The sequence below is a fragment of the Phocaeicola sp. GP0067 genome (assembly GCF_031119655.1).
In the GTDB taxonomy this organism is placed as follows: Bacteria; Bacteroidota; Bacteroidia; order Bacteroidales; family Bacteroidaceae; genus Phocaeicola; species Phocaeicola vulgatus.
The window spans coordinates 1-40,501 of record NZ_JAVHZY010000037.1; the positions used below are offsets into that span (position 1 = coordinate 1).

36 protein-coding genes and 2 tRNA genes are annotated in these 40,501 nt (G+C 42.4%); 8 read left to right on the forward strand and 30 right to left on the reverse strand.

The window, feature by feature from the left end:
* The 11 genes from RE317_RS19050 to RE317_RS19100 form a co-directional block, all read right to left on the reverse strand.
* Positions 1 to 617, reverse strand: a 617-nt coding sequence (locus RE317_RS19050; RefSeq protein ID WP_195258520.1) for a DEAD/DEAH box helicase, incomplete at its 3' end; no start/stop codon positions are given.
* 10 nt (positions 618 to 627) lie between these two features.
* Positions 628 to 1,437, reverse strand: coding sequence for a YjbH domain-containing protein (locus tag RE317_RS19055; protein ID WP_005852672.1), 810 nt, complete (start codon positions 1,435 to 1,437; stop codon positions 628 to 630).
* 11 nt (positions 1,438 to 1,448) lie between these two features.
* Positions 1,449 to 2,537, reverse strand: coding sequence for a glycosyltransferase family 4 protein (locus RE317_RS19060; protein WP_008668736.1), 1,089 nt, complete (start codon positions 2,535 to 2,537; stop codon positions 1,449 to 1,451).
* Positions 2,538 to 2,722: 185 nt separating this feature from the next.
* Entirely contained in the window at positions 2,723 to 3,358 is a 636-nt protein-coding gene (locus tag RE317_RS19065) for an RloB family protein (protein WP_005852674.1), read from the reverse strand.
* A gap of 3 nt (positions 3,359 to 3,361) precedes the next feature.
* Complete coding sequence (locus RE317_RS19070) at positions 3,362 to 4,582, reverse strand: ATP/GTP-binding protein (RefSeq protein ID WP_005852675.1); 1,221 nt, start codon at positions 4,580 to 4,582, stop codon at positions 3,362 to 3,364.
* Positions 4,583 to 4,761: 179 nt separating this feature from the next.
* Positions 4,762 to 5,835: a radical SAM protein gene (locus tag RE317_RS19075; protein ID WP_005852677.1), complete on the reverse strand. Its 1,074-nt coding sequence runs from the start codon at positions 5,833 to 5,835 to the stop codon at positions 4,762 to 4,764.
* Between the two features lie 16 nt (positions 5,836 to 5,851).
* Positions 5,852 to 7,030, reverse strand: a complete 1,179-nt coding sequence (locus tag RE317_RS19080) for a glycosyltransferase (protein WP_005852678.1) — start codon at positions 7,028 to 7,030, stop codon at positions 5,852 to 5,854.
* A gap of 101 nt (positions 7,031 to 7,131) precedes the next feature.
* Positions 7,132 to 8,226, reverse strand: a complete 1,095-nt coding sequence (locus tag RE317_RS19085) for a polysaccharide pyruvyl transferase family protein (protein ID WP_234214417.1) — start codon at positions 8,224 to 8,226, stop codon at positions 7,132 to 7,134.
* 31 nt (positions 8,227 to 8,257) lie between these two features.
* Entirely contained in the window at positions 8,258 to 9,448 is a 1,191-nt protein-coding gene (locus RE317_RS19090; protein WP_117710119.1) for a 4Fe-4S dicluster domain-containing protein, read from the reverse strand.
* A 21-nt stretch (positions 9,449 to 9,469) separates the two neighbouring features.
* Positions 9,470 to 9,685, reverse strand: a complete 216-nt coding sequence (locus RE317_RS19095; protein WP_005852684.1) for a hypothetical protein — start codon at positions 9,683 to 9,685, stop codon at positions 9,470 to 9,472.
* A 39-nt stretch (positions 9,686 to 9,724) separates the two neighbouring features.
* On the reverse strand, positions 9,725 to 10,171 hold the full coding sequence (locus tag RE317_RS19100) for a hypothetical protein (protein WP_005852686.1): 447 nt from the start codon (positions 10,169 to 10,171) through the stop codon (positions 9,725 to 9,727).
* 128 nt (positions 10,172 to 10,299) lie between these two features.
* Between RE317_RS19100 and RE317_RS19105 the strand changes: the two genes are divergently transcribed.
* The 5 genes from RE317_RS19105 to RE317_RS19125 all read left to right on the forward strand — a co-directional run bounded on the left by RE317_RS19105 (position 10,300) and on the right by RE317_RS19125 (position 14,446).
* Positions 10,300 to 12,564 carry a VapE domain-containing protein gene (locus RE317_RS19105; RefSeq protein WP_005852688.1) on the forward strand — a complete coding sequence of 755 codons (2,265 nt, stop codon included), beginning with the start codon at positions 10,300 to 10,302 and terminating at the stop codon, positions 12,562 to 12,564.
* A gap of 179 nt (positions 12,565 to 12,743) precedes the next feature.
* Positions 12,744 to 12,950, forward strand: coding sequence for a DUF4248 domain-containing protein (locus RE317_RS19110; RefSeq protein WP_008781578.1), 207 nt, complete (start codon positions 12,744 to 12,746; stop codon positions 12,948 to 12,950).
* Positions 12,951 to 13,236: 286 nt separating this feature from the next.
* Positions 13,237 to 13,743, forward strand: coding sequence for a DNA-binding domain-containing protein (locus RE317_RS19115; protein ID WP_005852691.1), 507 nt, complete (start codon positions 13,237 to 13,239; stop codon positions 13,741 to 13,743).
* A gap of 74 nt (positions 13,744 to 13,817) precedes the next feature.
* Complete coding sequence (locus RE317_RS19120; protein ID WP_151850991.1) at positions 13,818 to 13,937, forward strand: smalltalk protein; 120 nt, start codon at positions 13,818 to 13,820, stop codon at positions 13,935 to 13,937.
* Positions 13,934 to 14,446 carry an N-acetylmuramoyl-L-alanine amidase gene (locus tag RE317_RS19125; protein ID WP_008781579.1) on the forward strand — a complete coding sequence of 171 codons (513 nt, stop codon included), beginning with the start codon at positions 13,934 to 13,936 and terminating at the stop codon, positions 14,444 to 14,446. Before RE317_RS19120 ends, RE317_RS19125 begins: the two co-directional genes overlap by 4 nt.
* A 340-nt stretch (positions 14,447 to 14,786) precedes the next feature.
* Here the strand turns inward: RE317_RS19125 and RE317_RS19130 are convergent, their stop codons facing one another.
* The 16 genes from RE317_RS19130 to RE317_RS19205 all read right to left on the reverse strand — a co-directional run bounded on the left by RE317_RS19130 (position 14,787) and on the right by RE317_RS19205 (position 33,856).
* A complete protein-coding gene (locus RE317_RS19130; RefSeq protein WP_005852694.1) occupies positions 14,787 to 15,932 on the reverse strand; it encodes a glycosyltransferase family 1 protein in 1,146 nt (381 codons plus the stop codon).
* A 35-nt stretch (positions 15,933 to 15,967) separates the two neighbouring features.
* Positions 15,968 to 17,314: an O-antigen ligase gene (locus tag RE317_RS19135; protein WP_005852697.1), complete on the reverse strand. Its 1,347-nt coding sequence runs from the start codon at positions 17,312 to 17,314 to the stop codon at positions 15,968 to 15,970.
* A 16-nt stretch (positions 17,315 to 17,330) separates the two neighbouring features.
* On the reverse strand, positions 17,331 to 18,458 hold the full coding sequence (locus RE317_RS19140; RefSeq protein WP_005852699.1) for a glycosyltransferase family 1 protein: 1,128 nt from the start codon (positions 18,456 to 18,458) through the stop codon (positions 17,331 to 17,333).
* A 33-nt stretch (positions 18,459 to 18,491) separates the two neighbouring features.
* Positions 18,492 to 19,475: a hypothetical protein gene (locus tag RE317_RS19145; protein WP_005852701.1), complete on the reverse strand. Its 984-nt coding sequence runs from the start codon at positions 19,473 to 19,475 to the stop codon at positions 18,492 to 18,494.
* 372 nt (positions 19,476 to 19,847) lie between these two features.
* Positions 19,848 to 20,570, reverse strand: coding sequence for an SDR family oxidoreductase (locus RE317_RS19150; protein WP_005852703.1), 723 nt, complete (start codon positions 20,568 to 20,570; stop codon positions 19,848 to 19,850).
* The gene (locus RE317_RS19155) at positions 20,567 to 21,781 is read right to left on the reverse strand and encodes a fatty acid--CoA ligase family protein (RefSeq protein WP_008781581.1); all 1,215 of its coding nucleotides are present in this window, start codon (positions 21,779 to 21,781) and stop codon (positions 20,567 to 20,569) included. Before RE317_RS19155 ends, RE317_RS19150 begins: the two co-directional genes overlap by 4 nt.
* A gap of 7 nt (positions 21,782 to 21,788) precedes the next feature.
* Entirely contained in the window at positions 21,789 to 22,013 is a 225-nt protein-coding gene (locus tag RE317_RS19160) for a phosphopantetheine-binding protein (protein ID WP_005852707.1), read from the reverse strand.
* A 13-nt stretch (positions 22,014 to 22,026) separates the two neighbouring features.
* On the reverse strand, positions 22,027 to 22,500 hold the full coding sequence (locus RE317_RS19165) for a GNAT family N-acetyltransferase (protein ID WP_005852709.1): 474 nt from the start codon (positions 22,498 to 22,500) through the stop codon (positions 22,027 to 22,029).
* 20 nt (positions 22,501 to 22,520) lie between these two features.
* Entirely contained in the window at positions 22,521 to 23,726 is a 1,206-nt protein-coding gene (locus RE317_RS19170; RefSeq protein WP_005852711.1) for an acetyl-CoA carboxylase biotin carboxylase subunit family protein, read from the reverse strand.
* A 3-nt stretch (positions 23,727 to 23,729) separates the two neighbouring features.
* Positions 23,730 to 24,839 (reverse strand): DegT/DnrJ/EryC1/StrS aminotransferase family protein, encoded by a 1,110-nt coding sequence (locus RE317_RS19175; protein ID WP_005852713.1) that lies wholly within the window; start codon positions 24,837 to 24,839, stop codon positions 23,730 to 23,732.
* A gap of 17 nt (positions 24,840 to 24,856) precedes the next feature.
* Positions 24,857 to 26,290, reverse strand: a complete 1,434-nt coding sequence (locus tag RE317_RS19180) for a lipopolysaccharide biosynthesis protein (RefSeq protein WP_005852721.1) — start codon at positions 26,288 to 26,290, stop codon at positions 24,857 to 24,859.
* A 40-nt stretch (positions 26,291 to 26,330) separates the two neighbouring features.
* Positions 26,331 to 27,164, reverse strand: coding sequence for a transcriptional regulator (locus tag RE317_RS19185; RefSeq protein ID WP_008781583.1), 834 nt, complete (start codon positions 27,162 to 27,164; stop codon positions 26,331 to 26,333).
* Positions 27,165 to 28,148: 984 nt separating this feature from the next.
* Positions 28,149 to 30,572, reverse strand: a complete 2,424-nt coding sequence (locus tag RE317_RS19190; RefSeq protein WP_005842429.1) for an ABC transporter permease — start codon at positions 30,570 to 30,572, stop codon at positions 28,149 to 28,151.
* Positions 30,569 to 31,279 carry an ABC transporter ATP-binding protein gene (locus RE317_RS19195; protein WP_005852725.1) on the reverse strand — a complete coding sequence of 237 codons (711 nt, stop codon included), beginning with the start codon at positions 31,277 to 31,279 and terminating at the stop codon, positions 30,569 to 30,571. The genes RE317_RS19190 and RE317_RS19195 overlap by 4 nt, the downstream gene beginning before the upstream one ends.
* 13 nt (positions 31,280 to 31,292) lie before the next feature.
* Complete coding sequence (locus RE317_RS19200) at positions 31,293 to 32,543, reverse strand: efflux RND transporter periplasmic adaptor subunit (RefSeq protein ID WP_005842425.1); 1,251 nt, start codon at positions 32,541 to 32,543, stop codon at positions 31,293 to 31,295.
* 5 nt (positions 32,544 to 32,548) lie between these two features.
* Positions 32,549 to 33,856, reverse strand: a complete 1,308-nt coding sequence (locus RE317_RS19205) for a TolC family protein (protein WP_008668275.1) — start codon at positions 33,854 to 33,856, stop codon at positions 32,549 to 32,551.
* Positions 33,857 to 34,187: 331 nt separating this feature from the next.
* On the opposite strand from RE317_RS19205, the gene RE317_RS19210 reads away from it, so the two are divergent.
* Positions 34,188 to 35,519, forward strand: coding sequence for a sigma-54 dependent transcriptional regulator (locus RE317_RS19210; protein ID WP_008668274.1), 1,332 nt, complete (start codon positions 34,188 to 34,190; stop codon positions 35,517 to 35,519).
* Positions 35,520 to 35,524: 5 nt separating this feature from the next.
* Complete coding sequence (locus RE317_RS19215; RefSeq protein ID WP_005852734.1) at positions 35,525 to 36,847, forward strand: PAS domain-containing sensor histidine kinase; 1,323 nt, start codon at positions 35,525 to 35,527, stop codon at positions 36,845 to 36,847.
* 126 nt (positions 36,848 to 36,973) lie between these two features.
* On the opposite strand, the gene RE317_RS19220 is transcribed toward RE317_RS19215, so the two are convergent.
* On the reverse strand, positions 36,974 to 38,506 hold the full coding sequence (locus RE317_RS19220; RefSeq protein WP_005842418.1) for a carbon-nitrogen hydrolase family protein: 1,533 nt from the start codon (positions 38,504 to 38,506) through the stop codon (positions 36,974 to 36,976).
* Positions 38,507 to 38,711: 205 nt separating this feature from the next.
* Here RE317_RS19220 and RE317_RS19225 point away from each other — a divergent pair, with 205 nt between their 5' ends.
* Entirely contained in the window at positions 38,712 to 40,214 is a 1,503-nt protein-coding gene (locus RE317_RS19225; protein WP_008668273.1) for a glutamine synthetase family protein, read from the forward strand.
* A 123-nt stretch (positions 40,215 to 40,337) separates the two neighbouring features.
* Here the strand turns inward: RE317_RS19225 and RE317_RS19230 are convergent.
* Positions 40,338 to 40,410: transfer RNA gene (locus tag RE317_RS19230), tRNA-Gly, on the reverse strand.
* A 12-nt stretch (positions 40,411 to 40,422) separates the two neighbouring features.
* Positions 40,423 to 40,500: transfer RNA gene (locus RE317_RS19235), tRNA-Leu, on the reverse strand.
* Between the last annotated feature and the right edge of the window lies 1 nt (position 40,501).

Sequence of the window (40,501 nt, forward strand, 5' to 3'; positions counted from 1 at the left end):
CGCTGTTCCCTGCTGTTCGCACGGATGGACACATAGTCAAAGGACGACAACCAGCCCCTCCCGATAAATTCCGCAATGCTCCATGAGGTAATCAGGGTATCAAACAAATCCGTGAATCCCTTGCGGTTCAGCCGGCAGGGAGTAGCAGTCATGCCCAGTTTCCTCGCCTCCGGATATCTCTTCCAAAGCTCCCGGTAGGTTTCCGCCAGGGCATGATGCGCCTCGTCAATGACGATCAAATCCGGCTGTCCGTCCATAATCTTCCGGTTTCGTGACAACCACTGGATGGAAAATACCCTCACCCTCCCGGATTCTTCCGGCATACTGTCTTTCCCCGTCCTTCCGTTCTTTGCCGACTTGTCCGGTTCTTTTCCCATTCCATACCGGGCTACGGTTTCCTCTATCTGCTCCACCAGCTCCCTGCGGTGTGCCACTATCCACACCCGCATACCGACACCGCCACCACAGAGAAACTCTTTCACCACCGCAGCCAGCAGATGTGTCTTTCCCGTGCCTGTAGGCATTTGTACCATCACACTCCGGTGAAGCTCCCACTCTTCAAAGAGGCGGAGCTTCATCTCCTGCTGGTAGTCACGGAGACCGTCGTTTCTTGCCATACATCATCCCTTATTTCAGATGTATCCTGAATACCATCCCTGCACTGGGATACTTACATTGGGTCAGTTCCACCACACCACTAATATAATCCTTCCAAAAGTTATACCCGATACCACAATTCACCGAATAACTATCGTATTCCGCTATCACATTCAGCCCATTCACAGCCTTCATCCAAAAAGAGGTAGCCGGCAGGGCAAACTGAAAATTCACCCCCGCCACAGGTCCGTTCCGGTGATAATCCAGCCGCTTGTTATAGACATAACCGAAGTGCATCCCCAACTCCCCCACATTCTTCACCCCGAAATGCTTGGTGGCAACTATGTAATAGCGGTTCCAGTGTCCGTTACCCACCGAAGACGTACCCGTAAAACCATAATCGTCCTTATTGGGGTCGCCCAGCACATCGTTGGTGGAAGGATCGTTCGCCCCCACCACAATCTGCGGTGTCCACTCCTTCCACCATCCTTCCTTCCATACACGCAGCCGGGCGGAAAACTGGCGGTCCTGATTGCGGAACTTATATGAATAACCATACTGGGGCAATCCTATTTTGTGCAGCGTACAGGTATAGCCCACTTCCAGCCACGGAAAAAGGGTGATGTTTATGTAGTAATTCCACGTGTCATAATTCCAATGCTTCGGGGTAGCCGCCACTTGCAGATAGGAAAACCCGCACAGAAAAGTCTTGTCGCGCTGCATATCCGCGCTGGGGGCGTGAAGAAGCCCCGTGGTGCCATATACATATTGTGCCCGCGTATGCTGCAAACCTGCTACCATCAATAATGCCGCCGCACAAATCAACTTCTTTATCATCATCAGTTTTATTCTTATTTCAACAAACCCTCATAAACTCCCATCACCTGCTTTGCAATCTTGTCCCAATCATACGGAGCCATGTCATACTGCACACTATGATAATCCTCGTCTATCACCTTCTGCAATCGAGCGGCAAGAGCATCCACATCTCCACAATGAAAATAGCAGTCAGAAGAAAGACCTACCTCCAGATTGGCAGGAATATTACTCACCACCACCGGCAAGTGATAACTCATGGCCTCCAATAATGCAATAGGCAACCCTTCGTGCGATGAAGGCAGGCAATAACAGCGAGCATTTGTCAGCAACGAGTGCAACTTATGTCCCTTCACGAATCCTGTCAGCACCACGCCTGCCTCTTGCGCCATCTTTTTCAATCCCAGTGAATATTCATCTTCAAAATCCGTATCGCCCGCCAGCACTAACTTACAATCTCCAGCTTCCAACTTCTTGAAAGCTTCTATCAGGTGATGCAGGTTTTTCTCCGGCACAAAACGACACATGCCAAGGATGTACTTTCCTTCCTCAATACCCAGTTCTTCAAAGTATTCGGGATAGTCGCAAATTTCAGGCTTCGGCACACCATTGTAAATCAGATGTACCCTCTCACGCCGATGGTACTTCCGGGCAATCAGATCCTGAATTACTTCAGATATGACGATTACATCATCTGCAAACCTGCACCCCAACCGCTCCCCCAGTTTCAGCACACTTTTGGCGGTAAAGCCCCACTTGTCACGGTCATAGTCGGGCCCGTGATGCGTGAACACCACCTTCATGCCGAGCATCTTGGCGTATGGCACTAACAGCGCAGGCCCGATGGCATGGATATGCACCACATCCGCCTTCCACTTTTTCGCCAGGTTGATGGCACGGAATGTATGGACAATCGCTTCGTAAGATTTCTTTTTAGGCGCATCAATGTCCACCAGTTGCACCCCCTTCCATTCCGTGAGTGAATCTCTCACGTAACTCCTGCGGCGGATTACGGTCGTATCCACATCCCTATCCGCAATGCGGGGAAACAGTTCCTCGCAATGCGTCTCTACGCCACCCATGATATCGGGGATACCACGGGTGCCGGTAACTACTAGTTTCATCAAAATTTTAGATTATTATTAATGAAGGCTACAATCCGAATAGGACAGCCACAATGCATTCAGCCTCATTTCCTGATACAGGAAATGAGGAGATAAGTTTTATCGGTAAATATTAGTTATTAAGAATCCACGCCAAATCCCTCAACAACCAGACAAAGGCAACTTCGCCCCAATTATTTGGCTTTCTATAAAAAATTATTCAATTCTTCTACAAGCCTATAAACAGTAGTAGAAGACTCTTGTTGTGCCGGATTATTCCCATCAAATTGTTTCATGATAGTTTTAGCGTGATTAATGGCTTGTTCTTGTTTAAGAAATAAAGCATTAAACATTTTAGAGCTTACGCCCGACTTCTTTGTATAAGCAAATCCGAGCAAAGTACTCAACATTTTTTCATATCTGGAACGATGCAAAGCCCCCTGATACAGATTGAAGTGAAGCAAGAACCAAAATTCAAAAGCCTGGTTGCTATAAGCCACTTCAAAACCATTCTGGCGAGCTGACAGGATTGCGGAGTTAAAGTCATTTTCTGGAAAATCATCTTTGTCAAAGACCACCCAATTCTGATTGTATGTCCTTCCTCTTTGCCTTTCCTGCTCTTTTATATTGATAGCTTTCTGTACTAATGCTAATGTCCCCATGCCTTGGCCGATAGCTTTCACAGTGGCAGAAGTCAAGCGGAAGGCATTAAAGTAGTCTGGTTCAGTATTAACCCCCTCGCAAATAATCAGAAATGTTTGTTTCACTTCACGCACACCACTGATACGGGTTATCTTTCTTTCGATACGCGGATTCATATTTTTCCTTTTTGTAGCCGCCATAGTTTATTTTTCTCGCGTATTAAACAAACGGGTTAAATCTCCGACAATTGGAATAGCTCCATACTTTCCGGACAGGTAATCTTTTTCAAACGAAGCATCATTACGAACTTTATACTCTGCCAATGAATAAAGTTCGGTTACTCCATAACGGTCTTTTTGTGTAAACCAAATCTGATCTCGTCGGAATATATTAGCACTCAACAAGTTTGTATCGTGGGTAGTGAAAATCAATTGGGCATTTTTCGGATTTGTTTCTTTTGAATTAAACAAGGTAATAATTCTACACGTAAGAAGTGGATGCATTTTGGAATCAAATTCATCTATAATCAGACGCTTCCCATTATCCAAAGCATCAATAATGGGATATGCTAAAGAAAAATACTTTATCGTACCTTCCGATTCATTTTTCCTGAATGGGAAGGTAACAGCTTTGACTTCATTACCTTCATCATCGTATTGTGTATGCGTACTGACAATAGTATTATCTATTTTTTCAATATTTTCAATACCTAAATCAGCATAACGGGAAAACTCCACAATTCGCTGTTTCATTCTGATGTCATCCAGTTGGATGGTGGCGGTATTCCATATCTTCTCATCATTAGAACCTGAAATAATAGTGGTATCGTTCAACCATTTCATGATCTCCACTGCCGTCGGATCATTGAATTGTGCCGCAACAGAAAGTAATAGTGCATTTGCTCTCACCATTCGTTTACCTGCAAGCTCTTTACCAACGGCAAACTTGGTATGAATATCAAAACTGTCTTTTTCCCGGTAGAATAATTCCACCTCCTTAGCCCTTTTCTTATTAGCTTTTTGATAGAGCCATTCCGAATGTACCGATGAATTGTCAGCTTCAAAACCATAACGATATTGATTATCCTCATCACAGAATATGGCTTCAAAATAACTTGGTTCACCTGCTGTAAGCGAATTTAACCGGAAACTTTCTATATTGACACGTTCCCCTGCCTGAATATCCTTCGATGAATTTATCACATACCACTTGAAGAACTCAAATGCTTTAATGAAATTGGATTTACCGGATGCATTGGCACCGTAAACAACCGCACTCTTCATTAACAATAATCCGGCAGTCCCTACACTAAAGATTATATCTTCAGCCGGAACCTGTATTTCTTTCAAAGCCGATGCCGCTAATGACAATGTAGACTGTTCTTTGAAAGATAGAAAATTTCCTATTGTAAATTGAATAATCATACTTTAATTGCTTCATTCGAGATTTTATCACAAATATAGCTTTTATTTTTCATATAAGGATAACTATCAAGTGAATTATATTATTTTATGTCTAATAACATGCAACAGTTCCTCGCAATGCGTCTCTACGCCAGCCATGATATCTGGGATACCACGGGTGCCGGTAACTACTAGTTTCATCAGAATTTCTCCCTTAAATCACCTTGACAAGAGTCTTGCCCTACATCGCACCATTTCGGTTCCAGACAAATATCTTTCCCTTGCAGTGATTTCAGTTTATTGATTAACGCCCATTTCAGCGGATACTTAATATATTTGTGCATTACCGGCGAAGCCGTACCCACCATCCAGCAGTTTTTGGGACAACGGCGCACCATGGCGCGAACCTCCTGTGCCTGCTCACTCTCCCATATGGTCATAAAGTCGGGAGTTTCGTGAATATTCCCCATCGACTTTTTCCAGTATTTCTCTTCCAGCCCGTTGCAGGGAAACACATCGCCAAACGGATCAATGAAGAAGTTAGCCGAACCGGCCTCACAAGGCAACATACGGCGACCGCCTTCAATATAATTTATCAACCCCATATTGAACCAGGCACGGAACCAGCTCTTCGGATGACGCTCCTTCAGCTGCCATTCAATGAGTTGCTTGAAGTCACCACACACCTCATTTTTATTAGTGATTACATTGTCTTCTTTGTGGAAGTAGTACGAATTATGAAAAGCCGCTGTGGCGAACTCCATCCCCAAGCTCTTGCTCAGTTGATAGAGCGAAAGCATGTCTTTAGAGTTATTGTTAGACACCGTGCAGCCGAAACCGATATCCTTCAGCCCCATTTCCTTCAATGTCAGCAGTGTGCGAAGTCCCTTGTCGAAGCCACCCGCATGACCGCGCAGTTCATCGTTCTTACAACTCAATCCCTCGATAGAGATGCGGATGCCGATATTTGGAAACTTCTTTGCCAGCGCCACCACACGATCCTCAAACCATCCACTCGTCGAAATGACAATACGGTCGGTATGCCGGTAGCATTCCTCCACAATCTCTGCCAAATCCTCGCGGACGAAAGGTTCGCCACCCGTCAGGTTGATAAACTTCAACTTAGGCAGTGTTCTCAAATCACTCGCTTTTATCTCTTCGCTTTTGTTGGTGGGATTAAACCAGATGTTGCACATCTTGCACTTCATGGGACAACGATAAGTCAGGATAATACTTGCATCCGTAGGAGTAGGAACAGTTTTTTGATAAGCCATAAATATTATAATATTTTTACATTTTATACACTGTGATTATTTCATTATAATACCTTTCCGCATTATAACGCTTATGTGAAGCGACAGCAATCTTAGTATTGTTGAAAGTCCGACCGTACATCGCTTCAATTTTTTTCTTTAAGTCGGCCGTATTGCGACTTTCGAAAGTCATGCCCGTTTCCTCTGATATCAATTCAGGGATACCTCCAATCCGGGCACCCAGCACCGGAGTACCCAAGCACTGAGCTTCTATCACCGAAAGCGGATTGTTCTCGTACCATTCCGATGGGATGACCGAGAAACGGGCTTTGCCCACCAAGCGCTTGATTTCGCTCCACTGTTTAAAGCCTGCCAGCTCAATGTGCTTGCCTGCCATAGACTTCAACTCGTCTTCCAAAGGACCTCCCCCAATAATCACCAGTTTATGTTGCGGCAACGCATTGGCCGCTTCAATCAGAGTCTTGGCACCTTTCTCGTGCGAAAGGCGGCCGATAAAGCAATAATAATCATCACGTTGACTGTAATCATCGGCCACACATGGGGCTACATCGATAAAATTGCACAATGTGTGCAACTTTGCAGCAGCAAATCCACCCTGCTTCATCTTGTCGCGCATAAATTGTGAAGGACAGACGAAAGCGTCCGTGCAGTTCTCCAAGCGCTCCCGGTGCCATTTCATTGCCTCGCCATAAGAGAGGAAACTTGCTACTTTCGAGTTTTTCATGCATTTATATTCCAACACCTTGTGCTTGTCTGCAAAGCAGGATTCACATACCGTTTCCCCATTCCGCAAACAATCGTATCGAGGGCACAGCAATTTATAGTCGTGTAGGGTCCACACCACCTTTATACCCCTTTCGTGCGCCATCTCTGCAATGACCGGCGAAAGTTGCGAATGGATGTTGTTGAGATGTACCACATCCGGATGGAAATCATTGAGCAGCGCATTGAACTTCCGCTGTACCTCCCGCGTGCCAAACGGTCTCATCAATGCCTCAATCATGCCCGTTCCGAGTTTGAATTTCACCTCAGAAGGAAAATACTTGCTCCATTGAGTTTTCAGATTTTCAGGGTAGTCCATAGCAAACACTGCCACTTCGTGACCGTGCGCTTTGAGCAGTTGCTCCAAGTTGAGTGTATGGACACAGTCACCACCCCGGCGGTAATAGAATTTATTAGCCAGTAAGATTTTCATATATAAACATTAATTATATGACCTGCAAGATTTTCAAGGCTGCAAAGCCTGATTAAGTTATTTTGTTATACACTTCAAGAGTAAAGAATATCAACTAATTCTCACATCTGACATTCGCACAACTCCGCCAGTTTTTCCATCGATCTCTCCCGCTCTCTATGCATTATCTCATTCACTTTAGCATAGTCAATCTGCCGGTCTGCTAAAGAGAAATCATTAAAATCTGTGACAATTCGGTCTTCCAGTCCTGTCAGTTGAAGTATACTTTGATTTCGTGCTCCGGTCTTGTTGTTAGGCAGCACTTCCAGAAATGGAGTATGGAAGTTAATGGCAAAAGCTGTTCCATGGAAACTATCGGTAAGCATGTAACGTGCATTCTTGATATACGAAAGGAATGTACCTATTTCCGGACAAAACACAAATCTGCCCCCTCGGGCTAACTGGTGAAACGTAGGAGACACACGTACTAACGGCAGACCGACATGAGCGGCAAAACGCTTGGCATAATCGTCCAACCGGGGATTGTTATGTATTTCATAAATCAATACATACTCTTTTTTCACATCTTCTTCAATATACTCACTCCACTGACTGGAGTCAAGCAATAAAGTAGGATCCAGTACTTGTCCTCCACAGTCAATCCCCCACTCCTCTAAAAGCTTCACGGCACTGCTTTCACGTACGGTAAGCGCATCATATTTTGACAGTAACCGCTTATAAGATGCAATAATAATGTCCGAAAACTCAGTGCGGCCAAAGCTGCCTGCATACGATACCTTACGTATACCTTCCTTTACAAAAGAAAGAAAATAGGCTTCATCATATCCTCCATCCAGCAACGGTCCCCATACCTGGTCACTACCCGTCATAAACACATCCGCTTGAAGCGACTCCAACTCCTCCATTGAATAGCAACGGGGAGTCAGCTTTAGATACCGCCTACGCATTTTATCGAAACGTAACGCCGCTATTTTCTCACCCGGATACCGCAAAGCCACGTATGCCATACGTTTAAACAAACTGTTTTTCCATAATGATTTTCCTTGCAGCGATGTGAGAATTCCTTGCAGTCCCACCTCATCGCGTTTCCAATAATCAATAATCTCACACTGATGTCCCAAAGATTCAATCACCCGGAGGGTTGCAATGGACTGCAACAACGAACCGTAATTATTGGGCGTATGTCTGGTAATCACTTTAATTTGCATCGTTAAAAAGAATGAAGGGTTATTTTAGTATTCTGTTTCTTAAATCGGGCAGTTTAGCAAGAGTCCGATAGCAGATAATGGGTAAGCGAGGCAGCATTTCCACCACCATGCGCAACAATCTTTGCTGCCTCCGTTCCGCACGGACTGCACGGACATAACGTTTCTTACAAGGTCTTCCCCTGTAGGCCGGCTCGGTCACTTGTTTGCGCCACACATCCTTGAGCGAAAGTGCAGGCTCCACTTCGGAAAATGACCGGGGTTCCAGATTCAGGGAAACACATTGTTGAAGCAATTCATCCCCCTTCTGAGTATGAACCGTTACCAAAGTCTCTCCCAACTCATTGTGCGAGCAGATAGTCCAAGGATCCATCAGCGTGATGTCCGCTCCTGCTTCCATACCAAAAGAATCCCCACAGATGCCGCATCCAGGCACCGTCCACAATCGTTTACCGAACGGGATTTGAGCTGCCCTATTCCAGGGCAGCTCAAATCCGTCCACTCTCACGATTCCCGGCCAACCATCTCCGCGATAGCGGGGTCGGAATTTTAAATTTGGAGGAACGGACGTACCCATCATCTTAGCCAGGAAACGTGTGGAGTCCAGTGTTTTCTGTTGCTTACAAAAGATACACACCCGGACAACCTCATCGCATTTATCCTTTATGATGGAGTTCAAGGCTCTCAACTGGCAGGCCGTCCCCACTAACATCAATCGCTTGCAAGGTTGAATCCGGTCAATTTCCGTGCAAGCCATCACGGAGTGATACACGGAATTTGGCATATCTCCGAATGAAGGAATATGCTCACGGGTATAAAACTCACCTTGGGCAAAAGGGAAAGAATCTGTACACTTCAACGAATAAGCCCCGTCTACCATGCCATTCTTTAAGGAATCGATGATCAATGTTTTACATACACCACCCGAAGAAGATTCCCTACGGATACGGTTGTCCGCATGATATCCCAAGTAGTATTTCTTTTGTGCAAAGCCATCAAAATAGCCTTCGTAACCATACTCTTTGTTAGCCGGACAACTTCTCACACATTTGCCGCAAGCGATACAAAGCGCAGCATTTATCTTTATATCGTGCAACCCGTCATGCCGCAAAGATAATGAAATGGCATTTTCAGGACACACCGCATAACACATGCCGCACTGCTGGCACCGGTCAAATGTGTAAGACAGTTTTTTTTGATTTAGTTTTAACATGGCAAAGAAGAATATATAGACCTATTTTCTTGAAAGCAAATAGCCGGCAGGCATAAACGCCAGCACAAGGCATTTGCCGATAAACGAATACACGTCAGTGATGAGTGTACGATAGAAACACTCCATGGTAGCTTCACGTTGATAAGCGGGAGTGAAAATCGTCATCCAATGCACATCGGCAGAAAATGATTTTTCACTCATGCACGTCCATACAGATTGTTTGTTTTGACTCTTCATTGTAACTTTTATTTTATCAATTTTAAATTATCTTTCTGGTCATTCTCTCCTCACATTATTTATCTGCGTACGAATATTACCCGTGGACGTCCCCGACTTGAACGTCAGGAACTGCTGGAGCGCCTCTATGAAATCCTTGCTTACCATACGTTCGGCAGTAAGGATGGTATGCTTATGCATATCATTCACCACAAGGTTCGCCAAGTCCGATGCACTGCGGCAATCAGCTATGCGGCGGATGATATCATTCAGTTCCCAGTCATCAGAGTAGTAAATGCACAACGTGCCACGGGCAATACGCACTGCCTCATCCTCCTCTTTCTCTTCCATACCATTGTTCTGTGTTCTCACATGGGCGAACTCAGCACCATAAAAATTTTGCACTACCTCTGTAGCGTTGGGCAGTATTTGATTGTTACCGCCATGAATGTTGATAACAACACTTGCCCTCGCAGTATTTTGAGATTCTTTAGTCTCGTTTTTCATTATCGTTTTATCTTGATTTCTAATTATTCCCGATTATTTTAAATCATAGAGTGATTATTTTAAATCGCTATTGTCCTCCTGAAAATTTACTCTGTACTTTGCAGACACAAAATTCTACGCTACACATTATGAATAAAGATTTTTTTAAATCAAGCAACCCATCGCGCTTCCACTCCCTGCGCGACACCCGGCCTGAACCCACCACCTGGCAGGTTCTTTTCAAGGAGATAACCAACAGCACCCACACCGCCGCCACCCGTCATTACCGCGCCCATCTGGCCACGCTGTCTGACATCGAGGCGACAGGCGACGCGCAGCAGCTGGAGCAGTGGAAGCTCACCAAAAGCAACCTGAAGAACGCACAGCCGGCATTCATCCCCTCCGTCCTGCTGGAGGGAGGGAGAACCTACGCCCATGTCAAGGGATTCACGGGATTTATCATGGTGGACATAGACGGCATCCCCCCCGAGCGATTCGCCGCCATCCTGACTTTGGTAAAGGAGGATATTCATTCCTTTTTGGTGTACATCACCATCTCGGGATGCGGCATCCGGGTCATCAGCCACGTGGAGGGCGGAGTGACCAAGGCCAACTACCGCATGGTATGGGAGTGGGTGAACGACCATTACGCTCGCCTGTGCGAAGTGGAGATTGACGGACAATGCAAGAACGCCACGCGCATGTCGGTCCTCTGCCACGACCCCGAAGCCCTGCTCCGCCCCGAAGCCTCCTCCTTCCACACCAGCGGAATGAAGCCCCGCGAGAAGCCGAAGCGCGGCACTGCCGTGACCGTGACGGCAGAACGTGCCTACAAGATTATCCGTGCACAGTTGGAAGAGGAAGGAATAGCATACGCACCGGGCAGCTACAACGACTACGTAAGCCGTTGTTTCTATCATACCAACCGCTACGGTGTTCCGCAGGCGGACGCCGAGGCATGGGCCCTCCGGACTTTTCCCGATTATCCGCGCGAGCAGCTGCTGCCCATCGTAAAAAGTTGTTACTCGCTCACGATGGAGTTCAACACCGTTCCCCTGCCCCGTTCCGTCCGAAAAAAGGAGAAAGAGAATGATTCCTCTCATAAGAAGGCCACCGTGGAGGAGATGGAGGAGTTTATCAACGGCTATATGAAGTTCCGGATGAACATGCTTACCCACCAGATTGAGACACAACTGATTGCTGATGCGTACACCGACCGTCCCGAAGCTTCCGCCTGCCACTGGCAACGGCTCACCGACCACATCGAGAACTCCCTGTGGTGCGCTATGCAACACCATGGCATGGCGGTCAACCTGAACGAGCTGCATACGCTGCTCGGCAGTGATTTCGTCAAGGAATATCATCCGTTGAAAGAGTATCTGGACGGTCTGCCGCCCTGGGACGGAGAGACCGACTACATCGACCGGCTGGCCGCCATGGTGCATGTCAAGGAAAGTCCGCACAGTCCGTTGCAGCAGGACAAAAGCCGGGAACGGAACGACCTCTCCGAAACTCCCGTCCGCTTTGCCGACATCCTGAAACGGTGGATGGTGTCCATGATTGCCGCCGCCCTGGACGAGACCGTGGTGAACCAGGTGATCCTCACCCTGATAGGGCGGCAGGGCAGTTACAAGACCTCGTTCATGCAGCATATCCTGCCGCCCGTATTATCCGAATATTACACCACAAAGAGCAACTCTAGCCGCATGACCAAGGACGACCTGTTCACCATGACCGAGAACCTGGTGATCAATCTGGAGGAGATCGACACCATGCCCCCCTCGGAGCTGAACCAGCTGAAGGCGATGGTGACGCAACGCTACGTGGACGAGCGCCGAGCCTACGGACGCAACAAGGTGCACCTGCCCCATGTAGCCTCGTTCGTAGCCACCGGGAACAACCTCCAGTTCCTCACCGACGACACGGGGAACCGGCGATGGCTGCCCTTCGAGGTGGAGGACATAGACAGCCCGTGGGAGGCGGACATCCCCTACGAGGGCATCTACAGCCAGACGTACGCGCTCTACCAGGATGTAAATTTCCGTTACTGGTTTACCGATAAAGAGATCCAGCAGCTGCGCGGCCATGTGCAGCAGTTTGAGGTGCCCCGTCCGGAGTACGAACTGATCCTGACCTACTACCGCAAGCCCGTGGGGCTGGAACGGGGAGTCTATACCACCAGCAGCCAGATCATCGGTCGTTTCGGCAACACCTCGCTGCGGCTGAGTCTCCAGAAGGTGGGCCGTGCCATGCGCGAGCTGGGCTTCCGGCAGGTAAAGGCCTCCAACGCAAACTATTGGGTGGTGGTGGAGCGCACTACCGAGGAGGTACAGCACTTGCTGCCGGCTGAAGCGGAACAGGCGGATCCCCCCGGCGAAAAGCCTTCCGAGGAGAATACCGAACTCCCCTTCTGACACCCTTAGTGGAGAATATGGAGGATATTTTTCAAACTTTCCATTATATGAAAGTAAGAAGTATCTTCCTTTAAAGGAAAAAATAATAAGTATATCATTTATATAAATTATATAATATCCCTCCATATCCTCCACTAAAATTGATATTCAAGCATTTACAAAAAAACAATTCAAGAGCCATGAACAAACAAGAACTCGCCCTGCAATATTTTCCCGATGCCACTTCCGCCACCGCCGTGCGCCACCTCACACGCTGGATAGCCCGTTGCCACCCCTTGGTCGAAGCCCTCACCGGAACCGGCTACCAAAGCCGGAACCGCACCTTCACCTGGAAGCAGGTGACCCTGATCCGCCAGTACCTGGGCGAGCCATCCGCCACACCCTGACCCCATTCCGAAAGAAATTTTTCCGTAGACGGACATAAACAGACATAGATGGACACTGCGATTTTGAGGGGTGATACCTTTGCACACGTCAAAGAGATGCGACGGACAGACTAAGTCTGTTCAGCGGACAAGCTAAGTCTGTTCAACGAACAGGTTAGGTCTGTTCAACGGACAAGCCAAGTCTGTTCAGCACATTCTCCAAGACCTGCCGGCCCGGTGGATATTCCGGACAGTCCGCTACAGCCGCGCAGTGACTGAGTGTTTAACCATTAAAAACAAACCGATTATGTCGATCAATTACAGTATTGCCATGCTTGGCAACCCCATCGATGAGGATGCGCCCAAAAAGGCCTATGCCAAGTCACAGTACACCAACATCCTGACACTGGACAAGTTTGCCGGGCACATCGCCAGCCACGGATCCAAGTACAACCGCGCCGACATCTATGCCGTGCTGATGCAAACCGTGGACTGCATGCGTGAGATGCTGCTGGAGGGAAAGCGCATCGAGATGGGCGATCTGGGCGTGTTCAGCATCAGCATCCAAAGCCGGGGGGCGGAAAACCTGGAAACCTTCAACCCCGCCATACACATCGAACAACTCAACGTGAACTGGACTCCCGGCGACCGGTTCCGAAACTTACTGGAGGACGCCGTGTTCAACCTCGTGCCCTCGCGCCGTGCCGCCAGAATCCTGCTGAAGAGCATCAAGGCGGGCGAGACCACCGTGGACCTGACGGGAGGAGAAGGAGGAGGCAACGAAGCCAACCAGCCCACCGAAGGACAGGTGTGACCCGGCCGGGACGGACTGCATGTCCGTCCCGGTAATTTCCCGAACTCTTATGGAGAACTAAAATTTAAAGAATAATGAGCGAAAATAATAAAATCACATGGCAGAAGGTTCTTCAGGCCATCATCCAGGCGGCAATCGCCGCCCTCACCGCACTGGGCATCACCAGCTGCACAACCTTTCCTTTCAGCCTATGATAGAGGAATCCTTCCCCCTGTTCACCGCCGATGAGGAAGTGGCGAGCGAACGAGAACTGCTGAAAAGCGTCGAGGACGGACCGTACATGCAGGAGGTGAAATATATCATCATCCACTGCTCCGCCACCCGCGAGAACCGGGACTTCACCGTAGAGGACCTGTTGCGCTGCCACCGCCAGCGCAAGTTCCGCACCATCGGGTATCATTTCTACATCCGCCGCTCGGGCATCATCACCCAGCACCGCAAGCTGAAGGAAGTGGGCGCGCACTGCCGCCCCTGGAACCGTTGCTCCATCGGCATTTGCTATGAGGGTGGTCTGGATGCGGAAGGCCACCCGGCTGACACGCGCACGCAGGAACAATGTGAGCAGCTGCTGTTGTTGCTGATGAAGCTCAGGAAACTCTTTCCGGACGCGAAGATCCGAGGACACCGGAACATGCCGGGAAGCATTCCGAAGGCGTGCCCTTGTTTTGATGTGGAAAGTGAATATGGATTTCTGGAAAAGTAAATTTATTTTTATTGAAAGGCTAAGGCGGACAAGTGGCGTTCTGTCTTAGCCTTTTGTTCTAATTTCCTACTTGCTTATGTAAGCACTCAATTTAGGGCATCCCCCCCTTAATTAAAGCACCAAATAGTGTCCCCAACCAAGTTTTATTAAAAAACAATTTTTATTTTAACATTAGCCATTGACTAACAAAATTTTATTAAGGATTAAACTCAGATAATCCTTGTAATCATTAAAGTTTTTTTTGAAAGCCAAGATGATACATTGGAGAAATATTAAAAAGATGTATATCAAAGCTATTTCAATGACATAAAAGGCGCAAAATCTATTCTAGTTATTGTTTCTATTCATAATCGTTAAAGTTAGTAATATAATCAATCAGTTCATCCAAATCCTTTTGTTGCTTTTCTAACACTCGTTTATATTGTTCTTGACCTTTACACGAATATTCTTGATATATTTCAGGTTGCATCATCATTAACATTCTATTCATGATTTCCTCCACAGAAAAAGGGTCAAAATAAAGGGCACCCGCTCCACAAATTTCCGCCATGGAGGACAATGGAGAAGCAATAACAGGCACACCATATCTCATCGCTTCGATAGGAGGATAACCAAATCCTTCATTCAAAGATGGATAGACAAAAAGATAAGCATCCGTATAAAGCTGCTCCAAGACATCATCATCCACGTAACCAAGAAACACAAAACGGTCTGGATTTTTCACTCTATATTTAAAAATATTATCTCTTATACCCGTGACTATCATTTTTACATCCTGTGGCAAACGCCCATCAGTTACCAAACGATCAAACGCCATAACAGCTCGTAAATTATTCTTTTCCCAACGATTACCACTCACTGCCAAGAAATAACGAAAAATAGCAGGATTTCGTTCTTTTTTTTCTCCACATGATGTATTAGGGCTATAAAATACACGTATCTTTTCATCTTTCATCTCCGGAAAAAAAGAAAGGATACTATAGCGTGAATGTTCACTAACAGTAATAAGCCGGAACGATGATTGAATATAACGCCGTAAATATTCCCCATGTTTGCGATGACGAAACCATGAATTCAAAAGTTTTTTTATCGTAAATTTCCCCCACTCTTTCAGAGAATGATGATAATGGTAAAAAATAGTATCGTATGGCGTTTCAAATTCACGTAACCCATGTACAGTACCATATACTTCACAACAAGTAAGCTCTGCCAATTCTTGCGGCAAGCAAGAATAAAGCCTAGTATAACCATATTCACTGACAATCTGTTTCACGGACGATCCACATACATCGTGTAAAGGAATTTTCCCTTTTTGACAAGCTGTTTTCACCTTCGGATTGAGCCATTTGGAACTATCATAGAAACAAGCAAATTTTAATTTACGTTCTATCATGCGAAACAAAATAATCTCGCCATAACGCCCACCACCATGCCGTTTACCAGAACTGTTAGGTTGTGTAGCGGAAACATCAAAAAGTAATTTCATTTATTATAAAAAATAGAAAATAAAGATCAGTAAATTTATGAATGACAAATACAATTCCTTTCAATATAAAATCTTTGTTTTCTACCATTTATTATATTATATAAAGTAAGAAAATAAAGAATCACATACAAAGTAAAAAACGAATAAGACACTCCTGTCAAACAGATACTTAAAAGAAAAGGAAGACATAAACTATGAACGCGCCCTTTCTCTCTTTTACTAATACATTTCATTAACAGCCCTTTATACAAAAAAATATAGAAAGTAAAAAAGATCACAACACCAAGAATTCCACTATCTACAAGTTCTTCCAAAACGATACTTTCATACCCCAATAGCCCAGGATGAGTGCTTCCATAATTGCGAACATGTCCCTCACCATAGCCCATCAGCAGTCTATTGTCAATTGCTTGAAACGCATAGGCTAGTTGTTCTGTACGTCCATCTACCGAACTGCCATGTATATCAGCCTTAACAGCCGCCTTGTCATCCCAAAACAACACAATACCTTCCACTGTCGTTCTAACCTCTTTAGGAAGCATTGGATAACAAAAAAACAGTAAAGCCACACCTCCTAAAATAGCTGACACAATATAAGATTTTTTTTTATAATGAACTATATATATAGCCAATACCAAAAGTACCGGAACCAATGCTGACCGAGCCCCACAACACACACACATCCATATCAAGCCAATAATCATCAACCAATATATAAATAGCAGACAACGAGATTTAAACTGATAAATAGCATAAGACAAGAGCAATAATGAAACCTGTCCCAATTGTAATGGATGAATAAAGGTGCTGGATATTCTTCCTGAAATCAAGCCACGGCTTTCTTCTTGAAAGACATTTGACATATCAACATTATCCGTCAATAAGCTAATGTAAGCAATATACGGGTTGAAAGACGTGAAATAATTGAATAATCCATAAATTATAATGATAAAAGCACAAACAATTAATGTTATATCTATTACTTTTATGGTTTTATCATTCAACCTTATATAACATAAAGCATAAGCAATCATTGTATATTCTATAGAAAACAACAGCATATTCTTCAAATACTCTCCAATAGAAATATCACCAGATGATGCTACCAACGCACTAATAAGGATATAAATCCAATATCCCTTTACCACCTTTCGAATTCCTCTAAACTGTACTCTTTGATGTCTGCGAGTAAGAAATAAAAGACCACAGAAAATGAATATAGCCAAGTTAAACACATTTAAATTCACACCGACATCAAACTTCAGAATACCCGGTATAAGAAGCATTATAACTATCACAGCAGATAATGAATATCCTTTATTAATGAAAAAAGATATTACCTCTACTAAAAATATCAAAATGATAATATTAAAAATATCCATATATGTTAGGACTCAACTATAAAAGTAAAGACTTTGTATAGAAATCCACATATTTAGAGGCTGTTTCGTCCCAAGAAAAAGACGGCAGTAAATTGTTAGACATTTTTTTAAAAAGTTCCATATTAAACAAATTCTTTTCAAAATATTTCATGACATCTACCATCTCATCAACATTGTCTTCGCCCACATAAAGTGCAACATCTCTACCAATTTCTTGCAAACAACTATTACGGCAAGTCATAACAGGGGTCCCGCAAGCAAAAGATTCTAAAATAGGGAAACCAAATCCTTCAGAACGAGAAGGATACATTGTTAAAGTTGCACCATTATATAAAGAACGTAGATATTCATCTGATACATATTTAAGGAAAACAATTTTAAGATCAGATATTTCCTTCGCATACGTCTGCAATATGTCTTGAGGGGGATTACTCCACACTAAAACCAATTTATGCTTAGGATTTGTTTGTAAAAATAGTTGAAAAGCCTTCAATAATATTCGAATATTTTTTCTTGGGTGCGCACATGATATAGAAACAAAATAAGGCCCATCTATTCCTAATAAATGAAGATTCCTCTTTGTTATATTTTTATCTTCAATATAAAATTTATCTGTTGATGCTCCCCAATAAACAACCGAAACCACCTCAGGACATATATTTAACTTGCTAACTATTTCTGACTTTGAATATTGTGAGCAAGTCATTATGGCTTTTGCTCTAGAAGCCATTTTCTGCCATTTTTTAGCTGTCTTTATATCGTTATTAGCTATTGCTCTGTCATAAGCTATAACATCATGTAGTGTTACTATATAACTTTCCTTAGAATGCACTTCATCTAAATTATGTGGAATATGAAGCAAATCATAATTCACAAATTTAGACCTAATAAATGGTTCTATTCTTGTCAATTCGCACCCTATTTTCTCAGGAATAGGAAAGGAGAAATGCTTAAATGGCAAATTATGAAAATCAAAGCCTACACTACTTAACCCACTTGCATATATTTCTATATCAAAAGGTAAATTTGATATTTTAGCTAAAGATTTTAGCAACATCAATGTTGATCTACCAACTCCTGCATTATATCCTCTCCATGAGGGAGCAGTTATACCAGATGCTTTTATTAATATTTTTTTTTTCATCACAATTTATAATTCTAGTTTTATAACACAATACTACTTTTTTAGAATAAGTTTTACAAAAGCTTTGTTTGTGCGAATAAAAAAATCAAAACTTGATGATTTTTCAATGCCCTCAAGTATATACATATGTTTATTTTCATTATAATATTCAAGCCCAGTACCAACATATTGAAAATCAAAACTTTCGTCTATTACTTGCAAAGTATGCTTTTGAGCAATATCTCCCCATTTTGATATTTTACAACTCAACCCACTATTATCCCATCCCTCATTTCTAACTGTAGAAATACGAGGCATTATGACATCAAGATTTTCTAGTGTCAAATATAATCCTATCATCCAATCTGGAAAACAAATTGGTTTATGACTACTTCCATTAGAAATGAATACAGATCTTTTAAACCAACCACATTCCCACACTTTTTTCCATTTCTGGAAACTATACAGACATTTTCTCAAATACTCTCTTGTCATATTATGAGTCATCTGCTCATATCTATCCTTCCATATTCCATATCCCCAAGCAGAAAAGTCGATATTTTGCCTAAAGAATGTATTCTCTTTGAATTTTACATTGTAAAAATGGCGATATCCATTAATGGCAAATACAGATTTATCATTCTTAAATTTTTCTAGTCCTTTATTTATGTATACCAAAAAATTGGGGCTGAATACATTATCATCTTCTGAGAAAATCCAACGATCATAATACGTACTCACATACTTTATCAATGCTGATATATTATTATTTTCACCCTTAACTCCATAGTTATACTCTCTCTCAAAGACTACAATTTTTTTAAAACAAAATCTTTCTTCACACAAAAATCTCTTTATTTTCATCCAACCATCCCTATGTTCTTCTTTTGCGGGATAATCAAGTCCAATATACACATCTGTTTTATCCGCCCATGTGCATTTATTAAGAGATTCCATTAATCTTTTAAAATGATCATATCTACATAATGTAGGTATAATTACAGGAGCAAGATTGTTCACTATTATATTCTCTTTCATTAATTATTAATATTGTAAACACTGTAAGCACTCAATTTAGGGAATCCCCCTTCGAAAGGGCACTTTTCAGTGCCCTAAACCGAGTTTTGTTAATTAATTAGTCTTGAATTTAACATTGGCTGGCAGCCCAAGTGATTTTGTCAGGAACCATGTTAACATAATCCCTGCACCCGTTAAAGATATTTTTGAAAAAAGTTCCGATGAAGTTCCAGATTAGAGTTTCGTTCCTTGTGAAACGATGTTGATTCTGCAACCGATGAAGATTCGGAACAGGTAGACGTGAAAGTTGGCAACAATACATTCATTATCAAATAATTACATACTATATATATTATTTTCTAACATAAAATATTAACTAAACCAAGTAACAAACTAAATTGTTCCATTATCCACCCTGACCTCAACTCCTGTAATACTACAAGCACCATCAGACAGTAGAAATGCTACAGTTTCTGCCACTGAACGGACCGAAGTCGCAGCCTTCATCGAAGTGCGTTTATAAATACGATTCTTCTGCTCTTCGGTAAGTGTTGCACTCATAGCCGTTTCCATAAAACCGGGAACCACCACATTACTGCGTATTCCCAACTCCCCCCACTCTCTCGCCGTATCCTTGGAGAAAGCTTCAAGTGCACCTTTACTGGATGCATACATGGCCAGCCCTTTATAGCCGGTATGTGCTGAGATAGAGGAAATATGAACAATACTTCCTTTGGTATGATGAAGCAGCATATTACGTAAAACGTATTTGGTTATCATCATCGGAGTAAAAACATTGACCGAATACATGGATTGCAATCTGTCCAGTTTCAAGTTCGTAACAATATCATCATAAGCCATTGCGGCATTGTTGACATAACCATGAAGCTGAATCCTATTATTTACAAAGTCCTTGAACACATTTCTGTGCACATTCTCACTATCACCCAAGTCTATACTTTTAAAGAAAAGTTTATTGTCAAACTCTGACTCCAGCTTTTTAAACTCATCCGTATAAGAACGGGCTACACCATATACGGTATGTCCTTGCTCCAATAGTACCCTACATATTTCAAGGCCTACTCCACGCGAACATCCTGTCACTAAATAGTTCATAATCTTTTTAATTTTCCGGTTCTTGTTAAAGCAAAAGACTCTACAAACTTTATCCTACGGGGAATCTTGAAATCCTGCAATTTATTCTTGAGTTGACAACGGATATCCAACTCTTTCAACAGAACACCTTCCTCCAACTGGATATCAGCACAAAGCACATTACCCAAAACAGAGTTGGACTTCCCATAGACCAATGACTGACGGATACCGTCAATGGCATTAATGACAACCTCCACTTCTCCGGGATTGACTTTATACCCCCCTACATTTATCAGTTCATTCTTGCGGCTTTTAAACCTAAAGATACCCTCCTGCTGGTCCACCCATTCTATCAAATCATTTGAATGGTAATAATCTCCATCAAAACTAAAACTTTCCGACCGTCCCAGCAATGAACGGTGAATAAGCAATTCATCATCCACAACCATAAATTTATCCCGTATAGAAACAGGTATCTGGAAACAATCACCCTTTGCCGCAAACAAAGACCCCGCCTCTGTAGAAGCGTATATATTATTTATCTTAGCTAGAGGAAATATGTCATGTATAACATCAAAAAGATGCCGGTCACTTTTCTCCCCCCCAAAAGTAATCCGCTGTACAGAAGAATATTCTTTTTCAAAGGGTAATAACAGTCTGTAGAAAGTAGGAGTAGCTGAAATGTGAGTCACAGAATACTTCTCTATCAGGCTATAGACCTCATTTCGGGCAAGACCAAACACATTTACCAAAGTATTCTGGTTTTCAAAGGCTTGAAAGAACACTTGCAGTCCTGCCATGTGTGTAGGATTATAGGCATAGGCCCAAACCTGCCATTGATACCTTTCGGCACAACGTACCGAACGGGTAAGTCCCTGCACACTATGAATGACCTTTTTGGGCTGTCCGGTTGTTCCCGAAGTAAATATCGTAATTTCAGAAGCGGATTGCTGTAAAGCCTTAACCACCTCATCCATTGATGAGAATTTTTGTGTCCGGAGTTTCTCTATGACATTAATCTTTTCTTCATTTATCCCACCCAGTTCGGACAGACTCAGGTCGGAATCAAGCAATACCAAAGGCTTATTATTGACCAATGCTTTTATCAAGTTGGAAAAATACTTGAAAAGATCATGCGTCTTTAATAAAGGAACATAGTCGTCCATACATACAGCCTTTAAAAGGTCCGCATAGCTATATGACTGCTCTCCATTGTATAAAAACATAGTCATACCGTTTTTATTTTTCCAACTTTGCAAGAACTTCTCCAATAGTGTTCACAAGACCATCCTCAAAAATGTCAATATCAAACTCATCCTCAATGCGGACTGTCAGTTCTGCAAGATCAAATGAGGTCAAGTCCAAATCATTACGCAGATCATCCGATGCTTTTAATGTAAGAACTGTCGTCAAGTCTTTACTTGCACGAATTTGATTAATTATTTCTAATACCTTTTCTTTCATAATTTTGTTTGCTTTAAAATGATATTCTTAAACCATATTCATATTCCTCTGAGTTTGGATATTTTCCTTCCGAAACCTTTATAAATCCAAGACGAAGGTAAAAATCATACATTACTTTATTAGAAGCTCTCATTTTTAGTGAATATCCGGAACTACCCAACTCTTTGCTGTATCTGACAGCTTTTATTATCAACTTAGCTCCTATCCCATAATTAGCATATTTTTCCTTTACAACTAAAAATGTTGCAAAAGAATCTAACGGAGCTACATTTACATAAACAGCATTACAGGCTATTAATTTACCTGCATCATCCATATCCCGCACAATAAACAAAGTTGCGTACTGATACATTTTCTCTGCATACTCTATCAATGAAACGCGTGTACTTAATCGGGGAACGAACAATAGTTCTGTATCTTTTACAAAACTAACAAACTCGTCCTTGTTTATTTCTTTCGATAATAAAATACTATATACTAATTTCATACATATTCTTCATTTTATAATTAATCTACAGAAATATGCAACCATTCCCCCTGTTTCTCCAATGCTTCTTTTAATTGCTCCTGTGAATTAAATTTCATAATCAATGTTCCTATTGCATTATTAGCACCTTCAAAAAAATGAACTGCATCTCCTTTCATTACCCATAAATCCTCTTCTATCACATAAGAGCGCATAGATTTACTGATATACAAGCTTTCAAACAAACCGTCCTTATCTGAATGAAGAATAATCTCCGCCCAATGCCCCATGTATGGCTTCTGCTCTATACCATCGACAGAATCTCCAACAGCAGCGCGCACACCAGCCGTAATCATATCCACTCCGGTAGAATAACGAACCATCTCAGACAGGCGATTACCTCCTCCACGAGGGGACACTTCCATAATATAAGTCTTGCCATTGACACCTACACGGGTCTCAATATTATAAACGGCAGTCTTCATGTGAAGAAGGGTAAGAAGACGCTGGAGTTCAGAACGGAGTTCGGACTCTTGCTGCATATTCATGGTCGAAGGCCATGAATATGCAGCAGGGACGAAAGTCCCTGCTGCATTTTCATCGAAACGCTGGGCAGAGAATGAAACAAACTGAAGCACCCCGTTCACAGAAAAGCTGTCACTGTCTGACGAACAGCCTTGTTTTTCGATAAACTCCTCCACTATAATATTTCCTTTGATAGAGTGCTTGAAAGCATATTCCAAAGCCTCCTTTAAATCCTCCTCCTTGTCCACCCGGGTCACTCCTTTGCTACCGGCAGAATCTGTAGGTTTTACAATCAAAGGGTAAGAAAACTTGTCTGTATCAGCCAAAGCATCTTCCAGCGAAGAAAAACCAAAAGCCCAAGGCACATTAAAACCGTTCTCTGACAAAAAAGTCCTAAATTTATCCTTATTCTGTAATATTTCAACCGATTCGAAAGGTCCAAATGAAGGAATACCCATCTGGGTTTGAACATACGATGCCGATACAACACCAGGATCCACTCCAAAAGAAAGAATACCGTCTATTTCCTTCTCACGGGCCACCTTCAATACTGCTTCTTTGTCTATAATGCTGACATTGACATACTCATCACTATATCTATGAGCAATATTGTCAGGCAGATAATCAGCCGTAATCACATAATAACCTTGCTCGTGAGCCGCCTCTATCACAGGAAGGAGATAACGGATACCTCCAAGGAGCATTAATTTTTTCTGCCTCATATCCTATTTTACAATTAAATCCAATGTACGTTGAATCTCCTCTTCTCCCAGCGCATGATGCATCGGCAGGCAAATCACACAGTCAGCCATCTTATGTGCGTTAGGAAGATTTTCCGGTCCGGCACTCTGTAATCCTTTATAGGTAGAGAAAGTACTTATCAACGGATAGAAATACCTGCGTCCCAACACATTCTGTTTTTTCATCCTGCAATAAAGTTCATCACGAGTCATACCATATTTCTCTGCATCTATAAAAATGGGGAAGTATGAATAGTTGTGCTTCACGTCCGGCATATCGTCAAAGAATGTGACACCATCCACCCCACGCAACACTTCACGGTACTTTATGGCAACCTGATGACGTGCAGCAATGGCAGCATCCACCTGTTTCAAATTCAGCAATCCGTATGCGGCACGCACTTCATCCATTTTGCTGTTTATACCCGGAGCAACCACGGTCACCTCATCGGCAAAGCCAAAATTCTTCAAATAGTCTATACGTTTCTTGGTCTGTTCATCGTGCATGACCAAAGCACCACCCTCTATCGTATTATAAACCTTGGTGGCATGGAAACTGAGCGTGGACATATCCCCCGCATTCAGAATGCTTTCACCGTTTACTTCCACACCAAACGCATGGGCCGCGTCATAAATGACTTTCAAGCCATACTTATCGGCTATCTCCTGAATACGCACGGTATCACAGGGCTTTCCATATACATGAACCGGCATAATGGCCGTCGTTCTGGGTGTAATGGCAGCCTCTATCTTATCCGGATCCATATTACCTGTAGACGGGTCGATATCCACGAAGACCGGAGTAATACCATTCCACCAAAGGGCATGGGTGGTAGCCACAAAACTATAAGGGGTGGTTATCACCTCTCCCGTTATTCTCAAAGCCTGCAAAGCTGTTATCAATGGCAGTGTTCCATTGGTGAAAAGACTGATAAAAGGTACTTTCAGATAAGCAGCCAGTTCCTTTTCCAGTTGCTTATGAAAAGAACCGTTGTTTGTTATCCACTTGCTCGCCCAAATTTCCTTGAGCATTGCGTGAAAATCGTCAAGGTCCGGCAGTAACGGAGACGTTACTGTTATCAAACTTTTATCCATATCAATTTTTTTTTAATTTATCTTTTTGAGAACAATGAGGACAGTTCCTGTAGTTCCTGAAAACGAAGAATCCTTGTTACAGCCAGATAAAACCCACTGCCCAAAATGATACCACCCAGCAACTGGGCATACAGATTCTCAGTCATCCACTGAAGGGAAAGCACAAGGACAAACATCAGCAAGGAAACCACTAGAGTGGGAAACAAATCGCGCATCTGCATGATAAAACCGACTTGTATCAGCTTTCCTGTATAAAAGGTATTGATTACCAGGCAAAGAAGGGAGCTTACCACTCCCCCAAAGCACATGGTTTTCAGACCTAGAGGAATGGTCAGGCAAAGGATGCTGACTCCTATCGCCTTCTTGATAATTTCCAACCGGAGGAAAAGATCGGAACGCCCCTGTACCTGTAACAGGTTCAGATTGATGGCATGAATGGGATACCACATCATCGAGAAACAGATGATTTGAAGCAGAACCGCACAGAATATCCATTTCTCACCCAACACAATTCGGATAAACGGAAAGGAAACCGCTGCAAGTCCTGTCATAAGAGGAAAGACCACATAAGCGGACAACTTGAGAAATTTACGATACACTCCCCGTAATCTGTCAATATCATTTTGTATGCTGCAAAGCACGGGATAAGTCACACGTTGCAGTATCCCTGTAATATTGGAAGAGGGGAAAACAGAGAATTGTTGGGCCCGTGTATAATGTCCCAAATCACCGGCGGAAAAGACCTTGCCTATGACAATGGGATAAATATTGTTGTAAGTGGTATCCAGCAGACCGGACGCCAACAGTTTGGAGCCAAAGGAGAACAATTCCCTGAAAGATTTCCAGGAATAGGTTCTCATGGGCTTCCATTTTGAAAAGATCCATAATAACAAGGTGTTTATCCCCAGATTGACCAGTTGCTGGCATACCAATGCCCATACGCCAAATCCTGTATAAGCCAATATGATACCTGCCATACCGGAGATAACAGCAGCAATCAATGATGCCTTTGCCTGGGTCTTGAAATCTATCCTGACTGTCAGTAGTGCACGCTGGACTACAGCCAGTGAGTTAAAGATTATACCCAGGCATACCACTCTCATCACTAAAGAAAGTTCGGGAAGTCCATAAAAATCCGCCACCCAAGGCGCGGAAATATAGAATAACAGATAAAGCGCAAGACCGACAGCTATATTGAAATAAAACACAGTAGAATTATCTACTTCTGTCCGGTTTTGTTTACGTATCAAGGCCTGGGAAAATCCACTGTCTATCAATGATTGGGAAACAGCCAAGAATATGGTCAGCATTCCGACAAGGCCGTAATCCTCCGGAGTTAGCAGTCTGGCCATGATAATCATGATCACAAACTGAATACCTTGCACAGAAAAGCGTTCTATCGAACTCCAGAGAATCCCCTTGGTCGCTACTTGTTTTAAGGAATTGGACATATTATTGTCATTCAGTTAAATAGGGAATATAATATGTATCCTAGTCCACTTTCTCAAACGGAAAAGCGTGAAGATAACTCACAGCCACCGTCATATTCCCAAAAGCAAATACCAACCGGGTATTGCGGTGCAAACGCATAATGCACCCCTCCTTCCCTCGGAAAACACCACCGGTAATCCGGATGCGTTGTTTCTTCTGAAGATAATCCTCCAAAGGACGGTTCATCAACTCGATATTGTAAGGCATGGATTCGTACAAATAGATAAATTCCTCCATCTGACGTTGAGGGATGACCGCCGCACGGTGCGTGTTATAGTCCGTCACCAAATACTGGCGAGGAAACATAGCAGACAAAATAAGTTCCAACTGATCCAAAGGAGCGCAGACAAACAGCCAGCCGTTGCCTTCGATTTCTTTCTCGTCCGTCAAAGCATTCAATTTCCGGGCGGAACCGGTGGCAAAGGCTTCTTTCACTACCCGGGCGGAATCACGACGGGCAGTATATTCCTCCTTAGTATAGGCGCATTGCTCGAAGCGTTTCCTGTGGTCCGTCGAAGTATAGGAAAATACCTTGAAACAAAAGTATCTTTCTTCTGCTTCACCTGACGGCTTACGAAGTTTTACGGACTTCCTGCCACTAAAAACGCCGATATAGCGCTTCAATTCTTTGTTAGGCAGATACAGATAATACCAATTGAGTTCAGGATGTTCCTTCCCTATTCCCGCCAATGGCGTGACTCCCTTATTTGACCCCTGGTCTGAGACGGAAGCGATTGAACTGCAGAGCAGTAACTTAGGCGCTTCGCTCGCTATGTTTTGATTATTATAAGAGAGTGCTTCGGTTGCAAGCTCCATAGGACTTTTTATTTCCATCAAAACATCATAATTAAATTATTCTTCTAAAAAATGAGGCTCGAATAAGCCATCAATTTTCGTTTTTTTGTTGGGGTTCTCTTAGTAAGAGAACCCCAAGTTTACTTAAATGCCTGATAGAGTGTCCTATAGTTATAACCTTTCATATTATTTTTGCAAACAATTGTCATTTATAAGCATACTTTGGAATACTTTTTTAATGCGGAATTTTCTGTATTAAGGAATTATAGCTATCTTTGCAGCAAAATGGGGTTCTCTTACTAAGAGAACTCCATTTTTTATTAAAGGCTTAAAAAGGGAAAAATCTTATTTTCAACACATTATATTATTTATACAATCAGAATCAATTTTCCTCTCACAATAATTATGGGAACTAAAAATGCTCAAAAAGAAAGAGGCTTCCGTTTCCGGTCGCCTCTCTTTTCTTTTCGGATAAACGCTTTTATCCGTAAGTGTACTGACTTTCACAAGCAAATACTAACTATTAATCTTAAATCTATTACTATGAAAAACACATTATATTAACATTTGAATCGCGTAGATTGTTCAACAAAATGAGATTAAAAGAGTGTTAAATATATAGCAAAGGGAGGTCCAATTGTTTTTTAATGCAAGAAAAACGATTAAGTCTGATAAAAGTAAAAGAAACGGAAATACAAAAGATGTATCGTGATTTCACATAATCGTGACATAAGTAAAATACAATATAAATTATACAAAAACACACTACAAAAGAGAAAGGATGCCACCAAGGCACCCTTTCTCATCGCTCATTTGTAACTATAGAGAGTTAGACTCTCCTTAAAAACGCTGTAAAATTAATAAAATAATTTTAGACGCAAAATTAGTTTTGTAGAAAAATTCAAAAGGTTTTCAAAGTTTATCAGTATTGATCTGCCATAATGAACTGGTACGATAATTTATATTGGTTTTAAATGATATTCCTTGTAAATGAATTACTAACCACGGATATCTTATATTCCATTATTCATATTTCAATGACCGAGCGGGTTTACTATAAACAACCTTTATGGTTTGTCCTGCTACAGTCAGAAAAGAAATCAACAACATCAAGACCACAGGAAGCAGAAAGAACCACACTTTCAATTCTGTTCGGAACGGATAATGAGCCAACCATGCATTCATGCTGCCCCATGCCACAGGCAACGCAATCAGAATAGCGATAATAATAGGAATAAAGAAACCTTTACCCAACTGATAAAACAGATTCCAACGAGATGCCCCCAATACTTTCCGGATACCCATCTCCTTGGTACGGACGGCACAAGAGAACATAACCAACACCCATAAACCTAAGCAGGAGATAAAAATAGCCAATCCGGTAAAACCTCCCATCAATACGCCGAAAGCCTCATCCTGACGGTACTGCCGGTCATAGAACTGGTCGAGGAAGAAATAATCAAAACTGGAATCCGCAAAATAATTATTCCATATTTCTCCTATCTGTGATACTAATTCCGAAGGATCACCCGGTTTCATCACAACCGAAATATAACGCTGAGGAATCCAGTCAATCTTATCTTTATGGAAAAGCATTACCCCTGTATAACCTTTATTCAACGCTTGCTGATGATAATCCTTCACTACCCCGATTACCTGCATGGGCTCTCCTAGCGTTTCAACAGCTATTTCCTCACCAATGGCATCATCATTATCCACATATCCTAACATACGGGCAGCCGTTTCGTTGATAACCAATTTATTCACATCGTCCCCATATTCCTCGGAAAAACCCCGTCCGGCTACCACCTCCAGTCCGTATGCATCTATATAATCAGGGTCACAACTCAGCATCTCGTACAACCGGTTTTGCTTCAACGCATCATGTGCCCGATGATTGGACAGGAACATGGCCACCTCTTCACCCGGTACCGCCCCGGAACAAGTTACTTTCGACGCCAATGGCAATTTCTTGATAGCTCTCCGCATAGACTCCATCTTTGTTTTCATACCCTCAGTAGGCCCGGGAAACTTGATTACCAAAATCTGGTCAGTCTTTACTCCCAAAGACTGCCGACGCATATAGCTGAGTTGTGCAAACACAATTAATGTACTACAAAGCAATATCATGGATGCCGTATATTGTACTATGACCAATATTTTACGTGTATTTTCTCCGGAACGGCTATTTTGGAATTTACCTTTCAGTAAAACAATCGGCTTCTTACGCAACAATGCGCGGGCAGGATAGTAACCGGAAATATAAATACCGACTATAAAAAGCAATAGAACCCCGCCCCCCCAATATTCCGTAAACCATACAGAGAAAGTAATAGTACGTCCTACCAACTGATTGAAGGAAGGAAGTAATAGTTCGATCAATCCTAACGCAATGATAAAAGCGATCAAATTCATTACAAATGCTTCAAATAGAAACTGACCAACAAGCTGTTTCGGGAAAGCTCCCACTACCCTGCGCACTCCTACCTCTTTGGCACGCTCCATAGAACGGGCAACTGTCAGATTTATATAATTGATCCAAGCAATAATCAAAATAGCAATAGCTCCGAAAATCAACGCGATGATGGCCGAATGGTTTCCTTTCAACTCGGCCTCATAACCTAATTGAGGATTGAGATGAATCTTCTCCAATGGCTCCAACCGCACCCCCCAAGTCTTGTTTTTCAATGCCTCTTCAGTTTTATACTTCTCGGCCAATTGAGGAAAAGCACGTTCTATCTCTTCTTTGCGCTCGGGCGAATCCAGCAATACATATGTATAGGCTTCATGTTTGTACCAATACTCCTGTACCCATTTAGGTAAGGTGGCATATGATAAAAGAAAATTATAATGTATATGCGAATTAGAAGGCATTTCTTTCATGACTCCAGTTACCTCACAAGACACCTTCCCCATATTGCTGTTAAAAATAAGTATCTTCCCGACAGGGTCTTCATCTCTGAAATATTTGCGGGCAATCCGTTCCGTAATCACTACCTGACATGGCATGGAAAGACAAGAAGCGCGGTCACCTTTCAACAATTCAAAATCAAACAAACGGAAAAAGCCAGGATCAGCGTATGCTATCCCATTCTCGCGCAGACATAATTCGCCATATTTTACCAATTGCTCCGGTTGGATAATACATCCTACACGAGTATAATCCTCAATTCCCGCCAGATTTTCCTGCATGGCCGAACCATATCCGAATGAACTGGTCGCCCAATCATCCGTCAGAACTTCCCCCTCATGAAAAGTACTTTGCACACGATAAATCCGTTCACTCTTACTATGCATTTTGTCAAAACTAAATTCAAAAGCAACGTAAGTAAATATCAATAAAGCTGATGCCATGCCTACAGCCAAGCCAAAGATATTGATGAAGCTGAAACCTTTCCTCTTCATCAGATTACGCCAAACGCTATTCCAATAATTTTGTATAATCATAAAATTTCAATTTTGCTGTCAGATTCCATAGGGCGGTTACGATTCTCGGCAATAATTTTACCATCCAGCAAACGGATTATACGATGTGCATAAGCAGCATCACGCTGTGAATGGGTAACAATGATGATGGTGGTCCCCTGTTTGTTCAGTGTACTAAGCAGTTCCATAACCTCCACCCCATTGGTAGAGTCCAAATTACCTGTCGGCTCATCCGCCAGCAAAAGCCTGGCATTGGTAACTACGGCACGGGCTATGGCCACACGTTGCTGCTGTCCACCTGATAACTGTTGTGGCAGATGATTGGCGCGATGCAGCATATTCACTTTTTCAAGCACTTCTTTTACCCGCCTGTTACGTTCTGTCGGCTTTATATTAAGATACACCAATGGGAGTTCAACATTCTCATATACAGTCAGTTCATCAATCAAATTAAAGCTTTGGAAGATGAAACCGATATTTCCTTTTCGGAGAGCGGTCAGCTGGTTTTCATTCATTTTATCCACTCGCTTTCCTTCAAAGAGATAGGAGCCCGAAGTAGGGGTATCTAATGTTCCAAGTATATTCAACAAGGTAGATTTTCCACAACCGGACGGCCCCATGATAGCGACAAATTCTCCCTTTTCAATTTCGAAAGTTACTTCATTCAATGCTTTGGTCTGCACTTCCTCGGTGCTGAACAACATAGAGAGGTTTTCTACTTTAATCATTCTTACGTGTTTTTTATTCGTTTAAAATCAGTTTCTCATTATCTCCAAACAGCTCGTAACCGGAAATAATAACTTTCTCACCGGAAGCCAGCCCGTCAGTCACTTCATAAAACTGAGGATTCTGCCTGCCAATCTTGATAGGACGTCTGACGGCAAATTTACCACTTTCATCCACAACATATATCCATCGTCCTCCGGTAATTTGAAAAAAACCTCCCCGAGGAATCAGAACAGCTTTGACAGGATCCCCCAACTGAAGATTGATATGATAAGTTTGTCCCGCCCGAATGTTTTCGGGACGCCCTGTCGTGAAACGGAAATCTGTACGAAACTGCCCGTCTTTCACTTCAGGATACACTTTGGTTACTTCCAACTTATAATTTTCTCCATCACGGGTAAAGTCAGCGGGAAGCTCTTGGACGACACGCTCCACATAATGCTCGTCAATTAATGCCTGTACCTTCAGATCAGCAGTAATAATCTGACCGATATGTTCCCCGGCAGAAATGGATTGCCCGATTTGTGCTTCAAGATTACCCACTTGCCCGTCTATAGGAGCTTTCACTTTCAGGTTTTCAAGACGTTCTCGTACCAATGCCAAACTTCGTTTCATATTCATTATATTCTCGTCCAAACTGCTTATCTGAGTCAAACGAAACAAACTATCTTGACGGATCCGCTCATCCAATACCGACAATTGTTCTTTTACCGCTTCATATTCCTCCGTAGCTTGGAGATAGTCCTCCCTCGCTATCAATTGCCCCTCCATCAGCCGCTTGTATTGTCCGTAACGACGTTTCTTTATAATGAATTCTTTCTGAATACCGATACGATCCTGCTTCAGACTCAACCGTTCCTGCTCCATACTTATACGAGTATTACGCAACTCGTTTTCCTGATAGGCCAGATCTGCTTCACTTTGCATGATACCGATATTCAGCAGAGGATTACTCAGGCGCAGAATCACATCCCCTTTCTTTACCATCGCTCCCTCTTCATGAAGGCGTTCCTCCACTCTTCCGCCTTCTATAGCATCGAGGTAAATCATGCGGCTGGGAAGTACTTGTCCAATTACACGGACATAATCATTAAACTCATTTTCTGTAACTGTAGCGATAGTGATACGGCTCTTGTCAATGGTCATGGAGGAACCGGTATCACGAAAAATAAAATAAAAAACGAATACCAATATGAATAATACTCCCGCACCTCCATAAATCCGCCTGGGAGTGAAACGCTTTTTACGTTCAATTAGTGTGTCCATATTTTTTAATGGTTAATAAAACTTCCTGTCCGATAATACATAGTTAGTCGCGATGTCAGTTCGTACTGCAAACGCACTCTTATTTTTTCCGCTTTAGCGACAAGCAGGCGATTTCGTGCTTCCATCAACTGAAACACGGAAACAAGCCCTTCCTCCCACTTCCGTTCCGTTTCTTTCAGCACTTGCGTTTCTGCTTTTACCTGCAGGGAAGCCTGTCGATGCTCTTCCCATCCCGAATGTAATGAAAGTACAATTCGTTCCGTTTCATTACGTAAATGTAACTTCTCTTCCTCTATGCTGTTCCGCACCCGTTGCAAGTTTAATTTCTTCTTCCTTATTCCGGCATTCCGATCTAATCCGCTAAGAATAGGGAATGAAATACCTACTCCTATATATTTATTCCAATGGTCACGCAATTGATGTAACGAGAACAAGGAATTATAAAAATCAGATCCCCATGAGAAACGGGCGAAGATAGTCGGGCTGAACTGTCCAAGGGTCACAGCATACTCCTTACGGGCAGCGCGTTCCCACATTTCCATCCGTTTATAATCCGGCAGTACGTGTACGGACCGTAAATAGACTTCTTCTACCTCTACTTGAGGCATTAACAAGAGCGTATCCTCACTGACTGATAAAGAAACAGACAAAATATCGCCCTCTTTCATACCCAGTATTTCCTTTAAATAAAGAAAGGACATCTGACGATTTTTTTCATACATACGCTCTCTGAACACATCTCCTTGATGACGCGCTTTTACTTCCTGCAAGTCCGAAAGCGATTTCAACCCCAGTTCTACAAAAGCTTCCGTCTGTTTCAGATAACGTTCTCCCAAACGAAGCTGTTCAGCTGCCAGTTCTGAAAGCTTTTTATCCAATACCGCTTTATAATAAGCCTCAGCTACCCGATAAGCCAAATCATTTTTCTTTGCCAGATGATCCCACTCCTTCTCTTTTTTAGTCCAATGCGTATATCGCAAACGATTGATCCGGGCAAATCCTTCGAATAAAGAAAGAGTTATATCCATTCCTATAGTTCCTTGATTATATGAATCGGCTGTATATCCATTAGTATCCGGATCGACAGAACGTCCGATATGCCTGCCCACTTCCGCCTGTACTGAAACATAAGGAAGAAATTTACCCATAGCAGCCACATAGTCTGTTCGTGCTTCCTTTACGTCTATTTGGACATTCTTGAAACCAGGATTATGTTTCCAAGCATAACGTATGCAATCGTCCAGTGTACTTTGCCCACATACAGGCAAAGACAGACCGGACAACAAACACACAATTATCAAGTTATTTCTCATTGCATTTTAATTTAAACACAGAATAGGAAGCAAACGATATGCCAAGAAGATCAGAACATTAATAATCAACCAGTTACAAAATAAAATATAAATTAGCTGTCCAAATTTTAGACGGTATAACGTCCAAATTATAAACACTATAAAACCAGAACGAACCAAGGAAGATATTGGAACGCTGACAACACGGACTGAAGACACATTCCAATGTCAAGTCACCGTTATGATAAATAAAAGCATTACAGAAAATAATAAAAAACGTCCAATAATTGGACGCCTCATTTGCAGAAACAATCAAAAGCAGATACCTTTAGCCTCTGAAAGCAAAAATGAGATGGAAAAAGGAACGATTTTAATAGTAGATGATAATAAAGGAGTATTGGCCTCACTGGAATTATTACTGGAAACGGAGTTCAGCGAAATAAAGACAGCCCATCATCCGAATCAAATCATATCTATCATAAATACCTCTCCGATAGATGTGATTATTCTTGATATGAATTTCTCGGCAGGAATCAATAACGGCAACGAAGGGTTATATTGGCTGAAACGAATCCGTGAGATAGCTCCTGCACTACCCGTAGTCATGCTTACAGCATACGGGGATGTAGAACTGGCAGTAAAGGCTTTAAAGAATGATGCAACTGATTTTTTGTTGAAACCTTGGGATAACCGGACCTTAGTGCGCAAAATAAAAGATGCTTTTGGAAGCGGTAAGAAAAGGAAAAACAGAATCCCCGATAGAAACAAATCACCGATGATTGTGGGAACATCCCCTGCCATGCAGCAGTTAATGAAGATAGTAGTGAAAGTGGCACGCACAGATGCCAATATATTGATTACCGGAGAAAACGGAACAGGAAAAGAAATGCTGGCACAGGAAATACACCGGCTTTCCACACGAAAGGAACATTCTATGGTAACGGTAGATATGGGAGCAATCAGTGAATCTTTATTCGAAAGTGAACTGTTCGGGCATGAGCGCGGTTCTTTTACCGATGCCTACGAGAGCCGGCCGGGAAAGTTTGAAGCGGCATCCGGCAGTTCCCTGTTTATGGATGAAATAGGAAATCTCCCTTTAGCCATGCAGGCAAAGTTGCTCACCGTATTACAAAACCGAAAAATTACACGCATCGGCAGTAATAAAGTAATCCCAGTGGATATCCGGCTGCTTTCAGCTACCAACAAGAATATTCAGGGTATGGTGGATTCCGGGACTTTCCGTGAGGATTTATTGTACAGACTGAATACTATTCATCTGGAAATCCCGCCTTTACGCGAACGGAGGGAAGATATACATTTGTTCATTGATTATTTTATGCAGCGCTATGCTGCTAAATACGAAAAAAAAGAAATCTTCCTGCATGAACATGCTTTAGAGAAATTATGTTCTTATCATTGGCCGGGAAATATCCGGGAATTGCAACATACCATCGAGAAAGCAGTTATTTTATGTGAAGGAGATGTAATCCGTTCCAAAGACATTTTCGTAAAACAAACCTGGAGTCCACAATTCTCCACTACCGTTCCTAATCTGGAAGAAGTAGAACGCCAGGCCATAGAAACAGCCATCCGTCAAAACGATGGAAATCTGACAGCAACAGCCGAACAGTTAGGCATCAGCCGCCAGACACTTTACAACAAAATAAAACGCTTTAAGCTCTGATGATCATGGTATTCAGCAAACATCTATATATGGTTATCCTAAGCTACATCTTATTAATAATTGCTGTAGCCGGAGCTGGTATCGCACTTATTATTACACATACCGCCCTTATTCTAGGCTGTCTTTTCTTGATTATTTCACTTTTTTTTATCAGAGCTTTGGTAAAACAATTGAATAAATTCAATGCCAAAATAAGAATATTCTTGGATGCGATGGAAGATAAAGAGAGCATGATACTGTTCAACGAGCAATCGGCAGATAAAGAAATGAATGCACTTAGCCATTCACTAAACCGAATCAATGAATTGCTTGCCACAACGAAATCGCAAAGCCGGGTACAAGAGAACTTTTATCACTCTTTACTGGAAGAAGTACCAAATGGAGTGCTAGCGTGGAACTCCGAAAAAAGAGTTCTGTTTGTAAATGGTGCAGCCTTACGTTTGCTGGGAGTTGAGTCAATCATATTCCTCCGCCAATTGGAAGAGCAATATCCGATCTTGAAAGATTTCATAACCCATGGAAATGTGGAAAATTCCTTTCTTTTACAATCTAACTCAAAAAAACAACTGTCACTATCCATGAACCGGATGAAACTAAATTCAGAAACGATTACCCTGTTGGCTATCAAAGATATCAGTAATGAACTGAATGAGAAAGAAAGTGAGTCATGGAACAAACTTACCCGGGTGCTTACTCATGAAATTATGAATACCATTGCTCCTATTGTTTCTCTGTCTCAAACACTTTCATTGCGCCCCGGTACGGACGAGAAAGTAATACGAGGACTTGGAGTGATTCGTGAACAAAGCGAAAGACTGATGGAATTCACAGAATCATATCGACGCTTATCGTATATGCCGGAACCGAAAAAGAAGCGATTCTCACTGACCAATTCATTGCACAATCTAGGTCTGTTACTACAATCTGATTTTGAAAATGCTCATATCCATTTCATTCTGCGTAGCACCCCCTCTGATATATATATTGAGGGCGATGAGAAGCAACTCTCTCAAGTTTTTTTAAATCTGCTGAAAAACAGTATGCAATCATTGGAAGGAAAAACAGACGGACAAATAGAAGTAACACTGGAAGTAACAAACAAACTTTATATAAGACTACTTGACAATGGACGGGGAATCCCTATGGAATTGCAAGAAAAAATATTCGTTCCTTTCTTTACCACAAAAACAGAAGGAACTGGTATCGGGCTTAGTCTGTGCCGGCAGATTATAAAAAGACATGGGGGCAATTTCTATTTACAGGAAAGCAGACAAGGAAAAACTATATTTGTTATAGAATGGCCCGTAGCTTCTTTTATTTTGAAATAACAAAGTTCATTACAGGATCACTCTGATTAACACAGGTTATTCTTAAAAGTAAGGCGGAAATATAAAATAATAACCACTTATCTATAAACCAGCGTTAACCTGAGTAATCCGTAATGAAACATTTTTTTATTTCTTTATCTTCAGTTCATAAAGGTCATGCCTGCGGTCACGCAAATTGCGCACACTGCCATACGTATGCAATTCATTCAACAGATTCAGATCAACATCCGAAACTAAAATCATTTCGGTATTCGGAGTCGCCTCGGCCCGTTTGCCATCAGTTGGGAAAGCGAAATCACACGGAGTAAACACTCCAGACTGTGCATACTGAATATCCATATTGTGCACACGCGGCAAATTTCCCACACTACCGGCTATAACGACAAAACATTCATTCTCGATTGCCCGTGCCTGAGCACAAACACGTACACGGGAATAGCCGTTCTGAGTATCGGTGAGGAATGGAACAAACAGAATCTGCATTCCCTGATCGGCCATGATACGAGAAAGCTCGGGAAATTCCACATCATAACAAATCAAGATACCAATTTTAGCACAATCCGTATCAAAAGTCTGCACCATCTTACCGCCCGAGAGGCCCCAACTCTTTATCTCATCGGGAGTGACATGTACCTTTTCATACATTTCGTATGAGCCGTCACGCCGTACTAAAAAACCAACATTATAAAGCCCTCCGTCCTCTTTTACGTATGGCATACTACCCGTAATGATATTAATATTATAACTGATAGCCAAATTGATAAAACGGTCGCGAACCTCTTCGGTATATTGTGCCAAACCACGAATGCTCTGGGCTTCTCCCAAATGATTGAACTTGGCCATCAACGGCGCATTGAAATATTCTGGAAAAAGAACAAAATCACTCTTATAATCAGAAACGGCATCTACGAAAAACTCAACCTGCTCAAATACATCATCCAATGTTTTATAAGGGCGCATCTGCCATTGCACTAACCCTACACGTACAGTGGTTTTCTTATCCACATAATCCTGCGTAGGCTCCTGATAATAAATATTATCCCATTGCAACAAAGTGGCACAATGCTTGGATTCTTCGTCATTGGGAAGATAATTCTTCATGACACGACGCACATGAAAATCATTGGAAAGCTGAAATGTCAATACCGGATCATAAATCTCACGGGAACGCACCTTATCCAAATATTCCTTAGGACGCATCGTATCCGCATACTTATAATAATTAGGAATACGACCACCGAACATGATCGCTTTCAGATTCAGTTTCTCGCATAATTCTTTCCGGTACTCATACATACGGCGTGCCAAACGCAAACCGCGATAATCCGGATGGATAAACACCTCGATACCATACAAAATATTCCCTTCCGGATTATGCGTACAGAAAGTTTCATTACCAGTTACTTTGGCATAGGTATGATCTCCCTTTACCATATCATAGTCTACAATAATAGAAAGAGCACATCCCACTATCTTATCGTCTACCACCGTTACTACTTGCCCTTCCGGAAAAATCCGGATAAGCGTTTCTATTTGCTCGTGTGTCCAAAACACATCCTTATCCGCATACACCCGCTTGAATGATTGTGATAATTGGATGTAATCTTCGATCTGTAAATTCCGGACCTCTACTTTATTAATTTTATGCATCGGTTCCATAATGATTCTCTTATTTATATTTTAAAACAGCGGTGCAAAGGTAGGACAAATTATAAAACGATGTTCTCCCAAACAGAAAAAGATAAAGAGAATATCACTCAGTATGAAAGAAAATATCTATGAACTTTTCATAGGATTTTCAGAAAACTTTTTGTTATCTTTGGAAAGTTAACCAAATAACAAACAAAAAACAACCAATTTTGCTATGAATAAAGAATTAATAATGAACCCCAACCAATTGGTGGCATTTCTAGAAAAACCTTGTGCAGAGTTTACCAAAGAAGACATAAAACGATACATTCAACAGAATGGCATCCGTATGGTCAACTTTATGTATCCCGCCGGAGACGGACGACTGAAGACATTGAATTTCGTTATCAACAACCAAGCATATCTAGATGCTATCTTGACTTGTGGAGAACGTGTGGACGGTTCCAGCCTGTTTCCATTCATTGAGGCGGGCAGCAGTGATCTGTATGTAATTCCTCGATTCCGGACGGCTTTTTTGGACCCGTTTGCCGAGATACCTACACTTTCCATGCTTTGCTCTTTCTTTAACAAGGATGGAGAGCCATTGGAAAGTTCCCCCGAACATACCTTACACAAAGCATGCAAGGCATTCAATGAAGTAACCGGCATGGAATTTCAGGCTATGGGGGAATTAGAGTACTATGTAATTGCTCCGGATACAAATATGTTCGAGGCTACAGATCAGAAAGGCTATCATGAATCAGCACCATATGCCAAGTTCAATGATTTCCGTACCCAGTGCATGGCCTACATTGCACAAGCAGGCGGACAAATAAAATATGGACATTCCGAAGTAGGTAATTTTACCTTGAATGGCATGATATATGAACAGAATGAAATAGAATTCCTGCCTGTCAATGCCGAAGATGCGGCAGACCAATTGATGATCGCCAAATGGATTATACGTAATCTGGCCTATAAACATGGTTATAACATTACTTTCGCACCTAAAATAACTACAGGAAAAGCTGGTTCCGGATTGCATATCCACATGCGTATCATGAAAGATGGACAAAACCAGATGTTGAAAGAAGGTGTTTTATCAGAAACAGCACGCAAAGCTATTGCTGGCATGATGGAACTTGCTCCATCCATCACCGCATTCGGTAATACCAATCCTACTTCTTATTTCCGCCTGGTTCCCCATCAGGAAGCGCCAACTAATATTTGCTGGGGTGACCGCAACCGTTCAGTATTGGTACGAGTACCTCTAGGATGGGCAGCTAAAACAGACATGTGCATGACTGCCAATCCACTGGAAACAGAAAGCCATTATGATACCACACAAAAACAGACAGTGGAAATGCGGTCACCGGACGGTTCGGCCGATCTCTACCAACTGATAGCAGGATTAGCTGTAGCCTGTCGCCATGGATTTGAAATAGAAAATGCACTGGACATTGCAGAAAAAACTTACGTAAACGTCAATATCCATCAGAAAGAAAATGCAGACAAACTGAAGGCATTAGCCCAGCTTCCCGATAGCTGTGCAGCTTCCGCAACCTGTTTGCAACAACAGCGCGAAATATTCCAAAAACATAATGTGTTCAGCCCCACTATGATTGATGGAATCATCAGCAAATTAACCAGTTATAACGATCTGACCTTACGTAGCGACTTAAAAGATAATCCGGAAGGGATGTTGGCATTGGTCAATAAATATTTCCATTGCGGATAATTTGACTAAAACAGCGGGAGGAGGGTATATCAATATTTTGATTTGACCTTCTTCCGTTTTCTAACATTTACACCATGATAAATAAAAAAGATCAATGTACTTCTACACTGATCTTTTCTCTTGAGCGGAAAACGAGACTCGAACTCGCGACCCTAACCTTGGCAAGGTTATGCTCTACCAACTGAGCTATTTCCGCAAACCTCTAATATGGTGCCCAGAACAGGACTCGAACCTGCATGCCTCTCGACACACGCACCTGAAACGTGCGCGTCTACCATTCCGCCACC

What these genes read in the sequence shown, in the direction of transcription:
- RE317_RS19100 (WP_005852686.1), bottom strand. Translation starts at nt 10,171, where the DNA reads ATGAAAAACGAGACTAAAGAATCTCAAAATACTGCGAGGGCAAGTGTT.
- RE317_RS19095 (WP_005852684.1), bottom strand. Translation starts at nt 9,685, where the DNA reads ATGAAGAGTCAAAACAAACAATCTGTATGGACGTGCATGAGTGAAAAA.
- RE317_RS19055 (WP_005852672.1), bottom strand. Translation starts at nt 1,437, where the DNA reads ATGATGATAAAGAAGTTGATTTGTGCGGCGGCATTATTGATGGTAGCA.
- RE317_RS19220 (WP_005842418.1), bottom strand. Translation starts at nt 38,506, where the DNA reads ATGGAACCGATGCATAAAATTAATAAAGTAGAGGTCCGGAATTTACAG.
- RE317_RS19180 (WP_005852721.1), bottom strand. Translation starts at nt 26,290, where the DNA reads ATGTCCAATTCCTTAAAACAAGTAGCGACCAAGGGGATTCTCTGGAGT.
- RE317_RS19065 (WP_005852674.1), bottom strand. Translation starts at nt 3,358, where the DNA reads ATGGCGGCTACAAAAAGGAAAAATATGAATCCGCGTATCGAAAGAAAG.
- RE317_RS19225 (WP_008668273.1), top strand. Translation starts at nt 38,712, where the DNA reads ATGAATAAAGAATTAATAATGAACCCCAACCAATTGGTGGCATTTCTA.
- RE317_RS19125 (WP_008781579.1), top strand. Translation starts at nt 13,934, where the DNA reads ATGATAGAGGAATCCTTCCCCCTGTTCACCGCCGATGAGGAAGTGGCG.
- RE317_RS19165 (WP_005852709.1), bottom strand. Translation starts at nt 22,500, where the DNA reads ATGAAATTAGTATATAGTATTTTATTATCGAAAGAAATAAACAAGGAC.
- RE317_RS19155 (WP_008781581.1), bottom strand. Translation starts at nt 21,781, where the DNA reads ATGACTATGTTTTTATACAATGGAGAGCAGTCATATAGCTATGCGGAC.
- RE317_RS19195 (WP_005852725.1), bottom strand. Translation starts at nt 31,279, where the DNA reads ATGATTAAAGTAGAAAACCTCTCTATGTTGTTCAGCACCGAGGAAGTG.
- RE317_RS19190 (WP_005842429.1), bottom strand. Translation starts at nt 30,572, where the DNA reads ATGATTATACAAAATTATTGGAATAGCGTTTGGCGTAATCTGATGAAG.
- RE317_RS19105 (WP_005852688.1), top strand. Translation starts at nt 10,300, where the DNA reads ATGAATAAAGATTTTTTTAAATCAAGCAACCCATCGCGCTTCCACTCC.
- RE317_RS19130 (WP_005852694.1), bottom strand. Translation starts at nt 15,932, where the DNA reads ATGAAATTACTTTTTGATGTTTCCGCTACACAACCTAACAGTTCTGGT.
- RE317_RS19075 (WP_005852677.1), bottom strand. Translation starts at nt 5,835, where the DNA reads ATGGCTTATCAAAAAACTGTTCCTACTCCTACGGATGCAAGTATTATC.
- RE317_RS19210 (WP_008668274.1), top strand. Translation starts at nt 34,188, where the DNA reads ATGGAAAAAGGAACGATTTTAATAGTAGATGATAATAAAGGAGTATTG.
- RE317_RS19145 (WP_005852701.1), bottom strand. Translation starts at nt 19,475, where the DNA reads ATGAAAGAGAATATAATAGTGAACAATCTTGCTCCTGTAATTATACCT.
- RE317_RS19200 (WP_005842425.1), bottom strand. Translation starts at nt 32,543, where the DNA reads ATGGACACACTAATTGAACGTAAAAAGCGTTTCACTCCCAGGCGGATT.
- RE317_RS19140 (WP_005852699.1), bottom strand. Translation starts at nt 18,458, where the DNA reads ATGAAAAAAAAAATATTAATAAAAGCATCTGGTATAACTGCTCCCTCA.
- RE317_RS19150 (WP_005852703.1), bottom strand. Translation starts at nt 20,570, where the DNA reads ATGAACTATTTAGTGACAGGATGTTCGCGTGGAGTAGGCCTTGAAATA.
- RE317_RS19205 (WP_008668275.1), bottom strand. Translation starts at nt 33,856, where the DNA reads ATGAGAAATAACTTGATAATTGTGTGTTTGTTGTCCGGTCTGTCTTTG.
- RE317_RS19070 (WP_005852675.1), bottom strand. Translation starts at nt 4,582, where the DNA reads ATGATTATTCAATTTACAATAGGAAATTTTCTATCTTTCAAAGAACAG.
- RE317_RS19060 (WP_008668736.1), bottom strand. Translation starts at nt 2,537, where the DNA reads ATGAAACTAGTAGTTACCGGCACCCGTGGTATCCCCGATATCATGGGT.
- RE317_RS19160 (WP_005852707.1), bottom strand. Translation starts at nt 22,013, where the DNA reads ATGAAAGAAAAGGTATTAGAAATAATTAATCAAATTCGTGCAAGTAAA.
- RE317_RS19110 (WP_008781578.1), top strand. Translation starts at nt 12,744, where the DNA reads ATGAACAAACAAGAACTCGCCCTGCAATATTTTCCCGATGCCACTTCC.
- RE317_RS19185 (WP_008781583.1), bottom strand. Translation starts at nt 27,164, where the DNA reads ATGGAAATAAAAAGTCCTATGGAGCTTGCAACCGAAGCACTCTCTTAT.
- RE317_RS19135 (WP_005852697.1), bottom strand. Translation starts at nt 17,314, where the DNA reads ATGGATATTTTTAATATTATCATTTTGATATTTTTAGTAGAGGTAATA.
- RE317_RS19215 (WP_005852734.1), top strand. Translation starts at nt 35,525, where the DNA reads ATGGTATTCAGCAAACATCTATATATGGTTATCCTAAGCTACATCTTA.
- RE317_RS19170 (WP_005852711.1), bottom strand. Translation starts at nt 23,726, where the DNA reads ATGAGGCAGAAAAAATTAATGCTCCTTGGAGGTATCCGTTATCTCCTT.
- RE317_RS19120 (WP_151850991.1), top strand. Translation starts at nt 13,818, where the DNA reads ATGAGCGAAAATAATAAAATCACATGGCAGAAGGTTCTTCAGGCCATC.
- RE317_RS19080 (WP_005852678.1), bottom strand. Translation starts at nt 7,030, where the DNA reads ATGAAAATCTTACTGGCTAATAAATTCTATTACCGCCGGGGTGGTGAC.
- RE317_RS19115 (WP_005852691.1), top strand. Translation starts at nt 13,237, where the DNA reads ATGTCGATCAATTACAGTATTGCCATGCTTGGCAACCCCATCGATGAG.
- RE317_RS19175 (WP_005852713.1), bottom strand. Translation starts at nt 24,839, where the DNA reads ATGGATAAAAGTTTGATAACAGTAACGTCTCCGTTACTGCCGGACCTT.
- RE317_RS19090 (WP_117710119.1), bottom strand. Translation starts at nt 9,448, where the DNA reads ATGTTAAAACTAAATCAAAAAAAACTGTCTTACACATTTGACCGGTGC.